The sequence below is a fragment of the Streptomyces sp. NPDC047869 genome (assembly GCF_040704065.1).
In the GTDB taxonomy this organism is placed as follows: Bacteria; Actinomycetota; Actinomycetes; order Streptomycetales; family Streptomycetaceae; genus Streptomyces.
This window is the reverse complement of record NZ_JBEYRK010000017.1, coordinates 1-57,671: the sequence shown is the minus strand read 5'-3', so window position 1 is coordinate 57,671 and position 57,671 is coordinate 1. Positions and strand designations below refer to the sequence as shown.

The 57,671-nt window shown below is 71.7% G+C and carries 43 protein-coding genes and 3 pseudogenes (1 of these 46 running past the window's edge); 23 read left to right on the top strand and 23 right to left on the bottom strand.

The genetic code is table 11. From position 1 onward, the window contains the following. From AB0924_RS22240 to AB0924_RS22180, 13 genes are all read right to left on the bottom strand, one after another. Nucleotides 1-149: the start of an ATP-grasp domain-containing protein gene (locus tag AB0924_RS22240; protein WP_366912287.1), read on the bottom strand. The gene continues 1,129 nt to the left of window position 1, outside the view; 149 of the gene's 1,278 nt are visible here — the first part of the coding sequence; the start codon lies at nt 147-149; the stop codon falls past the left edge of the window. A 260-nt stretch (nt 150-409) separates the two neighbouring features. Then, on the bottom strand, nt 410-1,564 hold the full coding sequence (gene argJ / locus AB0924_RS22235) for a bifunctional glutamate N-acetyltransferase/amino-acid acetyltransferase ArgJ (protein ID WP_366912286.1): 1,155 nt from the start codon (nt 1,562-1,564) through the stop codon (nt 410-412). Between the two features lie 116 nt (nt 1,565-1,680). Beyond that, complete coding sequence (locus AB0924_RS22230) at nt 1,681-3,063, bottom strand: MFS transporter (RefSeq protein ID WP_366912356.1); 1,383 nt, start codon at nt 3,061-3,063, stop codon at nt 1,681-1,683. A gap of 169 nt (nt 3,064-3,232) precedes the next feature. Beyond that, the gene (locus AB0924_RS22225; RefSeq protein ID WP_366912285.1) at nt 3,233-3,775 is read right to left on the bottom strand and encodes a flavin reductase family protein; all 543 of its coding nucleotides are present in this window, start codon (nt 3,773-3,775) and stop codon (nt 3,233-3,235) included. Next, nucleotides 3,775-4,773: an acyl carrier protein gene (locus AB0924_RS22220; RefSeq protein WP_366912284.1), complete on the bottom strand. Its 999-nt coding sequence runs from the start codon at nt 4,771-4,773 to the stop codon at nt 3,775-3,777. Before AB0924_RS22220 ends, AB0924_RS22225 begins: the two co-directional genes overlap by 1 nt. After that, on the bottom strand, nt 4,770-6,101 hold the full coding sequence (locus AB0924_RS22215; RefSeq protein ID WP_366912283.1) for a condensation domain-containing protein: 1,332 nt from the start codon (nt 6,099-6,101) through the stop codon (nt 4,770-4,772). Before AB0924_RS22215 ends, AB0924_RS22220 begins: the two co-directional genes overlap by 4 nt. After that, nucleotides 6,098-7,129, bottom strand: a complete 1,032-nt coding sequence (locus AB0924_RS22210) for a MupA/Atu3671 family FMN-dependent luciferase-like monooxygenase (RefSeq protein ID WP_366912282.1) — start codon at nt 7,127-7,129, stop codon at nt 6,098-6,100. The genes AB0924_RS22215 and AB0924_RS22210 overlap by 4 nt, the downstream gene beginning before the upstream one ends. A gap of 2 nt (nt 7,130-7,131) precedes the next feature. Further along, a complete protein-coding gene (locus AB0924_RS22205) occupies nt 7,132-11,853 on the bottom strand; it encodes an SDR family oxidoreductase (protein WP_366912281.1) in 4,722 nt (1,573 codons plus the stop codon). Next, complete coding sequence (locus AB0924_RS22200) at nt 11,846-13,819, bottom strand: non-ribosomal peptide synthetase (RefSeq protein WP_366912280.1); 1,974 nt, start codon at nt 13,817-13,819, stop codon at nt 11,846-11,848. The genes AB0924_RS22205 and AB0924_RS22200 overlap by 8 nt, the downstream gene beginning before the upstream one ends. A 145-nt stretch (nt 13,820-13,964) precedes the next feature. Then, entirely contained in the window at nt 13,965-15,059 is a 1,095-nt protein-coding gene (locus tag AB0924_RS22195) for a 3-hydroxyacyl-CoA dehydrogenase NAD-binding domain-containing protein (protein WP_366912279.1), read from the bottom strand. Beyond that, nucleotides 15,059-16,276, bottom strand: coding sequence for a Coenzyme F420 hydrogenase/dehydrogenase, beta subunit C-terminal domain (locus AB0924_RS22190; protein WP_366912278.1), 1,218 nt, complete (start codon nt 16,274-16,276; stop codon nt 15,059-15,061). The genes AB0924_RS22195 and AB0924_RS22190 overlap by 1 nt, the downstream gene beginning before the upstream one ends. Beyond that, the gene (locus AB0924_RS22185; protein WP_358938838.1) at nt 16,273-17,538 is read right to left on the bottom strand and encodes an aspartate aminotransferase family protein; all 1,266 of its coding nucleotides are present in this window, start codon (nt 17,536-17,538) and stop codon (nt 16,273-16,275) included. Before AB0924_RS22185 ends, AB0924_RS22190 begins: the two co-directional genes overlap by 4 nt. Then, nucleotides 17,535-18,923 (bottom strand): 3-phosphoshikimate 1-carboxyvinyltransferase, encoded by a 1,389-nt coding sequence (locus AB0924_RS22180; RefSeq protein WP_366912277.1) that lies wholly within the window; start codon nt 18,921-18,923, stop codon nt 17,535-17,537. Before AB0924_RS22180 ends, AB0924_RS22185 begins: the two co-directional genes overlap by 4 nt. A 443-nt stretch (nt 18,924-19,366) precedes the next feature. Here AB0924_RS22180 and AB0924_RS22175 point away from each other — a divergent pair, with 443 nt between their 5' ends. Continuing rightward, entirely contained in the window at nt 19,367-20,362 is a 996-nt protein-coding gene (locus tag AB0924_RS22175) for a helix-turn-helix transcriptional regulator (protein WP_366912276.1), read from the top strand. Between the two features lie 341 nt (nt 20,363-20,703). Next, nucleotides 20,704-21,252 carry a GNAT family protein gene (locus AB0924_RS22170; protein ID WP_358938845.1) on the top strand — a complete coding sequence of 183 codons (549 nt, stop codon included), beginning with the start codon at nt 20,704-20,706 and terminating at the stop codon, nt 21,250-21,252. A gap of 19 nt (nt 21,253-21,271) precedes the next feature. Here AB0924_RS22170 and AB0924_RS22165 read toward each other — a convergent pair whose 3' ends face one another. Further along, nucleotides 21,272-21,787 carry a GNAT family N-acetyltransferase gene (locus tag AB0924_RS22165; protein ID WP_366912274.1) on the bottom strand — a complete coding sequence of 172 codons (516 nt, stop codon included), beginning with the start codon at nt 21,785-21,787 and terminating at the stop codon, nt 21,272-21,274. Between the two features lie 165 nt (nt 21,788-21,952). Here AB0924_RS22165 and AB0924_RS22160 point away from each other — a divergent pair, with 165 nt between their 5' ends. The 7 genes and pseudogenes from AB0924_RS22160 to AB0924_RS22130 all read left to right on the top strand — a co-directional run. Beyond that, nucleotides 21,953-26,479 carry an amino acid adenylation domain-containing protein gene (locus tag AB0924_RS22160; protein ID WP_366912273.1) on the top strand — a complete coding sequence of 1,509 codons (4,527 nt, stop codon included), beginning with the start codon at nt 21,953-21,955 and terminating at the stop codon, nt 26,477-26,479. Next, entirely contained in the window at nt 26,476-27,591 is a 1,116-nt protein-coding gene (locus tag AB0924_RS22155) for an acyl-CoA dehydrogenase family protein (protein WP_366912272.1), read from the top strand. Before AB0924_RS22160 ends, AB0924_RS22155 begins: the two co-directional genes overlap by 4 nt. A gap of 81 nt (nt 27,592-27,672) precedes the next feature. After that, nucleotides 27,673-29,619, top strand: coding sequence for a carbamoyltransferase C-terminal domain-containing protein (locus AB0924_RS22150; RefSeq protein ID WP_366912271.1), 1,947 nt, complete (start codon nt 27,673-27,675; stop codon nt 29,617-29,619). Between the two features lie 22 nt (nt 29,620-29,641). After that, on the top strand, nt 29,642-31,141 hold the full coding sequence (locus AB0924_RS22145) for a M17 family peptidase N-terminal domain-containing protein (protein ID WP_358938855.1): 1,500 nt from the start codon (nt 29,642-29,644) through the stop codon (nt 31,139-31,141). Between the two features lie 57 nt (nt 31,142-31,198). After that, a complete protein-coding gene (locus AB0924_RS22140; protein WP_366912270.1) occupies nt 31,199-31,879 on the top strand; it encodes an FMN-binding negative transcriptional regulator in 681 nt (226 codons plus the stop codon). 44 nt (nt 31,880-31,923) lie between these two features. Continuing rightward, the gene (locus tag AB0924_RS22135) at nt 31,924-32,226 is read left to right on the top strand and encodes an acyl carrier protein (RefSeq protein ID WP_366912269.1); all 303 of its coding nucleotides are present in this window, start codon (nt 31,924-31,926) and stop codon (nt 32,224-32,226) included. A gap of 384 nt (nt 32,227-32,610) precedes the next feature. Next, nucleotides 32,611-33,252 (top strand): annotated as a pseudogene (locus AB0924_RS22130) (replication initiator); the annotation flags it as partial. 180 nt (nt 33,253-33,432) lie between these two features. Here AB0924_RS22130 and AB0924_RS22125 read toward each other — a convergent pair. After that, a pseudogene (locus tag AB0924_RS22125) lies at nt 33,433-34,041 on the bottom strand (cell wall-binding repeat-containing protein); the annotation flags it as partial. Nucleotides 34,042-34,303: 262 nt separating this feature from the next. Next, nucleotides 34,304-34,897 carry a GNAT family N-acetyltransferase gene (locus tag AB0924_RS22120; RefSeq protein ID WP_366912268.1) on the bottom strand — a complete coding sequence of 198 codons (594 nt, stop codon included), beginning with the start codon at nt 34,895-34,897 and terminating at the stop codon, nt 34,304-34,306. A 249-nt stretch (nt 34,898-35,146) separates the two neighbouring features. On the opposite strand from AB0924_RS22120, the gene AB0924_RS22115 reads away from it, so the two are divergent. Next, on the top strand, nt 35,147-35,788 hold the full coding sequence (locus tag AB0924_RS22115; protein WP_366912267.1) for a hypothetical protein: 642 nt from the start codon (nt 35,147-35,149) through the stop codon (nt 35,786-35,788). A gap of 32 nt (nt 35,789-35,820) precedes the next feature. On the opposite strand, the gene AB0924_RS22110 is transcribed toward AB0924_RS22115, so the two are convergent. Continuing rightward, the gene (locus tag AB0924_RS22110) at nt 35,821-36,225 is read right to left on the bottom strand and encodes a transposase (protein ID WP_366912266.1); all 405 of its coding nucleotides are present in this window, start codon (nt 36,223-36,225) and stop codon (nt 35,821-35,823) included. A gap of 196 nt (nt 36,226-36,421) precedes the next feature. Here AB0924_RS22110 and AB0924_RS22105 point away from each other — a divergent pair, with 196 nt between their 5' ends. Together AB0924_RS22105 and AB0924_RS22100 are read left to right on the top strand one after the other, a co-directional pair. Beyond that, nucleotides 36,422-37,258 (top strand): hypothetical protein, encoded by an 837-nt coding sequence (locus AB0924_RS22105; protein ID WP_366912264.1) that lies wholly within the window; start codon nt 36,422-36,424, stop codon nt 37,256-37,258. After that, nucleotides 37,147-37,872: an RNA-guided endonuclease TnpB family protein gene (locus AB0924_RS22100; protein WP_366912263.1), complete on the top strand. Its 726-nt coding sequence runs from the start codon at nt 37,147-37,149 to the stop codon at nt 37,870-37,872. Before AB0924_RS22105 ends, AB0924_RS22100 begins: the two co-directional genes overlap by 112 nt. 34 nt (nt 37,873-37,906) lie before the next feature. On the opposite strand, the gene AB0924_RS22095 is transcribed toward AB0924_RS22100, so the two are convergent. Continuing rightward, on the bottom strand, nt 37,907-39,388 hold the full coding sequence (locus AB0924_RS22095) for a sulfatase (protein WP_366912262.1): 1,482 nt from the start codon (nt 39,386-39,388) through the stop codon (nt 37,907-37,909). A 510-nt stretch (nt 39,389-39,898) separates the two neighbouring features. Between AB0924_RS22095 and AB0924_RS22090 the strand changes: the two genes are divergently transcribed. Together AB0924_RS22090 and AB0924_RS22085 are read left to right on the top strand one after the other, a co-directional pair. Further along, nucleotides 39,899-41,338: a hypothetical protein gene (locus tag AB0924_RS22090; protein WP_366912261.1), complete on the top strand. Its 1,440-nt coding sequence runs from the start codon at nt 39,899-39,901 to the stop codon at nt 41,336-41,338. Then, nucleotides 41,335-42,486 (top strand): hypothetical protein, encoded by a 1,152-nt coding sequence (locus AB0924_RS22085; protein ID WP_366912260.1) that lies wholly within the window; start codon nt 41,335-41,337, stop codon nt 42,484-42,486. The genes AB0924_RS22090 and AB0924_RS22085 overlap by 4 nt, the downstream gene beginning before the upstream one ends. 41 nt (nt 42,487-42,527) lie before the next feature. Here AB0924_RS22085 and AB0924_RS22080 read toward each other — a convergent pair whose 3' ends face one another. Next, nucleotides 42,528-42,911 (bottom strand): hypothetical protein, encoded by a 384-nt coding sequence (locus tag AB0924_RS22080; protein WP_366912258.1) that lies wholly within the window; start codon nt 42,909-42,911, stop codon nt 42,528-42,530. Between the two features lie 407 nt (nt 42,912-43,318). On the opposite strand from AB0924_RS22080, the gene AB0924_RS22075 reads away from it, so the two are divergent. Further along, entirely contained in the window at nt 43,319-43,522 is a 204-nt protein-coding gene (locus AB0924_RS22075) for a cold-shock protein (RefSeq protein ID WP_020120296.1), read from the top strand. Nucleotides 43,523-43,767: 245 nt separating this feature from the next. Then, nucleotides 43,768-44,556, top strand: a complete 789-nt coding sequence (locus AB0924_RS22070) for a Tn3 family transposase (RefSeq protein WP_366912257.1) — start codon at nt 43,768-43,770, stop codon at nt 44,554-44,556. A gap of 10 nt (nt 44,557-44,566) precedes the next feature. On the opposite strand, the gene AB0924_RS22065 is transcribed toward AB0924_RS22070, so the two are convergent. Continuing rightward, nucleotides 44,567-45,772: an MFS transporter gene (locus AB0924_RS22065; protein WP_366912256.1), complete on the bottom strand. Its 1,206-nt coding sequence runs from the start codon at nt 45,770-45,772 to the stop codon at nt 44,567-44,569. Nucleotides 45,773-45,831: 59 nt separating this feature from the next. On the opposite strand from AB0924_RS22065, the gene AB0924_RS22060 reads away from it, so the two are divergent. The 7 genes and pseudogenes from AB0924_RS22060 to AB0924_RS22030 all read left to right on the top strand — a co-directional run bounded on the left by AB0924_RS22060 (nt 45,832) and on the right by AB0924_RS22030 (nt 54,645). Beyond that, on the top strand, nt 45,832-46,830 hold the full coding sequence (locus tag AB0924_RS22060) for a winged helix-turn-helix domain-containing protein (protein ID WP_366912254.1): 999 nt from the start codon (nt 45,832-45,834) through the stop codon (nt 46,828-46,830). A gap of 573 nt (nt 46,831-47,403) precedes the next feature. Continuing rightward, nucleotides 47,404-48,144, top strand: a pseudogene (locus AB0924_RS22055) (hypothetical protein); the annotation flags it as partial. A 602-nt stretch (nt 48,145-48,746) separates the two neighbouring features. Then, nucleotides 48,747-50,321 (top strand): ABC transporter substrate-binding protein, encoded by a 1,575-nt coding sequence (locus AB0924_RS22050; RefSeq protein ID WP_366912253.1) that lies wholly within the window; start codon nt 48,747-48,749, stop codon nt 50,319-50,321. A 315-nt stretch (nt 50,322-50,636) separates the two neighbouring features. Further along, nucleotides 50,637-53,117, top strand: a complete 2,481-nt coding sequence (locus tag AB0924_RS22045) for an ATP-binding protein (RefSeq protein ID WP_366912251.1) — start codon at nt 50,637-50,639, stop codon at nt 53,115-53,117. After that, on the top strand, nt 53,114-53,590 hold the full coding sequence (locus AB0924_RS22040; RefSeq protein ID WP_366912250.1) for a roadblock/LC7 domain-containing protein: 477 nt from the start codon (nt 53,114-53,116) through the stop codon (nt 53,588-53,590). Before AB0924_RS22045 ends, AB0924_RS22040 begins: the two co-directional genes overlap by 4 nt. Nucleotides 53,591-53,630: 40 nt before the next feature. After that, on the top strand, nt 53,631-54,068 hold the full coding sequence (locus AB0924_RS22035) for a DUF742 domain-containing protein (protein ID WP_366912249.1): 438 nt from the start codon (nt 53,631-53,633) through the stop codon (nt 54,066-54,068). Nucleotides 54,069-54,117: 49 nt separating this feature from the next. Further along, complete coding sequence (locus tag AB0924_RS22030; RefSeq protein ID WP_366912355.1) at nt 54,118-54,645, top strand: ATP/GTP-binding protein; 528 nt, start codon at nt 54,118-54,120, stop codon at nt 54,643-54,645. A 1,681-nt stretch (nt 54,646-56,326) separates the two neighbouring features. Here AB0924_RS22030 and AB0924_RS22025 read toward each other — a convergent pair. From AB0924_RS22025 to AB0924_RS22015, 3 genes are read right to left on the bottom strand one after another with little or no spacing between them, the layout of a single operon-like run. Then, a complete protein-coding gene (locus AB0924_RS22025) occupies nt 56,327-56,710 on the bottom strand; it encodes a hypothetical protein (protein WP_366912248.1) in 384 nt (127 codons plus the stop codon). Beyond that, nucleotides 56,707-57,360: an alpha/beta hydrolase gene (locus tag AB0924_RS22020; protein ID WP_366912246.1), complete on the bottom strand. Its 654-nt coding sequence runs from the start codon at nt 57,358-57,360 to the stop codon at nt 56,707-56,709. The genes AB0924_RS22025 and AB0924_RS22020 overlap by 4 nt, the downstream gene beginning before the upstream one ends. A gap of 25 nt (nt 57,361-57,385) precedes the next feature. Continuing rightward, nucleotides 57,386-57,556 carry an erythromycin esterase family protein gene (locus AB0924_RS22015; protein WP_366912245.1) on the bottom strand — a complete coding sequence of 57 codons (171 nt, stop codon included), beginning with the start codon at nt 57,554-57,556 and terminating at the stop codon, nt 57,386-57,388. Nucleotides 57,557-57,671 lie beyond the last annotated feature (115 nt).

Sequence of the window (57,671 nt, the reverse complement as noted above, 5' to 3'; positions counted from 1 at the left end):
GCGTGGGCGTACAGCTCCATGTCCCGGGTGAGGAACACCGTTTCGAGGCCCATCTCCCGGGCGGCGTGGAAGGCCACCGCGCCGAAGCGGTGCAGCCCGGTCTCCACGATCGCGAGCACCTTGGCCTCGCCCTCGCGCTGACTGTGCATGGTGTCGCGCACCTTTCCTCGTCCCTCGTCCACCCGGGTAGTCTCACCGCTCGAGAGGGCGTGGGGCGGCGATCGGGGCTGGCCTTTGCGGGCCACGACCGGACCCGGCCAGGGTCGGTCGGATGTCGACGCCGGGCGGAGAAGAAGAGCAGGTGAGGGCGAAAAGGGAAGGGGATTTCCCGGAATGCCGCCGGTCGCGGTGTCCCGGGACATCCCCTTCTTCGCGCAAGCTCGTCAAGCGCACTTTTCTCCGGGAATTTTCAGGTCGTGTAGTCGGCGTTGATCTTCACATAGCCTTCGGTGAGGTCGCAGCCGTACACCGTGAAGGCCCCGTCGCCGATGCCTAGGTCGACGCCGATGACGACCTCGGCCGAAGTGAGGTACTGGGCGCCCTTTTCCAGGAGAGCGGCGTCCGGCTCGGCGGGGTACATGACGAGGTCGCCGAACCGGACGCGGACCCGGTCCGGGTCGATGTCCGTCTCCTCGCGGAGCTTGCCCACGGCCATCACGACCCGGCCCCAGTTGGGGTCGGCGCCGTGCACGGCGGTCTTGACCAGAGGGGAGTTGACCACGCTCTTGCCGACCCGCTTGGCCTGGGCGTCGTCACGCGCCCCGGTGACCCGGACCTCGATGAGCTTGCTCGCGCCCTCGCCGTCCGAGGCGATGTCGCGGACGAGGGCCAGCGCGACCTCGTACAGTGCCTGCTCGAAGTCCGCCGGGTCCACCTCGCCCGCCAGACCGTTGGCGAAGATCGCCGCGGTGTCGCTGGTCGAGGTGTCGGTGTCGATGCTCAGCGCGTTGAAGGTGCGGTCCATCACGCGCCGGAACAAGGCGTCCAGTTCGCCGGCCGGGATCTCGGCGTCGGTGAAGAAGAACGTCAGCAGCGTGGCCATGTCGGGCTCGATCATGCCCACGCCCTTGGCGATGCCGGTGAGCACGGCGTCGCCGACGCGCACCGAGACATGCTTGGCGCGGGTGTCGGTCGTCATGATCGCCCCGGCCGCCGCGGCGTAGTCGGCCTCCGGGAAGGGCCACGACAGCGCGGACAGGCCGACCCGGACGCGGTCCATCGGGTACGGGCGGCCGATCACGCCTGTCGAGCCGATGACGAGTTCCTCAGGCTCGATGCCGACGATCTCGGCGACCCTGCGGCGCACCTCAACGGCGTTGTCCGTTCCGGTCCGCCCGGTCGCCACATTGGCGTTGCCGGAGATCACGACCATGCCGCGGCTGCGGTGCCCGGCGGCGTCCGCACGGCTGAGCGTGACGCTGGGACCCGAGAAGCGCGAGCGGGTGAAGACCGCGGCCGAACGGGCGGGAACCTCCGAGACCACGACCGCGAAGTCGTCGGCCGTGTCCTTCACGCCCATGTTCCTGGTGATGCTGCGGAAACCCTTCGGGGTCACGGCGGGCATAGGCTTCATCCCTTCAGCTGCATGAACATGCCGGCAAGCGTAAACATAGTCCATCCCGGCCCTCGATGTCGTGAGAACCGGGATGGGTTAGTGCATAAATATACCGTGGTGGATGATCAGGTGCGGCGCGCCGTGCGCAGTCCCACGGCCGCCAGGACCGCGGTGGCCACGACGATCGCCGCGTCGATCGCCAGCACCGTGCGCACCCCCGCCAACCGGTCCGACGCGGTCGTCGCGAGCACGCCGAGCAGCGGGATGCCGATGGTGATGCCGACCTGCTGGGTGGAGGTCACCAGACCGGTGGCCAGGCCCTGCTCCTCGCTGGGCAGGCCCGAGGTGACGGTCAGGCCGTAGGAGATGATCGCGGTCAGATGGCACACACAGGCCAGCGAGATGGCCACCACGACCAGCCAGACGCTCCAGCCCGCCCGGCCCGCGCCGAGCAGCGCCGCCACGAACAGCCCCTGCAGCAGCAGACCGCCGACCAGTGTGCGCGGGGCCCCGAACCGGCCGATGACCTTCGGGACGAACCCACCCGAGACCGCCGCGGCCGTGCCCTGCACACCGAATACGAGGCCGGTCTGGAACGCTGTGAGGTCCAGCACCTCCTGGAGGTACAGAGTCATGACGAACACGACCGTGCTCATCATCGAGAAGGTGACCAGGCCCCCGATGTTGCCCCAGGTCACCGTGGGCCGACGCATGATGCGCAGCGAGACCAGCGGATCGGCGGTACGCGACTCCACCATCACGAAGGCGACCAGCAGCAACACGGCCAGGACCAGGGTGACCTGTACATCTATGCCGCCGAAGCCGCGGTCGGCCGCGGTCGACAGGGCGTAGATCAACGACAGCAGACCACCGGTGACGGTCAGTGCGCCCGGCACGTCCAGGCGGGGCCGCTCGGCCTGCCGCGACTCGGTGAGCACGGTCGGCGCCAGCGGCAGCACGACCAGGGAGAACAGGGCGAGCAGCCCCATCGTGGAGCGCCAGCCGAGCAGATCGGTCAGGATGCCGCCGGCCACCATGCCGACGGTGAAGCCCAGCGAGAGCAGGGTGCCGCTGATGCCCAGGGCCCGGTCCCGCTGCGGGCCCTCCGGGAAGGTGGTCGTCAGCAGTGACATCGCCGTCGGCACGATGGCCGCGGCACCCACGCCCTGCAGCGCCCGGCCGGCCAGGAACGAGGCCGGGTCCCAGGCGAACGTGGCCAGCAGCGAGGCCGCGCCGAACAGCACCAGCCCGGACAGGAACAGCCTGCGGCGCCCGTACAGATCGCCCATCCGCCCGAACAGCAGCAGGAAGCCGCCCGAGGGCAGGGCGAACGCGGTGACCGCCCACTGCAGCGCCGCCTGGCTCATCCCCAGACCGGAGCCGAGTTCGGGCAGCGCCACGTTCAGGACCGAGAAGTCCAGCGCGATCATGAACTGCGCGGCGCACAGGACGAAGAGGATCAGCCGGGTCCTGCCACGTGCTGACGGTGACGCGTCCGTCTCTGATATGTCCGACTGCGGTATGTCCGACGACGATATGTCCGCCCGCGGTGCGTCGGGCTTTGGTGTGCCGTCGACGGGCAGGTCCGCGACGGCGTCGCTCTGGGTGTGCTGAGTCAAGGGAGATTCCTAGCGAGGGGAAGGGGATTCCTGGAGGGGGGAGGAGGCGGGGCGTGGGTCATCCCGGCACGGCGGCTCCCAGCGCGTGGAACCCGCCGCCCTCGAACACCAGGGGCGGCGTGTCCCGGAGCGTTGCGCACCGGAGTACCGAGCCGAGCACGACGACGTGGTCGCCCGCCCGGACGAACCGCTCGGTGTCGCAGACGAAGTAGCCGACGGCGCCGGCCAGCGCGACACCGCCTGCGGTCGCCTCGTCCAGCAGGTCGACGCCCGCGAAGCCCGCCGCGCCCGTCAGCCGGTCGGGGTCGGAGAACCGGCGGGCCAGCCCTGCCTGTTCGGCGCTCAGCAGATTGACCACGAACCCGCCGCCGTCCCCGACGAGTCCGAGGACGCGGGCCCCGGCCCGGACGGAGAACGACACCAGGGCCGGCGCGAGCGAGACCGTGGTGAACGAGTTCACCGTCATGCCGTGCACCGCCGCGCCCCGCCCGGCGGTGACGACCGTGACCCCCGTGGGCAACCGACGGGCCACGGTGCGCAGTTCGGCCGGGTCGACCATGACGGGCAGTTCGGTGCCGGCGGCCCCGAAGGCTGCGCTCATCAGGCACCTCCCCCGGGGACCGCGGGCAGCGGCCGCGCGCCGAGGAGGACCGCCCCGAGGTGCGAGACGCCCGCGCCGAACAGCACCAGCGTGCCGTCGTCCGAAGTCCCGGCGGCCCCCTCGGTCAAGCCGCCCGCCAGCTGGTCGGCGAGGTTGATCAGCGGGTCGCTGCCCAGGCAGTGCGCGATGCGGCCCACGTTGCCGAGCCGCAGTTCGTCCCCGCCGATGCCCACCTCGGCCAGATACAGCCGCAGCACGTTGCGGGCGAAGTTGCTCGGCAGTACGCCGCGCACCCAGCCGAGGCCGTCCCGGCCGCCGGAACCGGGCGCGCCGCCGCGGGCCGCCGCGAGCCGGGTGAACAGCTCGCGGTGTGCGCGGATCCGGGCCAGCAACTGCTGCTGCGGTCCGCCGCCGGCGTTCAGCTCGGGCGCCGAGTGGTGGGCCGTGCCCAGCACCTCCAGGCCCGGTGCCGTCGCCGACACCAGGACCGAGGCGGCCGCGTCGCTGGCGATCGCCGCGCCGCCCGCCACGATCCGGTGCCCGCCGGTCGCCCGGTCGGCCACGTCGCCGGAGACCACCAGCACCTGCCGGGCCGTGCCGTCGCGCACCAGCGAGGCCGCGGTGCCCACCGCGACCATGGCCGTGGCGCAGTCCATCAGGCCGGTCGTCACAGCCGTGGCCCGGGCGAGGCCGGTCGTCGCGAGGAGCTCGGCGACATCGCGGTGGGCGGAGCGGTCGCGCGGCAGCGAGTCGGTGGCCAGCAGCACCATGTCGATCTCGTCGCCCGCGACGCCCGCCTCGGCGAGGGTGCGTTGCACGGCCGGGGCCATCAGCTCGGTGACACCGGCCTCCGACCAGCGGTAGGTCTGGAAACCGGCCGCGGGCGCGGTGAGTTCGGCCGCCGTCTGCGGATCGGCCTGGAGTTCGTCCAGCGCCGCCACGGGCTCGGCGTACTCGCCGAGTTCGTACGCGGGGGCGCACAGTCGGGCGGCGATCACACTTCCCCCTCCGCGGCGGCGGCACGGGCCAGTGCCTGGAACCGGTCGGTGAGCCGCCGGGCGGTGGCCTCGTCGTACAGGCCGGTGTCGTACTCCAGCCAGCCGGTCGCACCGGAAGGCCCCGGGTAGACGGCGATCGTGAGGTCGTAGCGTGCCGTGCCCTTGTCGAGGTCGGCGGTGGTCACCAGGGCGCGGTGCAGCAGTCGCTGCTCGGCACCCAGGTTGTCGAAGACGAACACGGCGTCCAGCAGCGGATGCGTGCCCGGTACCCGGCGGCCGCCGATCAGCTCGCCGGGGTAGGAGGCGTGCCGCAGGCTGGCCCGGGTGACGTCCCGCACCGCGCGCACCCGGTCCGCGTGCGTGCCGGCCCCCGGTTCGCGCAGCCGCACCGGCAGTACGTTGAGCAGATAGCCGACGACCTCCTCGGTGCCCGGCCGGTTGCGGCCGGTGGTGAAGGTGCCGAGCAGGACGTCCTCGGTGCCGGCGTACTCGGCCAGCGTGCGCCAGGCGACGGCGAGCCACCCCGCGTAGGCGGTGGCACCCGCCCGCCGGGCCGACGCGGCGATCGCGTTGGCCACCGGTGCCGGGAGGGTGAAGTCCACCCGGCGCCCGGTCCGCGCGGTGCCCTTGCCGCGCGGTCGGTCGGTGGGCAGCGGCGCGGGCGCGTCGGCGGCCTCGGCCGCCCAGTACGCGGCCGCCGCCCTGCCCTCCGGGCCCTGCCGCCACTCCCGTTGGTCCCGGACGAAGTCGCCGAAGCCCGGCGCCGCCGCGACGGCCGTCTCCGGCTCCCGGTCCAGCTCGTCCAGCAGCAGTTCGAAGGACCAGGCGTCGAAGACGAGGTTGTGCGCGACCACCAGCAGCCAGGCCTCGTCGTCCGTCGCGCCCTCGGCCAGCGCGACCCGCAACAGCGGGCCCGCGGCCAGGTCGAACGGTTCCCGGGCCAGTTGCCGGGCCAGGGCGTGCGCCCCCGCCTCGTCGGTGCGTCCGGCCCGGGTCAGCGCGGGCGGCAGCTCGGCGTGCACCACACGGCGTACCTCCCTGCCGTCGGGGCCCGCCTCGAACGTGGTGCGCAGCGCCTCGTGGGCGGCCGCGAAACCGCGCACCCGCTCGGTCAGCGCGTCCAGGTCAGGGCGGGCCCCGGACAGCCGTACCGCCTGGCACACCACGTCCACGGGGCGGCCGTCGACGGCGTGGTGGGCCCGCCACAACCTCAGCTGGCCCGGCGTCAGTTCATGGGTGGCCTCCGTGCGCCGGGCCAGCGTGGCGCGCAGCCGGGCCCGCTGCTCGGGGCTGAGGGCGGCGAGGCGGGGGGCGAGGGCGTCGCTCACGCGTACCGCCTCCGCAGCTCGTTCAGGTGCTCCAGGCTGTCCACGACCAGCTTCTCGTCCACGCCGAAGTCGATCAGGCAGGCGATCTCGGTGACGCCCATGCCCTGGAAGCGTTCCACGACGGCGCCGCAGGAGTCCGGGGTGCCCAGCAGCGCGCCCTTTTCGAAGTACTTGTCGAAGGCGAAGCGGATGAGCTCGTCCTGGTCTCTCTGCGAGATGTCACGGACACCGGCACCCGGCGCGAGGCTCTTCTTCTGCGAGTCGATGACGGTGAAGAATGAGCGCAGGTAGTCGCTGAACGGTGGCCACACCGTCTCGCGGACCTCGTCCCGGTCGGTGCCGATGAAGGTGTGCAGCATGAGCGTGACCGTCACGCTCTCCGGGTCGTGGCCGTGCGCCTCGAGGGTCTTGAAGTAGAGGGCGAGCTTCTCCTCCAGCTCCTCGTTCGTCATGTCGATCAGGGCGGTCAGCACGTTGCAGCCCAGGCGGCCCGCCGTCTCGAAGGTGTCGGGGCTCTTGGTGCAGGTGAGCCAGAGCGGCAGCTCCGGCTGCACCGGCTGGGGATGCAGCTCGATCTCGACGTGGTTGCCCAGACCGTCCTGGACGTAGACGGGGGCGCCCTCCCACAGCTCGCGCAGCGTGGTGACGGCGTCGAAGGTGCGCTGTCTGCGGTCCGCCCAGCCGTCCGGGTTGATGGCGAAGTCGAGAGGGCTGAAACCGGTGGCCAGGGCGAGGCCCGCCCGTCCCCGGGAGAGGTTGTCGACGACCGACCACTCCTCGGCGACCCGGATCGGGCTGTGCAGCGGCAGGATGACGCTGCCGGCCCGGATCTGCAGGCGCTGGGTGGCCATGGCAAGGCCCGCGCCCAGCACCGACGGGTTGGGGTACAGGCCACCGAAGCGGTGGAAGTGCCGCTCCGGTGTCCAGATCGCGGTGAAGCCGTTCTCGTCGGCGTACTTGGCCGCGTCGAGGACGAATCGGTACTTGTTCTTCTCGTCGCCCGAGAAGAAGATCAGGCTGAAGTCCACCGTCAGCGCTCCGTTTCCTGGGCGGGGTCGTTCGCGGCCGTCGGGTCCGTCTCGGCGGCCGCCAGCAGGCGTTCCAGTTCCGCGGCGTCGAGGCCGGTCAACTCGTCGGCGAGGGCTGCGACTTCGGCGTCCTGCTCGGCCGCGTCCCGGCCCCGCTCCCCTCCGTCGTCGCCCTGCGCCCGCGCGTCCAGGCGCTCCTGGACGAGGGCGGCCAGCGCGCGCGGAGTCGGCTCACCGAGCACATCGGCCAGCGGCACCTCGACCGACAGGTGCGTACGGATGTCCGACAGCAGCCGGACGATCAGCAGCGAGTCACCGCCGTACTCGAAGATGTCGCCGTCCAGCGGCATGTCCGCCTCGCCCAGCAGATCGCGCACCAGCCGGGCGACCTGGTCGTCCAGGTCGCCGGCGCTCTCCGCCTGCGGCGACGACGTGGCGCCCGCCGTGGGCCGTGAGACGCGCTCGTCGCGCACCCACTGGTCGAGGCGGTAGTCGATGTCCCAGGTGGAGACGGCGACATGGGAGACATCACGCAGGGTCAGCAGCCGGCGGATGACCTCCAGGCCCTCCTCGGGCTGGATGGCCTTGTCGTCCATGCTGCGGCCGATTGCCGAGATCGCCCGCTTCTCGTCCTGGTGGTGCTGCCAGACGTCCCAGGCGGCGCTGATCCACACGGTGTGCCCCAGGCCCCGGTTGGCGCGTTCGGCGGCAGCGTCCATGAAGTGGTTGGCGGCGCCGTAGCCGAGCAGCCGTAGCCCGCCCAGCACACCGGCCAGCGACGACAGCATCAGACAGAAGTCGACCGGGTGGTCGGCGAGCACCTTCTCCAGGGCGATCTGGCCGTGCGCCTTGGCGACGAAGTGCCAGCCGCACTGCTCGACGCTCGCGGCCGTGATGGCCCGGTCCCACTGCTCGCTCGGCAGACCCGCCGCGTGCACCACACCGTCCAGCCGGCCGAACTGGGCTTCGACCTTCTCCACCGCGGCCCGCAGCGCGCCCTCGTCCGCGACGTCGGCGTTGACCAGGAACGGAGCCGCGCCGTCGGCCTCCAGCGCCCGCAGCCGCACGATCCGCAGCGCGGTCTCGTCGTCGTCCGGGTGGCCGGCGAGCCAGTCGTCCCACGCCTCGCGGGCGGGCAGCGCGTCCCGGGTCAGCAGCGCCAGGCGGGCCCCGCACTCGCGGTGCAGCCAGCGCGCGATCGTCGAGCCGATCTCCCCGAGACCACCGGTGATCAGATAGACGCCCTCCTGCCGCAGCCGGGAGGTGCCGCCGGCCGCCCAGTCGGCCCGGATGCGGGCCATCTCGGCGATCCAGCGGGTGCCGCCGCGCAGCGCGACGGCCACCTCGGGCTTCCGGTGGCCGGCCAGTTCGGCGGCGAGCGTGTGCAGCGACCGCTCGTCGGGGCGGCCCGGCAGGTCGAAGTGGCGGGAGCCGAGGTTGCCGTGCTCCTGGCCGATGACCCGGGCGGCCACCGCCAGGGTGACCAGCTCGGCGGCCGGCTCCGGCTCCTCGGGCGTGACCGCGTACGCGCCCGCACTGACCAGGTCCAGCTGCACGGGCTCGGTCACCCCGTGCTCGCTGAACGCCTTCACCAGGGCGATCAGGCTGTACAGGCCGTGGTGCTGGGCCTGTTCGAACCGCTCGATGCCGCGCTCGGCGGGCAACGGGCCCACCGACCAGGCGTGCACGACGCGCCGCGGCAGCCGGCCGGCGGCCAGCAGCTCGGCGACGAGCCGTGCGTGGTCCTCCTCGGAGGCCGGGCGCACCGTCCACACGTCCCCTTCGCGCCGGTACCCGTCCCCGGCCAGCACGGTGATCACCTCGCCGGAGAAGGCGTGTCCGGCGAGGCGCCCGGCGGTGCCGTCGGGGTCGGCGAACAGCAGCACCGGCTCCTCGACCGGTCCGGCCGAGGTGTCGGGGGTGCCGACGGCGGGCCGCCACACCGGCGCCGACATCCAGTCGTCAAGCGGCAGTTTGGGCACACTTCCGCTCGCGGCCGGACCTGTGCCCGTGGTCGCCGCGGTGCCCGGTTCCACCCAGTAGCGGACGCCCTCGAAGGGGTACGTCGGCAGCGGCACCCGGCGTCGGGCGCGCCCGGCGTACAGCCCCGGCCAGTCCACCGGCTGCCCGGCCGCCCACAGCCGGCCCAGCGCGGCGTGCACGGCGGTGAGATCGGCCTCGGGGTCGCGGGTGCGGGCCGCCGAGGCGATCACCGGGACGCCGGTCTCCCGCCCGGGGTGGCGGCGGGTGAACGTGGCCAGGGTCTGGCCCGGCCCGGCCTCCAGGAAGAGCTGCTCGCCCTGGGCCAGCAGGGTGCTCACACCGTCGGCGAAGCGGACGGTGTCGCGCAGCTGGCCGGCCCAGTACGCCGGGTCGGTCGCCTCCTCGTCGCGGATCCAGGTACCGGTGCGGTTGGACACGAACGGGATGCGCGGGCGGCGCAGTTCGATGCCGCGGAGCAGCTCGGTGAACGGGGCGACGGCCGGCTCCATCATCGCGGAGTGGAAGGCGTGCGAGGTGACGACCTTGCGGTGGGCCACACCGTCGGCGGTGAGCCGGGCGAGCAGGTTACGGACCGCCTCGCGCGGGCCGGCGACGGTGCACACGGCGGGCTCGTTCACGGCGGCCAGCGACACCTCGTCGCCGAGCCGCCCGGCCAGCTCCTCGGGGGACAGCATCACGGCGGCCATCGCCCCCGCGGGCAGCTCGTCCATCAGCCGGCCGCGCTCGGCGATCACCCACAGCGCGTCCGGCAGTCGGAACACCCCGGCGAGGGTCGCGGCGACGTACTCGCCGACGCTGTGGCCGAGGAGGGCCGACGGGCGCACGCCCCAGGACTCCCATTGGCGAGCCAGGGAGTACTCGACGGCGAACAGGGCCGGCTGGGTGAGCCGGGTGCGGTTCAGGTCGTGCCCGCCGGGGGCCTGCCCGTACAGCACCTCCCGCAGGTCCAGGCCCAGCTGCGGAAGCAGCAGCTCGGCGCACTCGTCGAACGCGGCGCGGTAGACCGGCAGATGCTCGTACCAGCCCCGGCCCATCCCGGGGTGCTGGGCGCCCTGGCCGGGGAACAGCAGCACGACGGGGCGCTCGGCGGGCTGGCCGGAGTCCTGGTGGGCGTGGCGCGGGTCACCGCTGCGCAGCGCCCGCACGGCCGTGGCCCGGTCGGGAGCGGTGATGACGGTCCGGTAGTTGAAGGTACGGCGGCCGGTGGCCAGGGTGTGGGCGACGTCCTCCAGAGCGATGTCGCCGAGCGGGCCGTCCGCCTCCGGCGCGGTCGCCTCCAGGTGGTCGGCGAGCGCGGCCCGTGCCGTCTCCAGCGCGGCCGGTGACTTCGCGGAGACCGGCAGCACCATGACCGGCGCGGCGGGCACCCGCTCCTCGGTGGGCTCCACGGGGGCCTCTTCCAACACCACGTGTGCGGTGGTGCCGCCCATGCCGGTGGAGGTGACGGCCGCGCGCAGGGGCCCCCGCTCGTCCTGCCAGGGCTCGACGGCGGTGCCGACCCGGAACCGGGTGCCCTCCACCGGGCACTCGGGGTTCCACTCGGTGAAGTGCGGGGTCGGCACGAGCGTGCGGTGGTGCAGCATCAGCACGCACTTGATGAGGCCCACCACACCGGCGGCGGTGCTGAGATGACCGAGGTTGGCCTTCACCGAGCCGATGGTGAGCGGCGGAGCGCCCTCGGTGTCGTAGACCTGGGCCGTGGCGGTCAGCTCGATCGGGTCGCCCATGGCGGTGCCGGTGCCGTGCGCCTCCAGGTAGCCGACCTCGGCCGGGTCCACGCCGGCCACCGCGAGGGCCTCGGCGAGGACGGCGGCCTGACCGCGCACACCCGGGGCGGAGTAACCGGCACGGTCGGCGCCGTCGTTGCCGACCGCCGAGCCGCGGATCACCGCCCACACGGTGTCGCCGTCGGCGAGCGCGTCGGACAGCCGCTTGAGTACGACGACGCCGACGCCGTTGCCGAACACCGTGCCGTCGGCGCCCGCGTCGAACGGGCGGACCGTGCCCGAGGCCGAGGCGATGCCGTCGGTCTCATGGACGTACCCGGCCTGCTGCGGGAAGCGCAGCGCCACCCCGCCCGCGAGTGCGACGTCGCACTCCTCGCCCAGCAGGCTCTGCACCGCGGTGTGCACCGCGACCAGCGAGGTGGAGCAGGCCGTCTGCACCGAGATGCTCGGGCCGGTGAGATTGAGGTGGTAGGAGACGCGGGTGGCCAGGTAGTTGGGGTCGTTGCCCATCAGCGTCGGCAGGTCCTGGCGCAGCCGCTGGACGGATCCGCCGAAGCCATTCTCACCGGTCAGGACGTTGTGGAGCAGGTAGGTGCTGCTCAGCGAGCCGGCGAAGACGCCGATGCGGCCGGCGTACTGCTCGGAGTCGTGTCCGCTGTGCTCCAGCGCGCCCCAAGAGGACTGCAGGAACAGCCGCAGCTGCGGGTCCATGCGCTCCGCCTCGCGCGCGCTGAGGTAGAAGAACGACGCGTCGAACAGGTCGGCGTCCTCGACCACCGAGGCGCGGCGCACATAGCGGGGGTCGGCCAGCTGTTCGCGGGGCACTCCGGCGGCGAGCAGCGCCTCCTCGTCCACGTCGGCGATCCGGTCGGTCCCGGCGAGCAGGTCGCGCCAGAACTCGGCGTGGTTCCGGGCCCCCGGCAGCCGGCAGTCCATGCCGACGACGGCGATACGGCCTTCGTGGGCTGTCTCGTCGTACGGGCGGTCAGTCACGAGTCCCTCCAGGGGCGGTGGTTCGGCTCCCGCTCGGCGGCGGGAGGGGCTGCGGGGTGGATGCGGGCGGTGCGGCTGTGCGGCGTGGGCGCCGGCGGGCGGCGCGGCGCCGCGCACCGCGGGCCGCGGCGGCGTCGTGGCCGGCGTCGGGGTCGACGGTGTCGGGGCCCTCGGTGGTGGTCTGCCGGATGAGCCGGGCCAGGGCGCGCACGGTCGGCGCCCGGTACAGGTCGGTCATCCGCAGCCGCGGTGCGAGGGCGCGGGTCAGCCGCTCGTGGACGGCCGCCATGCGCAGCGACGTACCGCCCAGGTCGAAGAAGTTGTCGTCCGGGCCCGGGTCGGCGCCGTCCAGCACCTCGCGCCAGACCTCGGCGACGGAGCCCTCCAGCGTGTCGCCTCCGAGCGCGGCGCCGGACGGGCGGACGGCCGCCGGGTCCGGCAGCGCCGCCCGGTCGATCTTGTGGTTGGCGGTCAGCGGGAGTTCGTCCAGGAAGACGTACGCGGTGGGGACGGCGTGGTCGGGCAGCACCGCGCGCAGTGCCGCCCGCAGTTCCACCGGCCGGGGCCGGTGGCCGGGCTCGGCCACCACATGGGCGGCCAGTTGCCGCTCGCCGAGCCGGTCGGTGAACGGCATCACGACCGCCTCGCGCAGGTGCGGCAACTCCTTGAGCGCGCTCTCCACCTCGCCGGTCTCGACCCGGATACCGGAGATCTTCACCTGGAAGTCACGGCGTCCGATCAGCACCAGCGTGCCGTCGTCGAGCCGCCGGGCCAGGTCACCGGTGCGGTACACGGCGCCCGGCGCCACGGCCGACGGCGACAGGTACGCGCTCTCCACGACGATCTCGCCCTCGCCCGGCCCCTCGACGGTGCGGCCGTCGGCGTCCCTCAGCCGGACGGCGGTCCCGGCCACCGGGAAGCCCAGCGGGAAGACCCCGGTGGGCGGCCGGTAGTCCCGGTCGGCGACGCGCAGCAGCGCGCACGAGCACTCGGTGGAGCCGTAGGCGCCCGCGACCCGGCAGTGCGGCTCGAACGCGCGGCGGCACGCGGCGAGATCGGCCAGGTGCAGCGTGTCCCCGCCCAGCGCCAGCATCCGCATCGCGGGCAGCCGGGTGCCGCGCGCCTCCATGGCCCGCACCAGCGAACGGAACACGGGCAGCGTCGAGTGGTACACGGTGAGGCTCTCGCGCTCCATCCACTCCAGCAGCCCCGTGACGCCGAGAGCCTTGAGGTCGACCGGGTACAGGGCGGCGCCGTTCAGCAGCGCGGCGAAGGTGTCCTGGACCGCCGAGTCCCAGCTGTAGGCGGACTGCAGGGTCAGCCGGTCGTACGGCCCCACGCGCAACCCGTCCGTCCAGGCCCGGGTGTGGTGCAGCACGTTGCGGTGGACCTGCGCGACGGGCTGGGGCAGCCCGGTGGAGCCGGAGGTGTACAGCACGTACGCCTCCGCCCCGGGCTCGGCGCGCGCCGCCCCGTCGTCGGGGTCGTGCCGCACCAGATCCTCGTACGCCAGCACCGGGCGCCCGGCGGCCAGGGCCTCGGCCACCGGGCCCGCACCTCCGCGGCCCGTGACCACCGCGCAGGCGCCCGAGTCGGCGGCCATGTGCGCCAGCCGCCGCTCGGGATAGGCGGCGTCCAACGGGACGTAGGACAGCCCCGCGCGCAACGCACCGAGCAGCGCGGCGATCATCTCCGCGCCGTGCGAGAACAACAGCGCCACCCGGTCACCGGGCCGCAGCCCCGCCGCCACGAGCCCGCCGGCGACCCGCGCGGACAGCTCCGCGGTCTCCCGGTACGTCCACCGGACCTCGGGGGTCACGACGGCCTCGCGCTCGGCGTGCTCCGCGGCGACCTGAAGGAACCGGTGCACAAGCGTCCCGGCCCGTTCGGCCTCGGGGAACGGCACATGACCGGTGGCGGCCGGGTCCTCGTACGGGTCGTGGACGGGGATTGCTGTGTCAGTCATGGCGCGGGCTGTTCCTTCGGTGCGTCGCAAGCCGTGGCGCCGCGGGAGAGGAGCACGGTCGGGTGGGCCGGCCGGACGGGCGGCCTGTGCAGCCACGCGGCGGTCGGGTCGTCGTGCGGGATGGATGCGGGGTCCTTGCGTCCGATCACGGTGCGGGCTGCTCCTTCGGTGCGTCGCACGGGGTGCCGGCGTGGGCGAGGAGCGTGGTCGGGTGGGCCGGGCGTGTGCGCAGTTCGGCGTAGGCGTCGGTGGCCTCGTCGAAGGGGACGCGGGGCAGCCGCATCGCGGCCGGGCGGATCCGGCCGGAGACGATCAGGTCCAGGGCCCGCTGGAGGTTCTCGGTGACCGTGTACTCGCCCGCCGGTGGGGTGACCTCGCTCAGGCCGCGGGCGTACGAGGCGTCCCGGTAGCCGGCGCCGCAGCGTGCCGCGTACCGGATGTCGAGGTTGCCCAGTTCGACGCTGAAGTCGATGCGGGCCGAGAAGCGGCCCACGCCGACCAGCCGCGGACGTCCTGGCGCCCGGCTCGTCCAGCGGGCCGCCGCGGCGACCGTGTCGTCGGCGTCCCCGGTACCGCACAGCAGCACACAGCGGCCGCCCCTCCCCGCGGCCGCCTCGGTGCGAGCGAGGAACGACGGGCCCTCGGCGACCGCGAGGCCGAGTTCGGCCGCCGCGTGCAGCCGGTCCGGCCTGAGGTCGAGCAGGGTGACCCGGTTGCCCCGGGCGGCGACGGTCTGCGCGACCAGCTGCCCGACCATCCCGGCCCCTACGACGGCCACCTCGTCCTCGGACTTCAGCCCCGCCCGGTCCACGGCGTGCACGGCGGTGGCGCCGAGGTTGGCGACCACCGCGTCGGCGGCGTCCACCCCCTGCGGCACCCGGCGGCACAGCCGGTACGGCACGGTGACCACCCCGGCGTGCACGGCCTCGCCCCAGCCCATGGCGATGACGAGGTCCCCGGCCGCGAAACCGGGTACGTCCGTGCCGACGGCCTCCACGGTCCCCACCGAGCAGTAGCCGAGTGGGAAGCGCTCACCGGTGCGCGCGGAACGGTCCAGATAGTGCAGCTCGGTGCCCGGGCTGACCAGGCTCCAGCGGGCCCGGATCCGCAGCTCGCCCCGGCCGGGTGGCGGACAGGCCACCTCCTCGGTGAGGGGGAGGGGCGATCCGGCCGCGACCAGCCTGCGGGTGGTCAGGACCTCGGCGGCCGAGTCGTGAACCGTGTCGTGGGCGGTCGCCATCACCGGCCCCCCTCCGTGCCGGGCGCCGCGATCCAGCGGTCGTCCGGGATGATCTCCAGCTCTTCACGGAAACCGGGGATCGGCCCGGCCGGGGTGGGGCCGCCCGAACGCTCGTACGTGGCACGGCGGTTGCGTTTGCGCTCCAGGCCCAGGTTGAGGCCGGCCAGCTCCACGGGGCTGTGGGTGAGCAGCTCGTTCGCCCGGCCCTCGGCGACCGCCCGCGCGCCGGCCTCGGTGCGGATGAAGACCCGGCCGTGCTTGAGGTCCCGGCCGCCCTCGACGCTCGCGGAGAAGATGTTCGGGTCGCCGTCGCTGACGCTGACGTCGGCGAGGCCGGACATCCAGTCGCCGCAGGACAGACAACGGTAGGTCTTGTTGGCGGCGAAGTCCCGTACGGCCTGCCAGAACGCCACCCGGTGCTCGGCCCCGTCGGCGGTGCGGACACTGATGTCGCCCGGGTAGTCGCCCTCGCGGTAGCGCAGCCGGACCACCGACTCCAGCGGCACCTGGGCACGCTCGCGGATCACCGCCGCCGTGCCCTCCGGCCGGGTGCTGGAGGAACAGGCGGGCTCGATCGCCAGCACCACCCGCTCCCCGGCCCAGCGGCCGGCCGGGGTGTCCATCGCCTGCAGCTTGCGCAGCGCCTGGATGTGGCAGGCCACGCCGGTCATGGCGACCCGGGCCTCCGGCTCGTCGAGCATGACCTGGCGCAACATGCCGAGATACGGCGCCAGTTGGTACGTCGACTGGGCGGTCTCGGTCAGCCGCGCCGGATCCCTGATCAGCGCGGGTGCCGCCCGCCACGGCTCGTCCGCGTCGCGCCCCATGGAGAGCACCACGTCCACGTCGAGGGCCGTCAGCGCCGTCTGCAGCAGCGCGGTCAGGGTGCCGCCGCTCGCGGACGCCTCGAAGACGGCCGGGTCGAGCGAGTGGCCCGCGACGACCTCGGTGAAGATGCCGGTCCAGCGTTCCTCGGGGGTCCGGGTGCGCCCGAATAGCCGCAGCTCCGCGTCGGGAGTCGCCGGGTCGCTGCCGGGGCAGACGTCGAGGCAGTCGCCGCAGGCACCGCAGTCGGTCTCGGTCCAGGAGGCGACGGTGAGCACCGGGTCGAGCCCGTCGAACCCGATCACCCCTGGCGGGCAGGCCAGTTCACAGGCCCCGCACGCGGTGCACAGGCCCTGTTCGAGTACGTCCTTGGCCAGCTGTCGGTACGTCATGCCGGCTCCCCCCGCCCGGCGGTGTCGAGCGCGGCGGCCAGCCCGTCCACCAGATACCGGTAGTCGTCCTCGGTCAGCAGCGCGGGCGGCACGATCTTCACGGTCGCCCCCTCCGGGCCGCCGCCGAACAGCAGCAGCCGGCCGCGCAGGGCGGCACCGGTCACGGCCCGCGCCAGTGCGGGGTCGGGCGCCGAGTCCCGTACGCAGTCGAAGGCGGCCAGCGCGCCGACGGTGCGGACGGACGCCATCCACGAGTGGCGCAGGGACAGCGCCGCCAGGTCGTCGGCGAGCCGGGCACCCAGCGCCCGCGCCCTGGCCGGCAGGTCCTCGGCCTCGACGGTCTCCAGTACGGCGGCCGCGGCCGCGCAGGACACCGGCTGCCCCGAGAAGGTGGACGTCTGCACGCCGGGCGGCAGCGCGTCGACGATCTCCCGCTCGCCCACGACCGCGGCGACCGGGAAGCCGTTGCCCAGCGTCTTGCCGACCAGCGTCAGATCGGGCCGCTCGGCCATCAGCTCGGCCGTGAACAGCCGTCCGGCCCGGCCGAGCCCGGTGTAGATCTCGTCCAGCACGAGCAGCGCGCCGCGGGCGTGCGCCTGCAGGGCTATCTCGTCGAGCACCGCGGGTGCCACGGCCAGCACCCCCTCGGTCACCTGGACGGGTTCCAGCACCACGGCCGCCGTACCGCCCCGTGCGTCCGAGGCGTCCAGCGCGGCCGTCAGTGAGGCGCGCAGGCGCTCGCCGTCGTCCGGGCGCGGGTGGCGTGGGTCGGGGAGTTCGGCGGTGCCGACCTCGCCGTCCGGCAGCGCGCTGTACGGCTTGAACTCCGGGCGCCAGGTCAGCGCCAGCGCCCCGGCGGTCTTGCCGTGGTACCCGTGCCGGAAGGCGACCACGCCACGGTGGCCGGTGGCCGCGCGGGCGATCTTCAGCGCGGACTCCACCGCCTCGGCGCCGGTCGCGGTGGGCAGCACCGCGGGGTCGCGGTACGGGCTGAGCCGCGCCAGCCGCGCCGTCATCCGCCGGCGGGCGTCGGAGCCGAGCTTGCAGCCGGTCGCCGTGAGTCGGCCCAGCTGCGCCACGGCCGCCGCCGTGACGGCGGGGTGCTGGTGGCCCAGGGTCACCGCGCCACTGCCCGCGGTCCCGTCGAACCAGGCGGTGCCGTCCTCGGCGTACAGCCACGGCCCGGCGCCCTGGACGAACTCCGGTCCCAGCACGGTGCCGGTGGAGCGGGCCTCGGGCGAGGCGGCCTTCACTTCGGTCATGAGGTGGTGTCCTCGCAGATCCTGGCGCCGACGGCACGCTGCACGTCGGCGAAGTCCGGAAAAGAGGTTCGATGGCAGGCGCCGCCGGAGACGGTCGTGCGGCCGGGCAGGCTCATCGCGAGCGTGGCGGCGGCCATGGCAATCCGGTGGTCCTCGAAGGCGGGCACCTCACCGGTGCGCAGCGGTGCGCCGCCGCGGATCAGCAGCCCGTCGTCGACCGCCGCCACATCGGCGCCGAAGGCCTCGAGCATCCCGGCGGTGGTGGCGATCCGGTCGGTCTCCTTGAACCGCAGCTCCTCGGCGCAGCCGATCCACGACTCGCCGGGCAGGGTGGCCGCGACCGCCGCGAGCAGCGGCACCTCGTCGATCAGGGCGTGCAGCACGGCGGGTTCGTCGACCCGTACGCGCCGGACGCGCCCGAGTCCACCGCGGGCCACCAGGGTGCCGACCGGCTCACCCCCGGTGGTGGTGCCGCGCCCCTCGTAGGAGATGTCCGCTCCGGCGGTCCGCAGCACGTCGAAGAAGCCCAGCCGGGTCGGGTTGAGGCAGACGTCCGGGACGCGCAGCTCACCGCCGTGGCCCCACAGAAGGTGGGCGGCGACCGGGTACACGGCCAGCGAGGGGTCCGCGGGCACGTCGACCACGGGCGGTACGACGCAGTCGCCGCCCTCGTGGGCGACCTCGCCCTCGGACTCGGTCAGCCGTGCCCCGAACGCGGCCAGCATCCGCTCGGTGTGGTCGCGGGAGCGCACCGGATGGCGCAGCGCCACCGGCAGCCCGGCCGCCACCGCCGCCAGCAGCACCCCCGAGCGGGCCTGGGCGCTGCCCACGGCGAGATCCACCGTCCCGGGGCGGTGGACGGGCCCGGCGACCAGCACCGGCAGCCGGCCCGGCTCGCCCAGGTATGCGATGTCCGCGCCGAGCACGCGCAGCGGGTCCACCAGCCAGTCCATCGGCCGGTGCCGCAGCACCTCGTCGCCGTCGACCACGGCCCGCACCCCGGTGCCCGCGAGGATGCCCAGCAGCAGCCGGGCGGCGGCACTGGAGCCCTCCGTCTGCAGGTAAGGGGCGTCCTCGGGCCAGGCGACGACACCGGAGTGCGGCCGCACCGGCTGGGGTACGGGGTCGGCGCCACGGCGTACGACGAGGGTGTCGCCGCGGACGTCGACCGCCACGCCGAGCGCCCGCATCGCCGGGAGCAGGGCGCGGACCGCGCCGCCGAGGTTGGCCCGGTGCACGGTGAGCAGTTCGGGGGCGCCGGGCAGCAGGGCGGCGAGCAGGGCCCGGTGGCTGACCGACTTGTCCCCGGCCACGGTGACGGTGAGCGGATCGCTCACGCCCGCAGTCCGGCCGCCGTCCACCGTGAGGTCCGCAGATGAGGTCATCGGCATGGCGAATTGCTGAACCTCGGGCACTGGGCACTCCTCTTTCCCGGTGGCCGGGGCCGCCGGGAGGCAGTTGGTGGAACGGCAACGCTGTGACGGGGCGTCGGGCGCGGTGGCGGTGGAGCCGGGCGGGGGGGAAGAGAGAGACGAGAAGCGGCCGTGCGGGCGGAGCATCGTCGCTGCCGCCGGTCATCGCGCCTCGGGGGCCGGGGTCGACCGGGCCGTGTTCACAGTGCCACGCCGCGACGGCCCGGGACATGGGATATCTGTGGCCAGCCCATGTCGTGGCCCGAACCGGACAGCCTCTGGTTCACTGGCGTGAAGATGGTGCAACGTGCACATGTATGAGTGCGCAGTCAAGCCAGGGAAGCCTGGGGAACCGTCGTGGGGGGAGGATCCAGGTGCGAGACGCCCATGCTCGTGCGCAGGAGCTGTTCCGATACATGATCAGTGACCCGGACTGGACACCGGAGCGGGCAAGACAGCGACTAGAGCTCTCCGAGATCGACTTCCAGCTGGCCACGCACACGCTGGTGGAGGCCGGTCTGCTGCAGGTGACCGCGGGAGGGGGCGGCTTCGCGCCGGTCGCGCCCGAGGCGGCCGTCGCCCGGTTGCTGGCGATGGAGGAGGAGAGCTCCCGCAGCCGCAGCTCCGAGCTGCGGGAACGGCGTTCGACCCTGTCCACCCTGGCCTCGAACCTGCCCCTGCTGCAGGCGCGCGCCAGCAGCGACACCCGGATCGAGGTGCTGACCGGGCAGGAGCGCATCGCCAAGGCGCTCGACGGCGTGTCGGTCAGCGCGGGCAAGGAGATCCTGAGCATGCACGCCGGATCCCCGCTGCCCAGGGAGGCACTGGAAGCCAGCCGTGAACCCAACCGAGCGGTGCTCGACCGGGGCGTCGCCATGCGCTCGATCCACCTGGAGTCCATGACGCGGATGCCCTACGCCCAGGCCCACCTCCAGGCCCTGAAGGAATCCGGCTGTCAGGTGCGCATGACGCCGGTCCTGCCGTTCCGGATGATCCTCGTCGACGGGGTGCGTGCCTATGTCTCCCGGCCCGCTCGGGGCTCGGTGATGACGGCCCTGGAGGTGACGGGGGAGGAGGTGTGCTGGCTGCTCCGGCAGGCCTTCGACCACTGCTGGCTCAACGCCAAACCCCTCTCCGAGCCCAAGAACACCGGCCAGGAGGTGGAACTGTCCGAGCGGGAGCGCACGGTACTGCGCCTGCTCGCGGTCGGCGCGACCGACGACGCGGTGGCCCGCGCCCTCGGCGTCTCCCCACGCACGCTCCGCCGCATGACCACGGTCATCCTCGAGAAGATCGGCGCCCGCAGCCGCTTCGAGGCCGGTGTCCGGGCAGCGACGCTGTCGCTGATCGAGACGCAGCCCTGCGAGGCGCCCGAGGGGTCCGGAGCGGGTGTGGGCGTGCGGGGTGGGTGACTGTTCCGGGGCGTCGACCGTCCTGCGCTGCTCGTGGTCGGCGTGACCGACGACGCGGTGCCCCGCGCCCGTGCGCCCTGCGAGGCGCCCGAGGGGGCCGGGGCGGGTGCCGGCGCTGACCGCTCCCGGCGCTGACCGCTCCCGGCGCTGGCCGCTTCCGGCGCTGGCCGTTGCCGGACAGCGTCGGGCGTGGACTTCGGGAGGTCGGTGCCGTTGGATTGACGGCGCTGTCCGCGTCCCTCCCTGACCGCGGGCCGCCGCATGCCCCACCGCCGACGACGAGGGAACCGATGGCCGCTCAGCCCCCCGATGCACCGCCTGTCATACGCGCCGCGCCCGGCGTGTCCCGCGCACCGCTCGGCGTCCCACCGCTGACCGACGGGGTCGTCCTGCTCCGGCCGATGCGCCCGGCCGACGCCGCGGCCGTGGCCCGGGCCGGTGACGATCCGGAGGTGGCGCGCTGGACGCCGTTCCCGGCGCCGTTCACCGAGGCGGACGCCCGGGCCTGGATCGAGGGGCAGGAGCGGGCCGGCACGATCGACCTGGTCGTCACCGACCGGGACGACGACTCCGAAGTGCTCGGGTGGGTCGGCCTGCACGACGCCGACCTCACGCAGCGCCGGGCCGAACTCGGCATCTGGCTGGCCGCCGCCTCCCGCGGGCGCGGTGTCGGGCGACGCGCCATCTCCCTGCTCACCGACTGGGGCTTTCGCGAGCTCGGCCTGCTGCGGATCGCGGCGCTGTGCCTGAGCGGCAACACCGTGGGCCGGCGGGCCATGCAGGCCGCCGGGTTCGTCCACGAGGGCGTGCTGCGCGCCTACGAGGACGTCAAGGGCGTCCGCCACGACACCGCGATCCTCGGCATGGTCCACCCCGGACTGCGGGACTGACTCGACCGACCCCACTGCCTCAGATGCGCCGGACGAAGCTGACCCGGTCCAGGCCGGGGCCGTCGTAGTCGGGCTGGACCGGACGGCCCTCGAACTCGGCCGGACCCGGTTCCGCGGTGAATCCCATTCGGGTGTGGAATGCGTACGACCCGGAATTCCCGGCGGACGTGATGGCCCGCACCACGCTGCGCCCGTGCGCCCTGCTGTATTCGAAGAACCGCTCGTAAAGGAATCGACCGAGGCCGCTTCCCTGTTCTCCCGGGGCCACACCCACGAAATGGATATAGCTTTCCTCGGGCGTCGACTGCGACAGGAATCCGATGAGGAATCCGGTCATGGTGGCGTCCCGCTCGGCGATGAAGCTGCTCGTGGTGAAGTGCTGAAAGAAAAGGCGAGGCAACAGCAGTGCGCGCTGCACACTCCCCGCGCTGCCCTCGAACTCCCCCCACCAGTCGTCGAGTACACGCAGCACCCGCGCCTGGTCGTCGGCGTGCGGCGAACGGATTCGCATGTCCCTGAATTCAATTTCTGACATGAGCCGGATGCTAACACGCAGGCTTACTCCGGCCGAGCCCCGGGCGGTCCGGGGTGGTTCCGTGTGCGGCCGTGTCCGCTGGCGGCCAGTGAAGAGCCCTGTACGAAACCGCCGCCGGGTCGGCAGAATTCCCTTGTTTTTCCTCGACGGTCATGGAGCAGAAATATGCCAGGCTCACTCTCCGCAGCAGCCGACGTCCGTGACCGGCTGCACTCCGCGGGATTCGTGCTCTTTCTGGAGGACGGCGCGCTGCGCTACTCGGCACCGCCCGGGGCGCTCACCGAGGAACTGCGCCGGGACGTACGAGCCTGCCGCGACGAACTTGTCGAACTGCTGCGCGCGGAGGCCGAGCGGAGCGACGGGCAGGGCGAGGACACCTGGGCCTTCACGGCCGACGCGGACGCGGCCGGCAGGCCCTTCCCGCTGACCGACCTGCAGCAGGCGTATCTCGTCGGTGAACAGGACTTCTACGACCACCCGGCACCCGCCGTGTTCGTCCACGAGTACCTGTTCCCGGCCGACGCGCCCCCGGACCCGGACGCCCTCGACGCGGCCCTCGGGCTGCTGCGCCGCGCCCATGGCGCGCTGCGGCTGGCCGTGTTCCCCGACGGCACCCAGCGGATACTGCCGGCCGAGGAAGACACGGCGGCCGAGGAAGACACGGCGGACGCGGCGGACACGGCGGACGCGCAGGACACAGGCACCGCGCTGGTCGACCGCCGCGATCTGAGTGCCCTGTCCCAGGCGGCGGCCGAGGCCGAACTCCTCGCGCTGCGTGCGAGACTCGCCGCGGACCTGCCCCCGTACACCGCCGGGCGTCCGTTCCTGCTCCGGCACATCACGCTGCCCGACGGCACCGTCCGGCTCCAGATCGCGCTGCGGCTGATCGCCTTCGACGGCGTCACCACCCAGCTCTTCTTCACGGAGCTGGCCCGATGTTGCGCCGACCCCGACTATCTGCCGCGCACCCTCTCGCTCTCCTTCCGCGACTACGTCGCCGGCCTCGAGGAACGCCGCACCACGGAGGCCCACCACGCGGCCCGCCGCTACTGGGAGCGCCGCACCGGCGAACTGCCCCCGGCCCCGCCGCTGCCCCTGCGCACCCCGGCCCCCGCCCCGCAGCCGGCGTCCGACGCCACCGAGGCCGCCGAGCAGCCGGCCCCGGCCGCCCCGGACGCTGCCGGCGCCCCCCTGCGCCGTCTCTCCAACCGCCTGGACGCGGCCACCTGGGCCCGTCTGCGCGCTCACTCCGCGGCCGCCGGACTCCCCACCGGCACCGCCCTGTTCGGCCTCTTCGTCGACTGTCTGCACCGCTGGTCTGACGGTGCCGCGGGCCTGCTCACGGTGCTCGCCGCACACCGCCCCGGCAGCCACCCCGAGATGCCCCACGTCTGGGGCAACGCCAGCACAACCGTGCTGGTCGGCTACGGACCTGCCCGGCCCGAGCAGGCGTTCGCCGACCGCTGCCGGGCGCTGCAGGGCGGCCTGTACGCCGACCTGGCCGCCCTGGAGGTGTCCGGCGTCGAGGCGAGCCGGCTCCTGCGGGGCCGCACTTCCGGCACCGGCAGCCCGGCCCCCGTGGTCTTCACCAGCGGCCTCGACCTCGTCGACGGCGCCCCCGGTGGCTTCCTGCTGCCGCTGCCGGGAGCCGAGCTGGCGCACAGTTCCATCAGCACCCCGCAGATCCTCCTCGACCACCAGGTCTACGAGGAGAACGGCGAGCTCGTGTGCAACTTCGACTACGCCGACAGCGCCTATCCACCCCGCATGATCGAGGACCTCGCCGCCTGGCACGCCGAGCGGCTGGCCGCCCTGGCTGCGGCCCCCGAGAACTGGACCCGCCCGGGCGCCGCCCCACTCCCCGCCGACCGGCTCGCCCCGCGCCGGCAGGCCAACGACACCGTCACCGAACTGCCCACCGGCGAACTGCACGACTTCGTCCTGCGGTCCTGCCGCACGGCCCCCGACAGCCCCGCCGTCCAGGACGCCGAGGGCACCCTCGACCGGGCCGCGCTCGACGCCGCCTCGGCGGCCCTCGCGCACCGGTTGCGCGACCTGGGCGTGGGCCGGGACCCCGGGCGGCCGGACCTCGTCGCGGTCCGGGTGCCCCGTGGGCGCGCCCAGTCGATCGCCGTACTGGCCGTGCTGCGCGCGGGAGGCGCGTACGTTCCCGTCGACCCGTCCTGGCCGGCGGCCCGCGTCCGCACCGTGCTGGAGCACAGCGGCGCCCACGCGCTCATCGGCGACCCGTGGCCGCAGAGCGACGCCGCCCTGCCCGACGGCGTGCACCTCCTCCCTGTCGCGGCCCCCGACGACGTCGGCAGCCCCCTCGGTCCCGACGACGCCGGGTCCCCCGACGGCATCGGCGGCCCGCTCGGCCGTACCGCCTACGTCATCTACACCTCGGGCTCCACCGGCACCCCCAAGGGCGTCGTCATCGCCCACCGCGCGGCCGTCAACACCCTGCGCGATCTCACCGAACGATTCCGTCTGACGCCCCGTGACAAGGTGCTCGCCGTCTCCTCGCTGGCCTTCGACCTGTCGGTGTTCGACCAGTTCGCGCTGCTCGGCTGCGGCGGCACCGTGGTCTGCCCGCCGGACAGCGCGCACCCCGACCCGCAGGCATGGGCCGAGACCGTGCACCGGCACGGCGTCACCGTGTGGAACTCGGTGCCCGCCCTGCTGGCGCTCACCCTGGAGTACTTCGGCGAGCAGGCCCGCGAACTCCTCGCCTCCCTGCGCCTGATCATGCTCAGCGGCGACTGGGTGCCCCCGGCGCTCGTCGAACGCCTCGCCGATGTCTGCCCTGGCGCCGAGGTCATCGCGATGGGCGGCGCCACGGAGGCGTCGATCTGGTCGAACTGGTTCCCCGCCGCAGAGTTGCCCGCCGACTGGCAGAGCGTGCCCTACGGCACCCCGCTCGCCAACCAGACGATGCACGTCCTCGACGCGGCCATGGCCGACGTGCCCACCTGGGTGCCGGGCGATCTCTACATCGGCGGGGCCGGCCTGGCCACCGCGTACCTCAACGACCCGGAACGCACCGCCGCCTCGTTCGTCCACCACCCCGGGACGGGGGAGCGGCTGTACCGCACCGGGGACCGCGCCCGATATCGGCCCGGCGGGATCCTGGAATTCCTCGGCCGGGCCGACCACCAGGTCAAGATCAACGGTTATCGGGTCGAACTGGGCGAGATCGAGGCCGTGTTGGCCAAACTTCCGGGCATCCGCACGGCGGTCGCCCTGGTCGACACCGCCGCGGGTGAGCCGTTTCTCGCCGCGTTCGTGACCCGCGGGTCCGCGGCCGCGGACCCCGAGCCCGGCACGGCGCCCGGCGCCGTACGGGCCCACGACGAGGAGGCATTGCGCACGGAACTCTCCCGGGTCCTGCCCGCGTACATGGTCCCGGCGGCCGTACTGGACATCCCCGAACTGCCGCTGAGCGGCAACGGCAAGGTGGACCGCAAAGCCCTGCTCGCCCTGCTCGCCGACACGGCACGGCAGGCGCCCGCGGGCACCGGCGGCGCCGGCACGGCGACCGCGCCGAGCGCCGAACCGCCCGCGACCGAGCAGGAGTCCCGGCTGCTGCGGCTGTGGCGGGAACTGCTCGGTGAGTCCGTACGCGGTGTGCAGGACGACTTCTTCGCGTGCGGCGGCAACTCGCTGACAGCCGTACGGCTCTTCCGCAGCATCGAGACCGACTTCGGGCGCAGACTGCCGCTGGCGTCGCTGTTCCGCAACCGGACCGTACGCGCCCAGGCCGCGCTGCTCACCACCGGCGGCATCGCGGACGCGCGGACACCGGGCGACGACACCGGGCCGCTGGTCGGCTTCGGCGGCAGCGGTGCGCAACACGTGGTGCTGGTCCACCCGGTCGGCGGCGACGTCCTGTGCTACCGGGAGGTCCTCGCGGCCGTCGAGGCCTGCCCCGACACCACGGCCCGCGTCTCGCTGCACGGCCTGCGGGCCGCCGGACTGCACCAGGGCGAGGAACTCGCCGGCGGCCTCGCCACCATGGCGAAGCACTACGCCCGCACCCTGCTGGAGCGGCTGCCCGAGGGACCGCTGCACCTCGTCGGCTGGTCGATGGGCGGCACCGTCGCCCTGCACACGGCGGTGCTGCTGGAGCAGGAGGGCCGACCGGTGACCTCGCTGACGACGGTCGACGCCTTCGTCGGCCGCCCCGACGGCTGCACCCAGGCCCTGGACACCCGGCTGGCCGGGTTCTTCGGCGACCTGACCGGACGCGGAGACATCACCGCCCACCTGCCCGCCGCCCGGCCGGACGCCCCCGACAGCGAACGGCTGCGGGCGGCCCACGACGCCCTGCTGGCCGCCGACGTCCTGGAACGTCCCGTGGAACCGGCAGAGCTGGCCCGGCTGTTCACCGTGTACCGCAACAACTCCGAGATCCTCGAACGCCACACACCGACTCCCTGGCAGCCGGAGCCGCGGCCGGACGCACCGTCCCCCGCCTGGCTGTCGATCCGGGCCGAGCACACCCGACGTGACGCCTTCCCCGGACTGCTGCCGCTCGACGAGGTGCTGGGCCGGACACGGCAGACGCTCACCGTCCCGGAAGACCACTACTCCGTCGTACGGGGACAGTCCGCCCTGCGGCTCGCCGACCGGATCCGCCGGGTCACGGCGGCCGCCCACGCCGCCGAACTGCCCGAAGGAGCCCGGGGATGAACCTTCTCAGAGCCGAACGCGCGCTGCTGGAACGCGCCCTGCCCGGATTCGACGACCGACTCGTCGAGTGGGGAGCCGCCGTCGAGGACCCGGACAGCGGCGTGCTGGAGGCGTTCCGTGCGGCAGACGGCGGCAATCTGCTCATCCCCGAGGCCATGGGTGGCGCAGGCCTCAGCTGTCACGACGGCGTCCTGCTGCAACGAGCCGTCGGCAGCCGGGCGCCCTCGCTCGCCGTGGCGTCGACCATGCACCACTACAAGGTGGCCTGGCTCGCCGACGCCCTCGGCACCGAGGCGGCCCCGGTACTCAGGGACATCACCGCCCGGCGCCACCTCGTCGCCTCGTGCGGCGCGGAGGGACAGGTGGGCAGGAACCTGTTCACCCCCGGCATCGAGGTGTCCACGGCGCCCGGCGGACTGTTCGTGTCCGGCACCAAGCGCCCCTGCTCGCTGGCCCGCTCCATGGGACTGCTGTCCCTGTCGGCGACTGCCCCGGCGGGCAGCCCCCACGAAGGCAGGCTGCTGATCCTGATGATCCCCGCGGACACCCCCGGCGTGCACCGGCAGCCGTTCTGGCGCAACCCGGTGCTGCGCGCCACGGAGAGCGACGCCGTCATCCTGGAGGAGGTGTTCGTGCCGGACGCCATGGCCATCAGCCTGGGCGACCCGGCGCTCACCCCGGAGCCCTTCACCTCGAACCTGCTGTGGTTCCAGATCCTCATCACCGCCTCCTACCTCGGTATCGCCACCGGCCTGGTGGAGCAGCTCTTCGTCGAGAAGCGGGGCACCGCCGGCGACCGCGCGGCGGCCCTGGCACCGCTGGAGTCGCAGTGCGCGGCGCTGGAGTCGCTCGCCCGCGCGGTGGACGACGGCCACCGCGACGAGCACCTCCTCGGCCGCACCCTGCTCGTCCGGTACACGACGCAGCGGGCCATCGCGGAGGCCACCGACCGCGCACTGGAACTCGGCGGCGGCATCCCGTTCGTGACCGGCACCCGCAACGTCGACCTGCTGGCCGCCAGCCGCGCGCTGGCCTTCCACCCGCCGTCCGAGATCTCGATGCGCGAACGGCTCGACTCCTGGCTCGCCGGCGGCCCGCTCACGCTGGCGTGACACCGCACGCCCCGCCCCCCTCTCCGTCCTTTCTCGAAGCCCCATCGACGCGCCACCACGGGCGCAGCGTCAGGAGAACCGATGATCGTCCTCGGCCTTCACTTCGGCCATGATGCGGCCGCGACCGTCGTGCGCGACGGGGCCGTCGTCTCGTACGTACTGCGCGAACGGCACACCCGCGTCAAGCATGCCGCGAGTCTCGACGTGGCCACGGTCCGCCGGGCGCTCGCCGTGGCGGGCGTACAGCCCGGCGAACTCGACGCGGTCGCCGTCTGCTCCACCCAGAACGTGGAGCTGATCGTCGACGACCCCGCGGCGCTGTCCGTGAGGTACCCCCGGACCGACCCCTTCGGCCGGCCCTGCTCGCTGCTCCAGCAGGAGCCGGACGCCGCCGAGCGGCGCGGCACCGGCACCCTGCTCGAATTCCTCTACGACCCCGACCTCGCCGCCACCTGGCTCGGCCGCTCCTACGCCCGTCTGTACCCCGAGCACACCTCCCTGGACCGCGCGGACGTCCCGGCCACGCCCTGGATCGACGACTTCGTCACCACCCCTGAATGGGACGCGGCCCGCGGCCTCGCGGACCTCGCGGCCACGCCGCTCGCCCCCGACGAGCGCCTGCGGTACGGCTTCCACCTGCCCGTCGAGGTGACGCTGGACGGGGTCACCGTCCCTGGCTACGCGGTCCACCACCACCTGGCCCACGCCGGCAGCGTGTACTACGCCTCGGGCCTCGCCGAGGCCGCCGTACTCACCCATGACGGCTACGCCGAGGGCGAGAGCTACCACAGCGGCATGTACTACCTGGGCCGCGGAAACGCGCTGTACCCGCTGTCCCCGCACCACCTGGGCCTGGGCGGCTTGTACGACCGGGTGGGCGCGGCACTGGGCCTCGGTGTCGTCGGCCCCGCGGGCAAGCTGATGGGCCTGGCCGCCTACGGCCGCCCCCGCTTCTCCTCGTCGCGGTTCCTCGGCAACCACGCCGACCTGCGCGAGCGCTTCCCCGTGGACGTCGCCAGCGCATGGCTGCGGCACTGCCGCCGCGAGGCGGAGCGGATGGGGTACGACCTCACCCCGTACGGCGATCCCGAGCAGGCCACGGCCCCGGTCAACGCCGACATCGCCGCCAGCACCCAGAAGCTCTTCGAGGAGACGCGGATGGAGGCGGTCCGGGCCCTGCACGCCGCGCTGGGCGCGGCCGGGCTGACGACGGGGGCGCTGTGCCTGTCCGGCGGGACCGCGCTCAACTGCCCCTCCAACAGCCGGATCGCCCAGGACGGACCGTTCCCCCAGGTCTTCGTGGAGCCCGCCTGCGACGACGGGGGCATCGCGGTCGGCGCGGCACTCGCCGTCCACCACTCGATCCTCGACCGGCCGCTGCGGGAGCCGTCCGACGAGCCGCGCTTCCCGTCCCCGTACCTCGGCGCGGCCCCCGACGACGACGCCGTCGAGCGGGCCGTGGCCGCCGTCGGCGACCGGATCCGAGTGGAGGACCTGCGCGACGAGGGACCGGCCCGGCGGGCGGCGGACGATCTGGTCGCGAACCGCGTGGTGGCCTGGTTCGACGGCGGCAGCGAGGCCGGGCCGCGCGCCCTCGGGCACCGCTCCATCCTGGCCGATCCGCGCGACGCGTCGAACTGGCCGCGCGTGAACCGCATCAAGACCCGGGAGAGCTGGCGCCCGTTCGCCCCGGCCGTGCTCGCCGAGCACGCCGCCGACTGGTTCCGCGACGTTCCGCTGCCGTCGCCGTACATGCTCTTCAACGCGGTCGTACGGCGCGCCGACATCCCGGCCGTCACGCATGTGGACGGCACCGCGCGGATCCAGACCGTGGACGCCTCGGCGGGCGGCTACCACGCGGTGATCTCCGCCTTCCACGACCGTACCGGGGTGCCCGTCGTGATGAACACGTCCCTCAACGGCCCCGGCGAACCGATCGTCGAACGGCCCGAGGAGGCCCTGGACCTCTACCTCAAGACCGAACTCGACGTGCTCTACCTGTCCGGACTGCGGATCACCCGCGCCTGAAGCCTGACGAGGAACTCCCCCCATGAAACTCACCACGTGCGCAGACACGCCCGCCCAGTGGCGCGGAGAGGTGCTCGCCCTCGCCGTGCCGCAGGGCCCGGCCGACCAGAACCCGCTCGACGGCCCCTGGCTGGCCGCCGTCGACGCCGCGCTCGACGGTGCCGTGTCCCGGCTGCTGGCGTACGACTCCTTCAGCGGTGCCCGCGACGAACTGGTCACCGGACCCGGAGTCCCGGCACGCTGCGAACGCCTGGTGCTGATCGGCCTCGGCCGGCCCGACGCCGTCACCCCTCACACGGCCAGGCGGGCCGGCGCCGCCCTGGCCCGGACCCTGACCAGCGGCCCCAACCGACGGGTGGCGCTGGCCCTGGAGAGCTGGCACGTCGACGGCACCGACCTCACCGAACACCTCACGGAGGGCCTGAGCCTCGCCGTCCACTGCGGACGCTGGAACGTCCTGCCCGACCGCTTCCGCGCGGACTACGGCGCCGATCTGCCCAGGGAGCCGGAGACGGTGGAGCTGCTCGGCGCCGCGAGCGCGGAGCCGCTGACGCGGGCCGAGGCGTTCACCGACGCCCTGGTGCTGGCCCGTGAGCTGGTGGCCGCGCCCGCCAACCTGATCACCCCCGACCGGCTCGCCCGCGAGGCGACCGCGCTCGCCGCCGCCCACGACCGCTTCGACGTCGAGGTGTGGGACGAGGAACAGTGCCGTGCACAGGGGCTGACGGGAATCTGCGCGGCGGCCGCCGGCAGCGCCGCCCCGGCACGGTTCATCCGGCTCAGCCACCGGCCCGCCACTCCGTCCGGTCCCCCCGTCGCCGTGATCGGCCTGGGCCTGACCTACGACGACCGTGGCGTCGCCCGCTCCGGCGGGGCCGTCGAAGGGGCGAAGAAGTACATGGCGGGAGCCGGCGCCCTGCTCGGCGCCGCCACCGCCCTGGCCACTCTGGGCGGCACGCGAGAGGCCCACCTGCTGATCCCCGCGGTGGCCAAGACCGCCGGCCCCAACGCCCTGCACCTGGGCGACCTGGTGACCACCGCATCCGGGCTCACCGTCGAGGTGAACCACCCGGACGCACACGGCAGGCTCATGATGGCGGACGCCCTGCACCTGGCCGCCCGGCTGGGCGCCGAGCGCACGGTCGGTGTCTCGGCGCTCGGCCTGCCGGTCGCCGCGGCGCTCGGCCCCAAGGCCGCGGCGCTGTGGAGCACCGACGACGACCTCGCGGCGGACCTCACCGCCGCGGGCCATGAGGCGGGCGAACTCCTGTGGCGACTGCCGCTGGTCGACGAGTACGAGGACGAACTGTGGGCCCCGTTCGCCAACCTGCGGTCCGCGGGCCCGGCCGGCGGCGACGGCGCCACGGCGGCCACGTTCTTGCGCCGTTTCGCCCCGCAGGGGGCGTGGGCCCACCTGGAGATCACCGAACCGGCCTGGTCCCCGCGTATCGACGGCTACTACAACGCGGGCGCCACTGGATACGGCGCGGGCACCCTGGCCCGCTGGCTCTGCTGTCCCTGAACCGGCGCCACCGGGCCCCTGCCCGGCCCTCACCTGCCCCTAACTGAGAGACCTCCGATGTACGCTCCTCCGCTGTACCGCTCCGAGGACGTCGCCCAGCAGCACGACCTCATCGAGGCCAACCCCTTCGGGCTGATCACCGCCCTGGTCGACGGCCGGATCCACGGCACGCACATCCCGTTCGTGCTCGAACGCGGCCCCGAACACGGCGACCGCGGGCGCCTGCGCGCCCACCTGGCCAGGACCAACCCGCTGGTCTCAGCCCTGACCAGGGGCGACGAGGTGATGGTCGCCTTCCTCGGCCCGCACTCCTACATCTGCCCCGACGACTACGCCACCGAGCCGCACTTTCCCACCTGGAACTACTCGGCCGTGCATGTGTACGGCCGCCCGCGGATGCTGGACGACGACGCCCAGCGCGTCCAGCTCGACGACCTGATCGCGGCCGAGGAGGCCCGACGGCTGCCCAAGCGCCCGTGGACGCTGGACCGGGCGCCGAGCGAGCTGGTCGAACAGTTCCGGGCCGCGATCGTCGCCTTCGAGCTGCCGATCGCGCACATGGACGGCATCTTCAAGTACGGCCAGAACAAGACGGCGGAGGACCTCGCCGCGCAGATCGCGGCCTTCCGCAGCCGCCCCGCCGATCACTCGGCACGGATGGCTGACCTCCTGCACACCCACAACACGGACAAGCTCGACACCCCCACCATGCCCCGCACGGAAAGGCCCGCCCGATGACACCCTCTGCTGCCCAGGACCTCACGAAGCCAACGGAGAAAACGATGCCAACGGAGAAGACGGAGCCGGCGGAGCCAACGGAGCTGGCGGAACTGCGCGCACGCATCGCCGACATCTGGCGCGACCTCTTCGCCGAGCCGGACATGCGCATCGAGGACTCCGACAACTTCTTCGCCCTGGGCGCCTCCTCACTGCTGGCCATGCGGATGGCAACAGCGGTCGCTGAGGAGTGCGGTGTCCCCCTGACGGTCCTCACGGTGGCCGAAAACCCCACCCTTGCGGGCCTGGCCGAACAGGTACGGGAACTCGCCGCTGCGGAGGCGGCTCGGGAGGTCGGTGAGCTGTGACGTGGGCTGGCGGGGGTGGGCTGTACGGCTCCTCGCCGTCGGGCCGCACCTCAGTCGCCTGATCGCCTTTGACCTGATTCGGGTTGGCGGCTTTAAGTGGCCTGCTGATCAACCTGCTCCACCTTAGGGCCTGCCTGATGTTGTGATCAACCAGTTGCCTTCAGGAGGTCGTTGATCCAGATCCCGAGGCGCGGAGGTGGAGGCCGGCGAGGTAGCTCTCGGGTGTCTTGTCGTAGCGGGTGGCGATGCCCCGCCAGGCCTTCAGTTTGTCGATCGGGCGCTCGACGGTGCTCCGTCCTTCGTGGAGATCGGTGTCGTGGTGTGGGGCGGCCGCCTCGGCTGCCCTTCTTCCTCTGGTTGGCGGCCTGGTCCTTCCTCTCCGGGATGACTGCCTTGATGTTGCGTTTCCGCTGGCACCGCTTCTCGACCTACCTGCGCCGCGAGATCGCCAAGCCCGCCGGCCTCACGCAACGGGCCTTCCGCGAGCACGCTCGGGTGTCCTTCGCCAAGGTCGCCGAGTACCAGAAGCGCGGGGCTGTCCACTTCCACACCGTCATCCGCATCGACGGCCCTGAGGGGCGACAGTCCGCCGCCGGCCTGGGCCACCGCCGAGCTGCTGACCGTCCGGCCGCCGCTGCCGCCGCTCGGGTGGACGGCCCGGTCATCGACGGCCGGGCCCATGCGTTCACCTTCGGCCGACAGCTCGACGTCCGCACAATCCGTTCCGCCGACTTCGACGGCGGCCAGGAACTGACCGAGCGGGCCGTCGCCGCCTACGTCGCCAAGTACGCCATCAAGGGTGCCGAGACCGCCACGGGAGCTCTCGACCGCCCGCTCAAGTTCGCTGCCGAACTCGCCCAGCTCGACATCAGCGACCACGCCCGCCGCCTCATCCGCACCGCCTGGACCCTCGGCGCCCGCAAGGACCTCGAACACCTCCGCCTGCGGGCGTGGGCTCACATGCTCGGATTCCGCGGCCACTTCTCCACCAAGTCCCGCCGCTACTCCACCACCCTCGGCGCCCTCCGCGACGCCCGCGCCGAATGGCGCCGAGTCCAAGCAGCAACCGACGTCGGCGAGCCTCGCGGCGACCGGCGCCGGACTGCCGCCGAAGCGGTAGTAGCTGTACTTGCCGGGCCAGTGCGGCAGCTTGCCGGCGTTGTACGCCTTCGCCAGCGCCGACTCGGCGTCGACCCCCACCGTGATGATCTTCGTCGTGCTCGGGCTGTACTTGTTCAGGTAGCCGTACGCGGACGCGGTCATGGTCGAGCCCTGGGTCAGCAGTACGACTGCGGTGCCCGAGGTGCCCATGGCGCCGGCGGCGGAGCTGGCCGCGAGGGCGTTGTGGTAGTCGGTGCCGGTCGCCAGGAACACGTACTTCGGCGCACTGGTGATCGTCTTGGCCACGGCCACCGAGGTGGAGTAGCGCGAGACGTCGGACAGCCGCTTGGCGACGTATCCGAGCGAGGTCACTTTGGACGCCACCGAGCTGTTGAGGATGCTGGTGCCGCCGACCAGGTAGACGGTCTTGCCCTTGGGAAGCATGCGCTTCAGCTCGGTCTGGACGGAGGTGTCCAGGCCCGTGCGGGAGGTCATCAGCACCGGTCCGTGCTTCTTGCCGGCCAGCGAGGTCGCGGTGGTGGCGTACGCGGAGTCCGACTTGCTGATCAGGACGGCCGCGCTCGCGTTCATCAGGCCGGGCACGCTCTTGCCGAGGGTGTTCCAGGTCCACTTGGACGACGCGATGTTGGTGCCGTAGGTGTCGGCGCCGTAGACCCGGGAGATCGCGTTCTTCCGGAGCGGCTGCCAGGCCACGTCCGTGCCGTCGGCCGTGGGCACACGTGTCTCCGTGCCTGCGGCGAGGTCGCGGGCTTTCGGCTGGCACCCTCCGCCCGCCGACGCTCCCCGCCCCGGGCCTCGCGGAGCGCGGACTGCCGTGCGGCCTCCCAGGCACTGGCGAGCTCGGCCAACAACTCACCGAAATGCGCGCGTGAGACACCGGACAGGGCAGGATGGGAACAGGCCGCACGGGCCCAGGTCAGCTTCACAATCACCAACCCGTGGGGCCCTTTTCATGTCACGGGCCGACCGGGTCACCCGCCATGTCCGCCGAGGCCGTACGCCGCTTGGCCTGGATCGCGTCTGCCGGGACCTCGAAGACGATCGCGAGCCCGTCGCGCTCGTTCCCCTGCTCGCCGACGCGCGTGAAACCGAAGCCCGCGATGGTGGCCAGGGAGGCGGTGTTGTCGGAGCCGATCCTGGCCCGCACGGTCCTGACACCGGGTTCGGCGGCGGCCCTGACGAGCAGCGCCCTCAGCATGGCGCGGGCATAGCCCTGGCGGCGATATCCGGGCACGACGGTGTAGCCGACCTCGACCATGCCGGCCTGGTCCGGTGGCCCGTGGAACCCGGCGTCGCCGACAACGGCCCCGTCCGGCTCGGACACCGCTGCCCGCGTGATCCAGGGCGCGGCAGACGGGTCCTTGGCGAGCTGGTCAGCGCGATAGCCGAAGATCCAGCGGGCCCGGTCGCAGACGAAGTATTCGTCAAGGGCGACCCCGGCCTCGGCGCTGCCGCCGGCGAGGTCACCGTCGGCAAGCGCCCGCAGAGCCTTCGCGCTGAGCTCGACGAAACGGACGCGTTTGGAGATGGAGAGAGGTTCGTGATTCATCGCGGAGATGTTCGCCCCAGCACCGCAGGGCTGTCCATCGCTTTACGGCCTCGGCGGACGTGATGATCACCCGTTCGGTCCGTGACGTGAGCAGGGGCGCACGAATGCCGTGCTGGCTCTGTTCACGAGAACCGGCTCTGACAACTTTTGTGGAGCGGTGACGCTCGGTGTTGCTGAAGGCTGCTGTGCATGGTGGTGTGCCACCACGCCCGACAGGGGGCGTCGATGGGACGGTCAATAATGCCGGTCATGGCAGATCGCAGTCCGGTCCTCCGGATCATCACCTCGGCAGCGCGGGAGTCCCTGAAGCCGCTCGGCCTGGCCCAGCGCGGGCGGTCGCGGCTGTGGATCGATGATCACGAGTGGTGGCTCGGGGTTGTGGAATTCACTCCGCCACGGACCGCCGGCAGCGGTCTGCACGTCGGTGCGATGTGGCTGTGGCACGACGTGGACCACCTGGCCTTCCATGCAGCCGCAGTCCGGACCGGCCCCGAGCCGTTTCGCACCGAGGACCAGTTCACGCCGCTGGCACTCGAACTCAGCCGGCAGGCGGCTGCGAACGTGACCGCGCTGAGGGAGAATTTCCTGGCCCTGCCGGACGTAGCCCGGTACCTGACTTCCAGGCCGGTGCGACGGGGATTCCTATGGGACAGCTTCGACGCCGGGATCGCAGCCGCTCTGACCGGAGACCCGGTCACGGCCCGCGATCACTTCGAACGAGTCCTTCGAGAGGACCCGCTGGCCCCGTGGATGGTCCAGGCTCAGGAGAAGGCACGTGAGCTTCACGCGATCGCGCCAGATCGCGACGCTGTGACTGCCTGGGTCACCCGGGCCGTCGGCTCATGCCGGAGCAAGTTGGGCCTGGATCCCGTGACCCTCGCGATCAGCTGAACGGACCCACTCGTTGAGCAACAAAGCTGTGGTCAGGCCAGCAGGACTCGCTTCCGCAACAGGCCGAAGCCTGCCCGGCCGTACATCTGGCGCTTGAGCATCTTGATCCGGTTGACATGGCCTTCGACCACGCCAGAGCTCCAGGGAAGGGTCAGCCCTGCGGTGACAGCGTCGATGTCGCGGTCGATGCCGGCGGCGAGGGTATGGAGGCTGGGCAGGTCGTCCTGTCGGACGGCGTCGAGCCAGACCGGGAGCAGCTGGCCCCGGCGGTCGGTGAGCATGGTCGCGAAGGACCGGACGTGTCGGGCGAGGGCGTCGAGTTCGGGGCACTGGGCGCGGACGGTATTGAGCTGGAGTTGTTCGGGCTCGGTGAGGGCTTCCGGGCGGCTGAGGATCCATCCGGAGACCGTTCGGGGCGACGGCGGCCGGGCGGTCACCGGCCGCGGTGAGGTGCGCTTCTTGTGCAGGTAGGCGCGGACGCGCTGGTAGCTACCTTTGTAGCCCCAGAGGCACGATCTCCTCCCACAGCTTCCACGCGTTGGTGAAGCCCTCGTTCCAGCGGTCGTCCAGGCCCGGTTGGCCGCGCTACTCCCTGCCTTTCCGCCCACCGGTCCGCGCCCGATGCTGGCGACGATGGCCGGCTTCTGCGTGGAACGTGGTGCCGATCCGGCGGCGTGTGCGGAGCCGGTCCTCGACGGCACCCACCGGGACCTGCTCGATGCCCTGGAGTTCGCCCGCCGCTGGGCCGCCGCCGGCGATGCCGGGGACGAACTGCCAGACGCCGACGAGAAGATCATCAACGACGCGCTGATGGCCCGGCTGGGTGGCGAGGCGCACGAGGCGTTGCGGCTGGCGCTGGCCTGGTGCTCGGTCGAGCAGTGGCAGCCGCCCGCGCTGGCCGTGCTGTGCCGCAGCGCCGAGGTGCGCCGTCGGCACGCATTCGCGCTCCTCCCCGCCTGCCGCGACCTGGCGGCCCTGGAGCGGCACGACCTCAAGTGCTTGGCCTACGCGCTGGCGATCCTGGACGACGAGCCCCTGGTGGTGTTGCACCGGCTCACCGGGACCGGGTTCGAAGTGCGCATCGGCGGCATCGGGGACAACTTCCAGTTGCACACGCTGCTCGCCCACGTCCTGGTCGGCGGCGGCCACGTGCCCGGCACCGCACCGTCGGCGGAGAGCGTCCGCCTGGCCACGGACCCCGAGCCCGCCCAGGGGCGCACCGGGGCCGTCGCGACCGGGGCCTTCGAACTCCTCGCCCCGGACGGGGAGCGGATCTGGAACGAGGGGCTGCCCGACGACATCCCCGTTGTGGAGGGACGTCGCCTACTCGTGCTGGACGAGCCGATGTACCCGCGCAGTTGGAATGCCGACCGGTTCTTCCCGATGCTCCCAGGGACGGCCGAGCTGACTCGTGTGCTGTCCGCCGACGAGGTCCAGACCTGGTTCACCTACACCTGCTGGACATCCTGACCCGGTCGCCCGGAGCCACCGCTCGGCGTCGGCTGCTGCCGCGGCCAGAAGTCGGGGCTCGGGCCTGGCCTCTATCGAACAAGAAGCGCGCCGGGGTGCTGTCGAAATTTCTGGAGAAGGCCAGGACCCGCGTCGCCCGCGCGCACGCCCGTGTCGCGGACGCGCGCCGCGAGTTCCACCACCAGCTCTCCACGAAGCTGATCGTCGAGAACCAAGCGGTCGCGGTGGAGGACTTGGCGGTGAAGGGACTCGCCCGCACGTGCCTGGCCAAGTCCGTCCACGACGCCGGATGGGCGGCGTTCGTGACCATGCTGGAGTACAAGGCCGCCCGGTACGGGCGTACCTTCGTGAAGATCGGCCGGTTCGAGCCGACCTCCCAGGTGTGCTCGCGGTGCGGCGTCCAGGACGGCCCCAAGCCCCTACACGTGCGCGTGTGGACGTGCAGGGCATGCGGGGCCGTCCTGGACCGGGACATCAACGCGGCGGTCAACGTCGCCAAGGCGGCCGGACTGGCCGTGACAGCCTGTGGAGCGGGGGTAAGACCGGGACCCGTCCCGGCACCGCGCAGCGAAGCAGGAACCCACCCGACACCGCAGCCTTCAACGGCGCGGTAGGCGGGAATCTCCCCCCTTCAGCGGGGAGAGGACGTCAATGGTGCAGCCGCGACGCGTCTCGGCAGGACTTGGCGCCCGAACAACGGGCGAGCGCGGTCAAGGTCTCGTGCAGCGCTTTCTCTTTCCCGTCACTCGGACTGCCTGCGAGATTCTTAAGCTCAGCGGGATCGGCCTGCGTGTCGTAGTATTCGCGTTCCCCGTCCGCGTACTCGACCCAGAGACTGTCCGCGGTCCGAAGCGCCTCGTACGTCGGCGGATTGCCGCTCTCCTTCGGAGCCGCGTCGGGATCGCCCTTGGACGTTCCGGGATGGTGATGCTCGACCAGAACGGACTCACGCCAGTCCTTCGGCGACGATCCGTGGAAGAGGTCGACAAGGCTGAGACCGTCGACGGCCGAGGGCGGCATCAGCCCCGCGAGCTGCTGGAACGTCGGATTGAGATCGGTGTTCTGCACCAGCTGGGAGGCGGTCCGCCCCGCCGGCACATCCGGTCCTGTCACCATCATGGGGACGCGGATATCGGTGTCGAAAGCGGTCTGCTTGCCCGGCCGCAGCCGGTGCTCACCCATGTGGAAGCCGTTGTCCGAGCCGAAGACCAGATACGTGTCGTCCGCGAGCCCCTTCTCCTTCAGCACGTCCTCCAGGTGGCCGATCAACCGGTCGACGGCCTGAACCGAGCGGACCCGCTTGGCGAACTTGCGGTCGATCTGCGTCTTCTCCTTGTTGCTCAGGGGCTTGAGATCGGCCTGCCACTTCGGCGCCCGCGCGGGCAGCCGGTCGTAGGCGGCGCTCCTCGGTGCCTTGAGCCCCGGGTAGCTGTTGGCGTCGCGGGGCGCGGGCGTGGAGGGCCCGTGCGGCGCGAAGGTGGCGAGTTCCAGCATGAACGGCTTGCTGTCCGCCGCCGAGGAACCGATGAAGGAGCCCGCCTTGGCGGACACCACGTCGGTCAGGTAGTCCTGCGGGTCATGGCCGTAGTGGACGACCTTGCCGTTCTCGTTGAGGTCGTAGTTGAACTCTGGATACCCGTTGCCGGCCACGTCCCATTCGTTCCAGCCCGGAGGCACGTACGGGTGATTGGTGCCGCTGGCGTCCTTCGGCTGGTAGCCGTTGAGGTACTTGCCCATGAAGCCGGTGCGGTAGCCGGCCTTCTGAAGAGCCGGCGCGTAGCACTTCTTCTCGTCGCCGTTCTTCATGAAGGCGCCGTAGCCTCCGTCGTCCCCGTTGTTGGTGAAGACCCCGGTGTTGTGGGGGTACTGCCCCGTGAGTATCGAGGAACGCGAGGGGCAGCAGAGCGAGTCGGTGACGAAGTAGTTCGAGAACGTCGTCCCCTGCTTGCTCATCTGCTGAACGTGCGGCATATACCGCACGAGATTCCAGGAGAGGTCGTCGGTGAGTACATAAATGATGTTGGGCTTGCGGCCCTGTTCAGAACTCCCCGCCAACGAGGGTGCGGACGCCCCGACCGCCGCGCTCTTGCCGGGCGCTGCCGAGCACCCGACGAGCAGCGCGGCGGCCACGGCAACCCACAGCAGGACGTGCCCTGCCGCACTCCTACCTGGTGACGATCCGTGCATGCACTCTCAACTCCCACTAGTCTGCCGGTCGGTGGGCCAGCGAGAGTAACAGCGCTTCTTGTGGATTCCTTGTGCCGAAGGGCCCAGCTCATCAGCGAGGTGCGCGTCCCACAGGCCCGGTGCCGAGGCGAAGATGTCACGGTGATACTTGCCGGCGAACTGGTGACCTGCTACCTGTTCGCGTCCAGCTTTCGTACTCGGGCAAGGCCGTCCACCGACCCGTTGACCGCCCTGTCGGCGTGTCCTCCGCCCTCGCACATCGTCGGCCTCCGGAGATCGCCGCATGCAGGCGAGTGAAGGAAAACAGTGGAGGGCCTGTGGCCTGCTCTGTTACGGTCCTGTGGCCGGCCGCGGGACTCCGGTGCGACTTCCGGAACCTGCCTCTGAAGCAATGATTCGCAGCTCGTGCCCCCATTCCCCGGCCGGCATCCGCACCCTTGAGGAAAGAATGGGATGGATTCGTACGGGGACCTCGTCGCAGCCGATGATGTACTGCTCTTCGTCAACGCGGCGATCACTTCCACCGGCCAGCGTGAATTCCACAGCGACGCGGGCGAGCAGCGGCTGTCCTTGGACTTCCTCCATGCATACATGCTGGGCAACTACCGTGACCTGTACGCCGGAGTACTTGCGCTCGACATCAACGACTACAACGCAGTCCTCATCATCAGACAGTTGATGGAGACCACCGGTGAGGCCACTGCCGACCAGCGTCGCAGCGAGGGCCGACTGATCGCGTGCCGTCTGGCGACGCTGCCGCCACAACGCGTGTACGGGCTGTTCGATGCCCTACGCCGGGCCGGGGTGAACAATCGTCGCACTCGCGCGATCATGCGTGACTGGCTGTCCGCCCGCCCGGACCTGGCGTTCGATGCCGTGAAGTACCGCGGCGGCCTCAAGCGAGCCCTTCGCCACGCACACCTGGCCCCTGCCACCGAAGAGCTAGGGGCGTTTGTATTTGCGCCGCTGACCCGCAAGCACTACGCGACACCTCTCTTGGAGACGTGGCGCCGCGCGCACTACGAGCAGGCCGCCCTGTATGAGCTGCCCTATACGGCTGCCGAGGGCTTCGCCGCCAAGCACAACATCCCCCGGGATGTTTTCCTGGAGCGCATAGCCCCGCGGATGACCCGCCTGGAGACCTTGCGGTTGCAGGAGTCCGCGCACAAGATCGGGATCACAGGAGTACAGGCAGACCTGTCCGGGATGCCGCTGACCCGGTTGGCAATCCATGTGCTTTCGCTGTCGGTCGAGGACCGCCTGCGCCGACGTGCCGAGCTGACCCACGCCCTGGAATCGGCCGCCGACCGGGTGGCCGGCTCCCACCGGGGGAGCTGGGGCAAGGTCACCGCCGTCCTGGACGACAGCTTTTCCGCTTTCGGTTCGGCTCACAAGCGTCGTCGACCGCTGGCCGTGGCACTGGCCTGCCACTATCTGCTCGCGGCCCTTGCCAGCAACTACACCGGGCTGTGGACGTCTGGGCGGACTGACGCACTGCTGACCCACCCGTACGGGCCGACGCCGTTGGGCCGGCGGATCCTCGACGCGCTGGACACCACACCGTCCAGGCTGGTGATCGTTTCCGACGGATGGGACAACGCACCTCCCGGCCTGGCCGCCGAGGTGCTGCGCATCTGGCGCACTCGGCTCGACCCCAAGCGTCGCACCAGCATCGTCCATCTCAACCCCGTCTACGACGCGGCCGATTTCGATGTACGTCGGCTGTCCTCGACGGTGCCCACCGCGGGTATCCGTGACGCCGAGGACCTTCCTGCCCTGGTGGAACTCGCCCAGTTCGCGGAAGGCCGGACTGGCCTGGCCGAACTGGTCACGTACATGAACACCCGTGCCGCTCGAATGCTGAGCGGACACCAGCAGGAGCAGGCGCGATGACCACACTGGGCCTGACCGGCCTGGCCGCCCGCCCCTCACAGGTCTGGGGTGCCGTCCGTCTGGTGCCGCTCGTACGTGACGAACCTGTCGCCGATCTCCGCCTGCGCTGTCAGCTCTACGGCGATGCGGCCGGTCTGGTCGAGGTCGGCCCACGCGATGCCTATATCTCCTACATCCCACATGGATTCGTCGCTACATGGACTGACGATGGCACGCCGGCAGCCGTCTACGGCACCCAGCTTTCCACCGACGGCAACGCGGTGCCCGCCGCCACAATGGGCCTGCACTTCCACCGCAGAATGGCCCGTCGCCGGGCCAAAGACCGGCTGCGGTTCCTCCCCATGCACCTGGCACTGGAAGGCTACCTGGCACTGCACTTCGGCGGCCCCTCCCTCGCCTGGGAGGAGTGGTCGCAGCGTGCAATCCGCCAAGGGCTCTCCCCGCGCGTCGAGGAAGCCTATGTGGGTGCCGAAGTACGCGGACTCGCCGACGCACTGCGCATCTTCGAGATCCACCCCAATCAATGCGGTGTGATGGTCTACGTCGCCGACGCACTCGCGTCCGCCTTCGCGGTCCCGCATCCCGACGACTACCGTGCCCTCCACCCAGCACTCCTGCAGGACCTGTACGGCGAACTGATCCACCACTACGCCACGCTGATGCCACCAGTACAGGATTTCCGGGCCCGCATCTCTGACTCGCAGATCCGCTCCCTAGCCCACCTGCGCACGGCAGTTGCCGAGCAGGAACATGCCTGGACATATTTTCACGACACAACTATGGCGTCCGGCCTGCTGGAGCACGCGTATACCTGGCAGTCGGTCTACCAGATGGGGCGCTTCACGCTCTCCCGCTTCCTGCCGCCGTTCCGTCCTAAGCAGGAGAACCACATCGGTGAGGCCATCACCGACGACAGGGGCAGGATCGCCTACCTCAAGACGTTTCGTCTGTCGGAGACCCAGGTCCGTCGCGGTCACCTTCTCAGCAGGCTTGCCGCCAACGACTGGCACCTGGCGAACACCGCAGCCGATCTTGGCATCAATGAGGCTCAGCTGGGGCTGCGCCTGGAGTCTGCCGGCTTCGGTCTCCTGCTCCGCCAGGACGTTTTGGATGGATACCGCAAGCAAGGACGAACCCGCACCGGCTGAGCGCGGCACAATCAACTGGCCTGCCACAGTAAATGCCGGATTTACTGCGGCAGAGCCCCTACCGTGATCACCGGGCCGCGCTGCGGCGGGACGCCGATCTCACGCAGATGGACTTGCAGGCTGACCAGGTTCATCGGCTGTCCGGGCTGACGGCCGGGGAAGAGCCACTGTGAGCTCCTGCTGCTGGCGTAGGGCAGATGCTGGCGGGACTGCAGGTAGGCCCGCATCAGGCCGGCGACGGGCTCCGGCGGCGGGGACGGCGGGTCTCCCAGCCGGACGGTGACGACGGTCTCGTCGCCGATGACGTCGTCGATGGTGAGGCGAACGATGCGGCTGACGGGTTGCGCATAGAGGAGAACGAGCGCGGCGGCGACGCGGGCCCGCAGGGGCAAGGAGAGTCCGGAACCGGCGGGGACACGTGGCACAGGCCGCCATGTGCGCAGTCCGCGGCGGGGTGGCAACGCCTCGCCGCCCTGTGCAGAAGAAGCCTTTCGGGGGCAGCGCCTGCGGTGAACAGGTCCAGCAGGGCCGGCCAGTGACCGTCGGCGGCCCTGGCACGGGCACCGCGCCGGTGGTGCTGAAGAATGCGTGATCACCATCGCCGCTTCTCACGGGCGATCCAGCCCTTCGTCCGAGCCAGTTGCTGGCGCGTTATCGCTAGCGGCTTCCGCCATGCCGTTATAGCGTTGTGATCAGCAGTCGTGGTTCCGAAGTTCCGTTCGCCCGTGATCGCCATCACGGGCGTTCTTGCTGTTCAGCGCCTCTCCGGACCAGGGCGATCACCTCCCGTGCGTGCAGGGTGCACGCACGGTTTCCCTCGAAGGAGACAGTCATGGCCAAGGGCACTGTGAAGTGGTTCAACAGCGAGAAGGGATTCGGTTTCATCGAGCAGGAGGGTGGCGGCCCCGACGTCTTCGCCCACTACTCCAACATCGCCGCCCAGGGTTTCCGTGAGCTGCAGGAGGGCCAGAAGGTCGAGTTCGACGTCACGCAGGGCCAGAAGGGCCCGCAGGCGGAGAACATCCGCCCCGTCTGATCGCGCGCCTCGGTAAGGCCCGGCATCCCGGCTTCGGGACGCCGGGCCTGACTGTCTGTCGGAGTGGTCACCGGGCGGGATCCGATCGGCCTCTCGGATGGGTCCCCATGAGCCACTGTCATGAACAGCAAGCGGAACTGCTGATGGGCCGGCACCGGACAGGTGCAGGGACGCGGGAACCCGCCCGGACCCGCACCCGACAACGGTGCGGCAGACGGGAATCGCCCTCCTTTAGGTGGGCGAGGATGTCAAGACACTGCACGGACGCCGAGATCGAGTCCAACTACGTCGACACGCACGGCGCGAGCGTCGTCGGGTTCGCCTTCACCGAGCTTCTGAATTTCCGTCTGCTGCTGAGGCTGAAGAACATCGGCAGCATCCGCCTGTACCGCCCGGACGACACCCCGCCCGGCTGGCCTGCCCTCGGTGCTTCGCTGACCCGGCCGATCCGCTGGGAGCTGATCGAGCAGCAGTACGACCAGATGGTCAAGTACGCCACCGCGCTCCGGCTCGGCACCACCGAGGCGGAGCAGGTACTGCGGCGCTTCACCCGCGGCGGCCCCAAGCACCCCACCTACCAGGCCCTGGAAGAACTCGGCCGCGCGGTGCGCACCATCTTCGCCTGCGACTACCTCGCCAGCCCCGGCCTGCGCCGGGAAATCCACGGCGGCCTCCAGGTCGTCGAGAACTGGAACAGCGCGAACAGCGTGCTGCATTACGGCAAGGACGGCTCCTTGACCGGCCCGGACAAGGAGCACGCTGAGACGTCGATGCTCGCGCTGCACCTGCTCCAGTCAGCGCTCGGGCACGTCAATACCCTGCTGGTGCAGCAGGTCCTGGCCGAACCGACGTGGGCGATGAAGCTGAGCGGTGAGGACCGGCGCGGCCTGACCGCGCTGTTCTGGTCCAACGTCAACCCGTACGGCACCTTCCGACTGGACATGAGCAAGCGCCTCGACCTCGGGCCGGCCGCTGCCGTGCCCCGCCCCCGCAGCCTGGCGGATGCCGTCGGCCGGTCGGCCACGACGATGTAATGAAGGGCTTTCAGGGTGTGGGCGACAGCGTTCGCCAGGACACCAGGGCGGCGATGGCTGAGGCCGCACCGGCCAGGGTGACGACCAGCGCCGGGGTCGCGACTTCGCCCAGCGCGCCTCCGGCTGCGGCGGCCAGGCCCTGCAGCGTCATCGTTCCGGTCAGCAGCAGGCCGAACGCTTGACCGCGCTGCGTCTCGGGCACCGCGTCGAGGAACCTGCGGGCCAGTGCGAGCTGGTAGGCGACGCCGAAACCGGACACTGTCAGCAGGATGGCGGCGTATCCCGGTGCGGGGTGCAGCGTGAACCCCAGCAGCGGCAGTCCGAGCGCAAGCGCCAGGGGGCGGGCCAGCCGCTCCCGGCGCGCAGGGCGTACCAGGCGGCCGACGATCAGGTTGCCGGCGAACATCCCGGCGGCGACCGCTGCGAACAGCAGACCGGCTGCGTCAGGCGCGCCGACCTGGGCGGCGTACGGGACCAGCACGCCCTCGGCGCCGACCATCAGCGCCGGTGCGAGCCATTGCGCCAGCAGCAGCGCCCGGACCGCAGGCCGGCGCAGCAGCGCCCGGTTCACCTGCCAGGTCTCGCTGATGCCGACTGAGGCGCCGGTGCGGCGGCGTGGGTGGTGAGACAGGCGCAGTTGCAGCAAGCCTGCCGAGGCTAGGCAGGTCGCGGCGGTGATCCAGAGCGCGCCTGGTGCGCTGACAGCGGCGATCAGCATGCCGCCGGCGGCGAAGCCGAGCACCTGCGTGCCGCCGGCCGCCATGGAGAAGACGGCACGGCCGAGCACGTAGCGGTCGCCGTCTAGCAGGTCGGGCAGAAGGGCGGTGCGCGAAGCGGAGGCGACGGCGCTGGGCAAGCCGGTGACGAACACCAGTACCAACATGGCCGGTACCGGCAGTAGACCGGCGGCGAGCACGATACTGACCGCGGTGCGCAGCACCTCGTAGCCGATCATGACGGTGCGCGGGGGCCAGCGGTCGGCGAAAGCCAGCAGCAGCGTGCCGCCCAGGGCATAGGGCAGGAATCCTGCCGCATACGCCAGCGCCGACATCAGCGGCGACCCGGTCGCCGCGTAGACGATCACGGACAGTGCGAGCATCCGCACCGTCTCGCCGATCAGGAAGAGCGTGTAGCTGCCGAACAGCACGCGGAACTGGCCCACAGCGAATACCTCGCGGCAGGTGGCCGAGCGTGCCGCGACGGGCGTGGTGGTCATGGCCGACAGCTTCACGGCAGCCCAGCCACGGTGACTATGCTTTCGCGTGGAGGCAAAACATGCTGGCCATCGAAGTGGGACCCGTCGACGTGGCGTGTACCCGCTACGCGATCTCGCCGCTGGGCGAGGCGATGCAGGCGCTGCGCGTCGCAGCCGGCGTGCAGGCCGCCGGCCCGCTCCGGCCGTGGGCCGAGCGCATCGCTCCCCGGTACAAGCAGCTGCGCCGGCAGGTGCCCGCAGTCGGGGCGCTGACGGCGCTGTTCCGCCGCGGCGCCTACAACGCCGACTTCATCCATCCGCCGCCGTCGGGCTCCGGTGGCGATTTCGCCGCTGAGCTGGCCGCCGTGCGCGCCACGTCCCTGCGCCGCGCACGTCTGGAACTGAGCCGCAACCTGGAGGGACTGCGGACGCCGCCACGCTACGTGCAGCGCATCCTCGACGCGCCGGACGTGGTCACCCAGCTCGCCGATGCGCTCGAGGCGAGCTGGCAGGCGCTGGTCGAGCCGGACTGGCCGCGGCTGCGGGCGGTACTGGAGCGCGACCTCGTCCGCCGCGCCGGGTACCTGGCGATGTACGGCTGGGCGGCAGCGCTGTCCGATCTCGACCCCCGGGTGAACTGGCGCTCCGAGGGGCAGGCCGGGACCATCGAGATGCGCACGGGCTCGCGTACCGAATGGGACCGGCACCGGCTGGCCGGCAAGGGCCTGCTGCTGATGCCGACGGTGTTCGGCACCCTGATCAGCTATGTCGAGCCGCCATGGCCCTACGCCCTGGTCTATCCCGCCCGGGGCATCGCGGACCTGCTCGGCCCAGTGGCGCGTGCACCGGGCGGCGAGGCCCTGAGCCGACTGGTCGGCCCGTGCCGCGCGGACGTGCTGCGCGCGCTGGACGTGCCTGCAACAACGACGCAGTTGGTCGCCCAGCTCGGCCTGAGCCTAGGCACCGTCGGCAACCATCTGGCGGTGCTGCGCGAGGCCGGCCTGGTCACCCGCACTCGCACCGGCCGGGCCGTCCGCTACGAGCACACACCGCTGGGGGCAGCCCTGGCGGCCGACTGAACGCCGCCGGGCGGCACATCTGGCCGCCCGAGGCGGGGTGCCATTGACGAACGCAATCCAACCGACAGGTAGCTGAGCTTGACGCTCTGGGGGTTTGAGTGTGCGGCGGATTGTGGGCAGAGCTGCGGTCTGCGTGGCCACGGTGCGCAGGGCCGACCAGCCGTCGGACGGATCGGCCCCGAAGTCCTAGCCCGGACACGTCCCAGCCGTCCGGGACCGGGCTGGTAGGTGAGCAGATGACGGGCCGTCATGCAGGCGTGGGCCGACCGGGACGCAGCAGTCGCCGCCTACCGGCTGCATCTTCCCGGCCCTGGCAGCGAAGGCATCGTCCTGGACGACGTCCTCTCCTCCGTCTGTCCGTCGAGTGGGCCGGTCGGACGGCACAGGCTGCGCGTGTCAACAGTCATCAGCTTCTGTATCGCCGGGACCAAGGTGGCGGCCCGCTCCGGGGCAAGGGCTTCGGTCGCCGGTCGGAACGCGGCAGCCTTCCCCCACACGTCGCAGCGAGCAGGAGACGAACAGCTCCATCCACTCCGGCGACTCCATCGCGCGGACCATCATCCCGGTCCACTCCTCGCCCGCTTGCAGATCCGTGCCGGCCAGACCGACGACGGGCGCCAGCGGCTTCTCGACCTGTACGAGTCCGTCGGCAAGGATCGGAGGGAAGTCCACGCGTGGCTGTGGCGTGTGGTGCTCGCTGATCTCGGTGACGGCACACGCACGCTGACCACGACGGGCCGCTGGCGTGAAGCCTTGGCTCACATCGAGCAGCACCGGGGCGTGGGCACAAGGGTGCTCGACGGGCGGCAAGTTGCCGTCGTAGCAGCCCTCACGGGAGGCGGCAGGGAGCAAGCGGCGGCGTTGCTCGCCGACACAACTCCCGGCGAGCCCTGGGAACAGGCGGTCACCGCGTGCCTGACGGTGCTGTCTCGCCGCGACGCAGGCCACTGCCATGACGGCATCGGGGCCGAGCTGGTGGACACCTACCTCAGCCGTGAAGCCGAACCGGGCCTGACCGTCTTCGATACTCGGCTCGGCCTCACGGTCCTGGACGCGGTCGGGCCCGAGCACCCCGGAGCCAGGCGACTCGTTGAGGATCTGATGCGACGCATCAGGGAAGCACGCAGCGGGTACGCCGCCCGCGACGTGGTGTCGCATGCGCTGTTGCCTGCGCTCGCCACCGAACGCGAGGCACAGGCGTGCCGCGACCTGGTCCGGTCCTGCGGCCTGGGAGCAGGAGTTCTCCCAGACGAACTGTCGGGCGACCTCTCATCAGCTCTCGATCGCAGCGAAGTAGTGCTTCACCAGTTCCTCTGCCGCCACAGCGACGTCGAACGCACCTACCGGGTGAGTGAGTCCGGGCGCGTAGATTCCGGGCGCGTAGATTCCGGGCTGTCGGCGCTCGCGGCTACGCTCGAACACATGAGCGTGCCTACTGAAGGGCTGACTCTGGGGGCCGTCAGCCTGGCAGCGCCGAGTCGACGACGCTACCGGGTCTATTCGCAGTGCACCGGGCTTCAGCCACCTTCCCCGCGCGCGGTCGGCCTGCCTGGTCGCCTTCCGGGCCGGCGCTGGTGCCGGTGCCGCAGTTTGTGGAGGGGCTGACCGATTCGGTGACCGGCGCGGCGCCGCGGTGAACTGCTGAGATGCCCGGCCGTGGTCCGGTCCACCCCCGTCCGGCAGCCCCGGCCCGATCTCTTGCACCATTTCCCGATGTTCGATGGGTGTTCGATGGGCATGTGTTCTAACCTCCTGACGATCCGTAATGGGGCGATGACCGCGTTGGCGAGGCGGTCGGCTGCGGCGTGCGCGAAGCCCGGCCGACTGGCCTTTGCCCGCGTTGCAGAGGTGCTGCGCGTCATCCGAGCAGTCAGCGCGCCATGAGAACGGCCCCGATGTAAAGGCGACACCTGCCCATGACCGAGCACGGAAACAACCCCAGCGGAGCGATGAGGCGAAGAACCGTCCTGCGTGGTGGTGGCGGCCTGCTCGCCACGGCCGCGGCGGGCCTGCTCCCGGGGTGCTCCGTGTCCGGCGACGACTCGGGAGCCAGGACCCCGAAGAAGGGCGGCGTCCTGCGCGTCGGCTGCACCGGCGGCAGCGCAAAGGACACCCTCGACCCTCACAATCCCGTCATCTGGCCCGACCACGCACGGGCGGTGAACCTGTTCGAGCGGCTGTTCGTCCATGACGAGAGATACCGCGTCAAGCCCCTGCTCGCGGACTCGATGGAGCCGTCCAAGGACGGCAGGGCCTGGACGCTGAGGCTCCGTTCCGGGGTGGAGTTCCACAACGGCAAGACCCTGGACGCCGACGACGTCATCGCCTCCCTGCGCAGGATCGCGAACCCCAAGGCGCCCGCCGCCGGGGCCAGCAGCCTCGCCGTGGTCGACGTCGCGGACCTCAAGCGGATCGACTCCCTGACCGTGCGGATCCCGCTGAAGACTCCGTACGCCCTGCTGGAGGACCTGCTCGCGCAGACCGTCATGGCTGTCGTCCCGGCGGACTTCGACCTCAGGAAACCCATCGGCACCGGCCCGTTCGTCTACAAGTCGTTCACCCCCGGGGACGAGAGCGTCTTCACCAGGTTCGACAACTACTGGCGTCGCCCGGCCCATGTCGACCAACTGCACATCATCGACTTCCCCGACGACACGGCCAGGGTCAACGCGCTGCTCAGCCGGGAGATCGACGCCATGGACAACCTGCCGCTCGAGCAGATGGAGTTGGTCGAGGCCCAGGGCTGCAAGGTCCTGATCTCGGAGCCCGGGGCCTGGACCCCGCTGACCATGCGCCTGGATACCGGCCCCTTCGACGACGAGCGGGTCCGCCAGGCGATGCGGCTGATCGTCGACCGGCCGCAGATGGTCCGCCAGGTGCTCAGAGGACAGGGACGCATCGGCAACGACCTCTACGCACCCTTCGATCCGGCGTACAACCACGATCTGCCGCAGCGCGTCCAGGACCTCGACAAGGCCAGATTCCTGTTGAAAGCCGCCGGGTACGAGGGGCTCAACGTGGAGCTGGTCACCTCCAACGGCATCGGCATCGGCGCGGTCGAGACCGCGCAGCTCTTCGCCCAGCAGGCCAGGGGCGCCGGGGTGACGGTGCGGGTCCGCAAGACCGACTCCGCGACCTTCTACGGCGACAAGTACCTGAGCTGGCCGTTCGCCATGGACTACTGGTTCACGCGGAACTACCTGGCGCAGGTGGAACAGGGATCGATCAAGGGCGCCCCTTACAACGAAACGCACTGGAGGGACCCGGAGTTCGTCTCCCTCGTCAACGAGGCCCGCGGCCAGTTCGACGAGGGCAAGCGCAACGAACTGCTCAAGGCGGCCCAGAAGATCGAGTACGAGCGCGGCGGCTATATCGTCTGGGGCTTCAAGAACCAGGTCGACGCGTACGCGGCCGGGGTCGGCGGACTGGTCCCGACCCCCAGCCACCCCTTGTCCGACTACCGGTTCCGCGACTTCTCCGTCGACGGCTGAGGGCCGAAGCCGTGCACGGGCGCCGCCCGGCAGGGCAAAGACCGCCGCCCGAGCGCCGGGCTCCTCGAAGGCCCGGCCCCGGACCGGCCGGCACGCCCATCGTCACCGTTCTCTCTGCACGACGCTTGAACCCCACGGGCAAAAAGGCTGTAGTCTCCGCCCGTTCGGACAAGCGATACAGATCAGCACGGCAACTCACCCAGGCAACAGAGCAGCTTGCCCGTACGACATCGTTCCGGAGGCTTGGTGTCCCCGCACAAGGTGGAAGCAGCGGAACAGGCACGTCGGGGAGCGCGGGTTCGGCGAAGGGCCGACGTGTTCCTCGACCGCTGGCCGTTCCAGCGCAAGCTCAATGTGCTGGTGATCATCCCTGCCGCGGTGGTCGCCGCCATCCTCGCCTACGTCATCGCGGGCCAGGTCGCACAGGCGCAGTCAGCGGCGCGCACTGCGGCCCTCGTGCGCAGCAGCGAGCAGGTCGCCTCCCTCGTTGACGACCTGCAGAGGGAGCATCAGCAGGCGATTCTGCTCTCGGTGCGCTACCAGGCCGCGGAGCCCGGTGGGCCCGCGCCGTCGCCGCGGGACTACCGCCGGGCCCAGCGGGCCGTCGACCACCAGGTCGCCGAGGTCCGCTCCGCGTTCGGATCCCGCCTTCCCGCGGCGGAGACCAGGGCGTTGCGGGGCGTCGCCGGGCTGACCGGGCTGCGCAAGACGGTCGAAGGCGCCTACCTCCCGGCCGACAGCATCGACCCGGCCTATGGCTCCATGGTGTCCAACCTCATCGACGGGCTCGGCCTCGGCGGATCCGCGGGCGGTGCGGTGTCGTCGCCCGAGAACGTCCTGGACACCCTGCTGCGCGCGGACGCCGCGCATGCCGCGTTCGAGACCGGTGTCTTCTCCGCCCAGACCGGCGACTCCAGCGCGCTCACGGAATTCACCGGCGCGGTGGGCAGCCTCCAGCTCTACAACCACCACGCCCAGCGCTTCAGCCGGATCGCCTCGGTGGCCCAGAGCGGCCGGCTGGCCCGGATCGAGCGCAACGCGCACCAGAACGCCATCCGGTCCGAGTTCGCGTCCCTCCAGTTCGATCCCTCCTCCCTGGAGGCCAGGGACCTCGACGAGGTGCGGGCGGCCGTCGACAAGGCCATCGCGGCGTATCCGACGTACGAGAAGCAGGCGTCCACCCGGCTGGAGATCACCCGGTCACTGATCCACCAGATCGCGGACGACGGCGACCGGGCCTCTTCCGAGGCTTGGTGGCGAGTGGGGTGGCTGCTGACCGCGGTGGTGCTGATCTTCGCCTTCTGGCTGCTGCTCTCCCTCCTGGTCCGGCGCTCCGTCGTGCGGCCCGTGCGGATGCTGACCGCCGCGGCCCAGCAGGTGGCCAGGGCGACCGGGCAGGAGCTCGCGCGGGTGGCGGACGACGAGGCCGAGGACGACGGCCGGCTCAGGCTGAACGCAGTGCCGGTGCGGGCACGCGACGAGATCGGCACGCTGGCGGAGGCGTTCAACGAGGTACAGGAGGCGGCCGCCGCCCTGCTGCAGCGCCAGGTGCTCAGCCGGCGCAATGTGGCGGAGATGTTCGGCAACGTCGGGCGGCGCGTCGGCAACCTGACCGCGCGCCAGCTGGCGCTGATCGATGCGGTCGAGCGTGAGGAGACCGACCCCGCGCTGCTCGACCAGCTCTACCACATCGACCACCTGGCGGTGCGCCTGCAGCGCAATGCCGACAGTCTGATGCTGCTCGCCGGGCTGGCGGAGACCGCTCTCGAGGCCCGGCCGACGGCGCTGACCAACGTCGTACGGGGCGCGCTCGCCCAGATCGAGGAGTACCAGCGGATCCACCTGCGTGTGCTGGACGAGGTCACCGTCGCGCCCGACATCGTCGGCGATCTGACCCTGATGCTCGCCGAGCTGATGGAGAACGCGGTGGCGTTCTCCCCTGCCGAGAGCCCCGTCGAGGTGCGGGTGCGCTCCCAGGGCGAGGCGGCGGTGGTCGAGGTCGTCGACCACGGGCTCGGCATGAGCGCCGAGCGTCTGAAAGAGGAGAACGAGCGGCTGGTGCGCCGCGAGCGGCTCGACCTTGTCCCCACCAAGGTCCTCGGGCTCTTCGTGGTCGGCCGGATCGCCCGGCGCTGGGGCATCAGGGTCACGTTGACCGCGACGATGGGTGGTGGGGTCACCAGCAGGGTCTTCATCCCCTCGACGCTGCTCATGCCGTTGAGCCACGTGCCCACGGTGTTCGCGGGCGAGGACTTTTCCTCGTCGGTCCTTCCCACCCGGAGTCGGCCCGTGGGGCCCGCCAAGCCCCCAGCGCTCACCGGGCCTGCCGTCACATCCGCCGTTCCCCAGCAGCATCCCCAGCCCTCGCGGCGAACCCCCGCGGATGGCGCACCGCGGGACAGCACCGGGAAGGAGCCCGCACCGTTGCCGCGACGTGTCCCGCGGACCGCGCACACGGCCGGTCCGCCCCCCGAAACCCGGTCCGCGAACACCGCCGAAAGGGCCGCAGCGCAGGCGCAGGAACACCCGGATGGCGAGGCACTCACCCCGGCACCGGCCGCGCCGCCGCTACGGCGCCGCGTGCGCGGCGCCACGCTCGAGAACGCCGCGGCGGCACGCCGGCCGACGCCGACGTCGCGCCGGCCGCTCGACGCGGAGGCGGTCCGCTCCTCGATCGAAGAGTTCGAGGAGGCGGTGGCCCGGGCCGAGCGCGAGAGCGCGCAGCCGGGACAACAGCCGACTCGGATGCCGGCATCACCAGAATCCCCAAAGGGACCGGAAGGAGTGGGGCAGTGACCACGTCGACAGGTGGAACTCAATCCAACCCAGTGGAGCCCGTTGACCTGCGTGCCGCCGCAGAGGACTTCACCTGGCTGCTCAACCGATTCGCGACGGAGACCGCGGGCGTGGTGGATGCCATCGCCGTCTCCTCCGACGGTCTGCTGATAGCGGTCTCGCGGCTGTGCGACCACGCGGACTCCGAGCGTCTCGCGGCGATCGTCTCGGGAATCACCAGCCTGGCCGCCGGCGCTTCGGGCAACTACGGCCTCGGCGCCCTCAACAAGGTGATCATTGATCTGGAAGGAGGCCATCTCCTCGTCTCCGCGATCGGCAGCGGATCCGTGCTCGGCGTCGTCACCTCGAACGAGGCGAAGCTGGGGAACGTCGCCTACGAGATGACCCTGTTCGCCAACCGGGTGGGCGCGGCCCTCAGCCCCGAGCTGGTCCTCGAGCTCAAGAACAGCGTCGGTTCCCCGGCCACCGGGTGAACCGTCCGCCACCACATGCAGCAGGAAGGAAAGACCCAGAATGGCGTCCGAGGGTGGTCAGCACCACCCGGGCTCCGGCGGTTCGGGATCCGCCGGCCGCCCTTCGGCGATCCGGCCGTTCCTGCTGACCGCGGGAAGGGTTGCGGGTAGCGACGCGGTAGCGCCGCTCCCCATCGAGACCCAGGTCGTGACCACCTCGTTGGGCTTGGCCACCCTCGAAACCCTGGCCTTCGAACACCGCGACATCGTCGCCGTATGCCGGCGGCCGCAGTCGCTGGCCGAGGTCGCCGCGAAGCTGCACCTGCATCTGAACGTCGTCCGTGTGCTCGCGGCCGACCTGCGCGCCCATGCGCTCCTCGCCGTATACGTGCCCAGTGCCGATGCCTCCCGCGACGTCTCCGTTCTGCAAAGGGTGATCGATGGTCTCCGTGGCGTCGCCGAATCCGAAGGGATACACCGTGACAGCCAACGGGATTGACGCACCGTGCGTCTCACACGAGACCGAACGGCCGCCCCTTCCCGTGAAGATGGTGATCGCGGGCGGGTTCGGCGTCGGCAAGACCACGACGGTGGCGTCAGTCTCGGAGATCGAACCGCTCACCACCGAGGCGTCGATCACCGAGGTCGCGGCGGGCGTGGACGATCTCAGCCACACCCCTCATAAGACCACCACCACGGTCGCCATGGACTTCGGCTGCATCACCCTCGATCCAACCCTGAAGCTGTACCTGTTCGGGACGCCCGGCCAGGAGCGTTTCGGCTTCATGTGGGACTACCTGGTGGAGGGCGCCCTGGGCGGATTGGTGATCGTCGACACCCGCCGCCTCGACGACTGCTTCGCCGCGGTCGACTACTTCGAGCACCGGGACATCCCGTTCGCGGTGGCCGTCAACGCCTTTGACGGCGAGGTCGCGCACGAGCTTGACGAGGTGCGCTGGGCGCTGGACGTCAGCGACCACGTCCCGCTGTTCGTCTTCGACGCCCGAGAACGGGGCTCGGTGCTCGACGCACTGCTGGTGGTACTCGACCATGCGCTGAAGCGGGCGGAGACGTAGGCGGTACACGCCCGTCCGCAGGTGGTCGGCGGCGGCGACGGTGACGGCCGTCTCCACCGCGGCACGTGCTGGCCTGCCCGTTGCGCCCGCCGCACCCAGCGGCGACCGCGTCGTACGGCGCCGTAGCCGCCGTACGGAGACCAACCACGACGACCATCAGCAGCAGGGCGGGCGCCGATTCGGTGCGGGCGCGCTCAACGGTGCGGGACGACGGCGCAGAACGCACCGGACGGGGGAGCGCGACCTGTGGAGCACTGATGGTCATGTCGATGTGTCTGCCTGGGGGAGGAGGAGCGGGGCGGCCACCACACGAGGCACCGGCGGCATGAAACACCTGAACTGCCGTCCCACAGCGCCCACGGGATACGCGGTGCCACCAACCCCCAGGAGTGCACATTCAGGCGCAATATCAATGCCCGCCAACCGAGACACACGAGCGGAGCCTCGGACTGACGACGGTCGTCGACTTCCCTTCGGAAGCGAGACGCCGAAGAAGGTGGACACGGCCTTCGCCGCGTTAACCCAGTGGTCCCCCAGGGAGTGGATCTCACCGAAGACGCTGGTGAGTGCGGCGACCAGGGCGAGGCCCTCGATGGAGCGGCTGCGGTCGGTCATGCTGGGTGTGCTCCTCATCTCGGCTTCTCGGGGGGTGTGCTGGGCGGCCGGCCTTCTGACCGATGCGTGGGCCGCCCGCGTTTCCGCCCCGGCCTGCATCGCCGGGGCGGAGCTGTGTCAGAACGGTGGGTGTGCTGGCTCCTCTACACCGCCGGACCGCCAGGGGCGGGACGGGGGAATCAGGCAGCCGTTGGCGCCCCGCCGCTGTCGTTCTGGTGTCGGCGGGACGCAGCGGGTGGTGCATGTGGCCAGGCGGCCTGTCCGGTCCTCGTCCGGCCCCGGGTGTGGGGTGAGGGCGAGGGTCAGGCAGAGCGTCAGGTCAGCGGGTGGTGCGGGTGCTGATCAGGCGGGCGATCCACGACCGCAGCCGGTCGAAACGGGTGGGGTGGGTGTGCCGCCAGGCGGTGGGCCACACGCCGTGTTCGGTCGGGGAGGAGCGGGACTTGCCGCACGTGCATGTTCAGAGGTACGGCACGGTGTGGCCGTCGTCGCGGGTCGCGGTGACCTTGGCCGGGGGGTGCCGTCGTGGCGTCCGTGGAAGGTGCCGAGCAAGTACTCGGTCTCCTGCTGCGTCGGCACCTGCACGTCGCGGCTGGGCGCGGAGGCGACCGCGGCGCAGAAGGCGGTCGACCGTTCGTCGATCAGCCGCAGCAGATCGGGGAACTCCAAAGTGGTCTCCACCCCGGGTGTCCATCACCGTCCTCCGGCAGCCGGACAGCGATTTACCTGGCCGACGCGCGGACGCGAGGCCGGGTCCCGCGCCCTCGGACGCTCCGCAGCGGTGAAGAACGCATCGGTGGGGCACGAGGGATGAGGAATCCGGCGAGGACGTCGCGCACCGTCACCCGCCTCCACCCCCGGAGGCGGGTGGGTGACACCGGGCGCGCATACTCGTGGATCGTCGCGGCGCCGTGAAGTGCGGTGACTGCCGTGACGGGCACGCTGAGCAGGCAGGAAGGCTGATGGGGGATATGAGCGAGGCGAAGGAAACAGTGGTCCCGGAAGTGGTGGACAGTCCCGCTACGCGGCGGCAGTCGCGCCAGGGCCTGGCGCGATGGCTACTGCGTCACCAGGTGCAGCCGGTGGGGCCGGCGGGCCGGTGCGGCGCACACCGAGCCGCATGCCTGGTGGAGTGGCGCTCGCGGTAGTCAACCGGGTCGAAACGTGGCGGCCGGCCGCCACGGGAGCCGAGCTTCCTGCGGGAGGCAGGCTGACGCGGCGCGGTCTCCACCGCCGTCGCCGCCGGCCCCGGGCGGGGCGGTACGACGACGCCCTCGACCAGCACAGTGGGCGTACCCCGTACTCCGCATTCGACGGACCGCGCGGTCACGTACGGCGGCCGGTCGCCGACGACGACGCAGTCCTCGTCGGTGTGCGCCGGTACACGCCCCGGCCTGCTGCCCTTGTGCGGGTACGGATGGATCTCCTGGGCCGAGTGGGTCGTGCTCACGGCGGGAGGTGGCGCTGGAACCACTCCCGTGCCAGGCGCGCCACCCGCTCCAGGGCTCCCGGCTCCTCGAACAGATGGGTGGCCCCCGGTACCAGCTCCAGCAGCGTCTCGCCGGGGATCCGCCGCATCGCCTCGCGGTTGAGTTCGATCACCTCCTTGTCCAGGGACCCGACGATCAACAGGGTCGGCTGGCGCACCGTCTCCAGGGATTTCTCCGCGAGATCCGGCCGGCCGCCCCGACTGACGACCGCGCGGACTGCGTCCGGCCGCGCCGATGCCGCGACCAGTGCGGCCGCCGCGCCTGTGCTGGCACCGAAGAGGCCGATGCAGAGATCCATGACGGGCTCATACTCCCGGAGCCAGTCGGCGAGTTCCACCACACGCGCCGAGAGGATCCCGATGTCGAAACGGAACTCGCCGGTCATGAGGTCCAGCCGTTCCTCCCGCTCGGTGAGCAGGTCGGCCAGCACGGTCGCGAAACCCGCGGTCTGCAGCTCACCGGCTACGTAGCGGTTCCGCGGGCTGTGGCGGCTGCTGCCACTGCCGTGTGCGAACAGCACGGCGCCCTGCGGCTCGTCCGGCACCGTCACGTCCGCGTCGAGCATGGCACCCGCGGCGGGTACCCGTACGCTTTGCATCACCGCGTTCACGGTGGCCTCCTCCCGTGCGGCCGGATCACAGTCCGACCGGATAGGTCTCGGGCGCCTCGCCCTCCGTCCACCGGGCGGTCCGCTCTAGCGGTTCCAGCGCCCGGGTCTCGTCGATGTGGATCACGGCGTCGAACTGGTCCGCCACCCGGGCCCGGAAATAATGGCTCTGCCGCTCGGTGCGCGGACGGTAGATCACGCCGATGGCCCGCTCCAGCCGCGCCGTGCGCAGCGCCGCGGCTCTCCTGGGCCACCCGGTAGAGGACCAGCTCGGTCTCCGGCTCCAGGGCGGGCAGGTCGGCGTCGAAGCGGCG

Coding starts and splice junctions, on each gene's coding strand:
- argJ (WP_366912286.1), bottom strand. CDS start 1,564: ATGCCCGCCGTGACCCCGAAGGGTTTCCGCAGCATCACCAGGAACATG.
- AB0924_RS22225 (WP_366912285.1), bottom strand. CDS start 3,775: ATGAGCGCAGCCTTCGGGGCCGCCGGCACCGAACTGCCCGTCATGGTC.
- AB0924_RS22200 (WP_366912280.1), bottom strand. CDS start 13,819: ATGACTGACACAGCAATCCCCGTCCACGACCCGTACGAGGACCCGGCC.
- AB0924_RS22195 (WP_366912279.1), bottom strand. CDS start 15,059: ATGGCGACCGCCCACGACACGGTTCACGACTCGGCCGCCGAGGTCCTG.
- AB0924_RS22190 (WP_366912278.1), bottom strand. CDS start 16,276: ATGACGTACCGACAGCTGGCCAAGGACGTACTCGAACAGGGCCTGTGC.
- AB0924_RS22185 (WP_358938838.1), bottom strand. CDS start 17,538: ATGACCGAAGTGAAGGCCGCCTCGCCCGAGGCCCGCTCCACCGGCACC.
- AB0924_RS22180 (WP_366912277.1), bottom strand. CDS start 18,923: ATGACCTCATCTGCGGACCTCACGGTGGACGGCGGCCGGACTGCGGGC.
- AB0924_RS22175 (WP_366912276.1), top strand. CDS start 19,367: ATGATCAGTGACCCGGACTGGACACCGGAGCGGGCAAGACAGCGACTA.
- AB0924_RS22165 (WP_366912274.1), bottom strand. CDS start 21,787: ATGTCAGAAATTGAATTCAGGGACATGCGAATCCGTTCGCCGCACGCC.
- AB0924_RS22160 (WP_366912273.1), top strand. CDS start 21,953: ATGCCAGGCTCACTCTCCGCAGCAGCCGACGTCCGTGACCGGCTGCAC.
- AB0924_RS22155 (WP_366912272.1), top strand. CDS start 26,476: ATGAACCTTCTCAGAGCCGAACGCGCGCTGCTGGAACGCGCCCTGCCC.
- AB0924_RS22150 (WP_366912271.1), top strand. CDS start 27,673: ATGATCGTCCTCGGCCTTCACTTCGGCCATGATGCGGCCGCGACCGTC.
- AB0924_RS22145 (WP_358938855.1), top strand. CDS start 29,642: ATGAAACTCACCACGTGCGCAGACACGCCCGCCCAGTGGCGCGGAGAG.
- AB0924_RS22140 (WP_366912270.1), top strand. CDS start 31,199: ATGTACGCTCCTCCGCTGTACCGCTCCGAGGACGTCGCCCAGCAGCAC.
- AB0924_RS22135 (WP_366912269.1), top strand. CDS start 31,924: ATGCCAACGGAGAAGACGGAGCCGGCGGAGCCAACGGAGCTGGCGGAA.
- AB0924_RS22120 (WP_366912268.1), bottom strand. CDS start 34,897: ATGAATCACGAACCTCTCTCCATCTCCAAACGCGTCCGTTTCGTCGAG.
- AB0924_RS22115 (WP_366912267.1), top strand. CDS start 35,147: ATGGCAGATCGCAGTCCGGTCCTCCGGATCATCACCTCGGCAGCGCGG.
- AB0924_RS22105 (WP_366912264.1), top strand. CDS start 36,422: ATGGCCGGCTTCTGCGTGGAACGTGGTGCCGATCCGGCGGCGTGTGCG.
- AB0924_RS22090 (WP_366912261.1), top strand. CDS start 39,899: ATGGATTCGTACGGGGACCTCGTCGCAGCCGATGATGTACTGCTCTTC.
- AB0924_RS22085 (WP_366912260.1), top strand. CDS start 41,335: ATGACCACACTGGGCCTGACCGGCCTGGCCGCCCGCCCCTCACAGGTC.
- AB0924_RS22075 (WP_020120296.1), top strand. CDS start 43,319: ATGGCCAAGGGCACTGTGAAGTGGTTCAACAGCGAGAAGGGATTCGGT.
- AB0924_RS22070 (WP_366912257.1), top strand. CDS start 43,768: ATGTCAAGACACTGCACGGACGCCGAGATCGAGTCCAACTACGTCGAC.
- AB0924_RS22065 (WP_366912256.1), bottom strand. CDS start 45,772: ATGACCACCACGCCCGTCGCGGCACGCTCGGCCACCTGCCGCGAGGTA.
- AB0924_RS22060 (WP_366912254.1), top strand. CDS start 45,832: ATGCTGGCCATCGAAGTGGGACCCGTCGACGTGGCGTGTACCCGCTAC.
- AB0924_RS22050 (WP_366912253.1), top strand. CDS start 48,747: ATGACCGAGCACGGAAACAACCCCAGCGGAGCGATGAGGCGAAGAACC.
- AB0924_RS22035 (WP_366912249.1), top strand. CDS start 53,631: ATGGCGTCCGAGGGTGGTCAGCACCACCCGGGCTCCGGCGGTTCGGGA.
- AB0924_RS22030 (WP_366912355.1), top strand. CDS start 54,118: ATGGTGATCGCGGGCGGGTTCGGCGTCGGCAAGACCACGACGGTGGCG.